Annotated in this window: 52 protein-coding genes and 1 riboswitch (2 of these 53 only partly in view); of the genes, 19 read left to right on the forward strand and 33 right to left on the reverse strand. The window is 72.3% G+C overall.

The window, feature by feature from the left end; translation table 11 throughout:
• The 5 genes from ACZ6AA_RS31615 to ACZ6AA_RS31635 all read right to left on the reverse strand — a co-directional run.
• Positions 1-198: the 5' portion of a Na+/H+ antiporter gene (locus tag ACZ6AA_RS31615; protein WP_468450114.1), read on the reverse strand. Its footprint begins 1389 nt before the window's first position; only the first 198 of its 1587 coding nucleotides appear in the window; its start codon is at positions 196-198; the stop codon falls past the left edge of the window.
• Between the two features lie 229 nt (positions 199-427).
• The gene (locus tag ACZ6AA_RS31620) at positions 428-901 is read right to left on the reverse strand and encodes a GNAT family N-acetyltransferase (protein ID WP_468449021.1); all 474 of its coding nucleotides are present in this window, start codon (positions 899-901) and stop codon (positions 428-430) included.
• Complete coding sequence (locus ACZ6AA_RS31625) at positions 898-1839, reverse strand: RluA family pseudouridine synthase (protein WP_468449023.1); 942 nt, start codon at positions 1837-1839, stop codon at positions 898-900. Before ACZ6AA_RS31625 ends, ACZ6AA_RS31620 begins: the two co-directional genes overlap by 4 nt.
• Before the next feature lie 61 nt (positions 1840-1900).
• Complete coding sequence (lspA, locus tag ACZ6AA_RS31630) at positions 1901-2581, reverse strand: signal peptidase II (RefSeq protein ID WP_468449025.1); 681 nt, start codon at positions 2579-2581, stop codon at positions 1901-1903.
• Positions 2582-2659: 78 nt separating this feature from the next.
• Positions 2660-3721, reverse strand: a complete 1062-nt coding sequence (locus tag ACZ6AA_RS31635; protein WP_471461709.1) for a TraR/DksA family transcriptional regulator — start codon at positions 3719-3721, stop codon at positions 2660-2662.
• A 316-nt stretch (positions 3722-4037) separates the two neighbouring features.
• Between ACZ6AA_RS31635 and ACZ6AA_RS31640 the strand changes: the two genes are divergently transcribed.
• Both ACZ6AA_RS31640 and ileS read left to right on the forward strand, forming a co-directional pair.
• The gene (locus tag ACZ6AA_RS31640; protein WP_468449029.1) at positions 4038-4229 is read left to right on the forward strand and encodes a DUF1059 domain-containing protein; all 192 of its coding nucleotides are present in this window, start codon (positions 4038-4040) and stop codon (positions 4227-4229) included.
• A gap of 391 nt (positions 4230-4620) precedes the next feature.
• A complete protein-coding gene (gene ileS, locus ACZ6AA_RS31645) occupies positions 4621-7764 on the forward strand; it encodes an isoleucine--tRNA ligase (protein ID WP_468481053.1) in 3144 nt (1047 codons plus the stop codon).
• 254 nt (positions 7765-8018) lie between these two features.
• On the opposite strand, the gene ACZ6AA_RS31650 is transcribed toward ileS, so the two are convergent.
• The 16 genes from ACZ6AA_RS31650 to rsmH form a co-directional block, all read right to left on the reverse strand.
• Positions 8019-9155 carry a DivIVA domain-containing protein gene (locus ACZ6AA_RS31650; RefSeq protein ID WP_468449033.1) on the reverse strand — a complete coding sequence of 379 codons (1137 nt, stop codon included), beginning with the start codon at positions 9153-9155 and terminating at the stop codon, positions 8019-8021.
• A 55-nt stretch (positions 9156-9210) separates the two neighbouring features.
• Positions 9211-9495, reverse strand: a complete 285-nt coding sequence (locus tag ACZ6AA_RS31655) for a YggT family protein (RefSeq protein ID WP_030361669.1) — start codon at positions 9493-9495, stop codon at positions 9211-9213.
• Positions 9496-9575: 80 nt separating this feature from the next.
• Complete coding sequence (locus tag ACZ6AA_RS31660) at positions 9576-10223, reverse strand: cell division protein SepF (protein ID WP_030361670.1); 648 nt, start codon at positions 10221-10223, stop codon at positions 9576-9578.
• Positions 10224-10351: 128 nt separating this feature from the next.
• Entirely contained in the window at positions 10352-11071 is a 720-nt protein-coding gene (locus tag ACZ6AA_RS31665; protein WP_471461716.1) for a YggS family pyridoxal phosphate-dependent enzyme, read from the reverse strand.
• Between the two features lie 6 nt (positions 11072-11077).
• Positions 11078-11788: a peptidoglycan editing factor PgeF gene (gene pgeF / locus ACZ6AA_RS31670; RefSeq protein WP_468449038.1), complete on the reverse strand. Its 711-nt coding sequence runs from the start codon at positions 11786-11788 to the stop codon at positions 11078-11080.
• A 26-nt stretch (positions 11789-11814) separates the two neighbouring features.
• Entirely contained in the window at positions 11815-13041 is a 1227-nt protein-coding gene (gene ftsZ / locus ACZ6AA_RS31675; RefSeq protein WP_471461719.1) for a cell division protein FtsZ, read from the reverse strand.
• A gap of 275 nt (positions 13042-13316) precedes the next feature.
• Entirely contained in the window at positions 13317-14144 is an 828-nt protein-coding gene (locus ACZ6AA_RS31680) for a cell division protein FtsQ/DivIB (RefSeq protein WP_471461722.1), read from the reverse strand.
• Between the two features lie 16 nt (positions 14145-14160).
• The gene (gene murG / locus ACZ6AA_RS31685; protein WP_030361675.1) at positions 14161-15255 is read right to left on the reverse strand and encodes an undecaprenyldiphospho-muramoylpentapeptide beta-N-acetylglucosaminyltransferase; all 1095 of its coding nucleotides are present in this window, start codon (positions 15253-15255) and stop codon (positions 14161-14163) included.
• Between the two features lie 6 nt (positions 15256-15261).
• Positions 15262-16575 carry a putative lipid II flippase FtsW gene (gene ftsW / locus ACZ6AA_RS31690; RefSeq protein WP_468449045.1) on the reverse strand — a complete coding sequence of 438 codons (1314 nt, stop codon included), beginning with the start codon at positions 16573-16575 and terminating at the stop codon, positions 15262-15264.
• A gap of 141 nt (positions 16576-16716) precedes the next feature.
• Positions 16717-18129, reverse strand: a complete 1413-nt coding sequence (gene murD, locus ACZ6AA_RS31695) for a UDP-N-acetylmuramoyl-L-alanine--D-glutamate ligase (RefSeq protein WP_468449047.1) — start codon at positions 18127-18129, stop codon at positions 16717-16719.
• Positions 18126-19196, reverse strand: coding sequence for a phospho-N-acetylmuramoyl-pentapeptide-transferase (gene mraY / locus ACZ6AA_RS31700; RefSeq protein ID WP_016643657.1), 1071 nt, complete (start codon positions 19194-19196; stop codon positions 18126-18128). The genes murD and mraY overlap by 4 nt, the downstream gene beginning before the upstream one ends.
• Complete coding sequence (locus ACZ6AA_RS31705) at positions 19193-20614, reverse strand: UDP-N-acetylmuramoyl-tripeptide--D-alanyl-D-alanine ligase (protein WP_468449050.1); 1422 nt, start codon at positions 20612-20614, stop codon at positions 19193-19195. The genes mraY and ACZ6AA_RS31705 overlap by 4 nt, the downstream gene beginning before the upstream one ends.
• 4 nt (positions 20615-20618) lie before the next feature.
• Positions 20619-22331, reverse strand: coding sequence for a UDP-N-acetylmuramoyl-L-alanyl-D-glutamate--2,6-diaminopimelate ligase (locus ACZ6AA_RS31710; RefSeq protein ID WP_471461731.1), 1713 nt, complete (start codon positions 22329-22331; stop codon positions 20619-20621).
• Positions 22332-22411: 80 nt separating this feature from the next.
• Positions 22412-24424, reverse strand: coding sequence for a peptidoglycan D,D-transpeptidase FtsI family protein (locus tag ACZ6AA_RS31715; RefSeq protein WP_468449054.1), 2013 nt, complete (start codon positions 24422-24424; stop codon positions 22412-22414).
• 5 nt (positions 24425-24429) lie between these two features.
• Positions 24430-25044: a cell division protein FtsL gene (gene ftsL / locus ACZ6AA_RS31720; RefSeq protein ID WP_471461737.1), complete on the reverse strand. Its 615-nt coding sequence runs from the start codon at positions 25042-25044 to the stop codon at positions 24430-24432.
• 122 nt (positions 25045-25166) lie between these two features.
• The gene (gene rsmH / locus ACZ6AA_RS31725) at positions 25167-26123 is read right to left on the reverse strand and encodes a 16S rRNA (cytosine(1402)-N(4))-methyltransferase RsmH (protein ID WP_468449058.1); all 957 of its coding nucleotides are present in this window, start codon (positions 26121-26123) and stop codon (positions 25167-25169) included.
• 463 nt (positions 26124-26586) lie between these two features.
• Between rsmH and ACZ6AA_RS31730 the strand changes: the two genes are divergently transcribed.
• From ACZ6AA_RS31730 to ACZ6AA_RS31745, 4 genes are all read left to right on the forward strand, one after another.
• The gene (locus ACZ6AA_RS31730) at positions 26587-27150 is read left to right on the forward strand and encodes a beta-class carbonic anhydrase (protein WP_468449060.1); all 564 of its coding nucleotides are present in this window, start codon (positions 26587-26589) and stop codon (positions 27148-27150) included.
• A 255-nt stretch (positions 27151-27405) separates the two neighbouring features.
• Positions 27406-28422: an AAA family ATPase gene (locus ACZ6AA_RS31735; RefSeq protein WP_468449062.1), complete on the forward strand. Its 1017-nt coding sequence runs from the start codon at positions 27406-27408 to the stop codon at positions 28420-28422.
• Complete coding sequence (locus ACZ6AA_RS31740) at positions 28422-29786, forward strand: DUF58 domain-containing protein (RefSeq protein WP_468449064.1); 1365 nt, start codon at positions 28422-28424, stop codon at positions 29784-29786. Before ACZ6AA_RS31735 ends, ACZ6AA_RS31740 begins: the two co-directional genes overlap by 1 nt.
• A gap of 106 nt (positions 29787-29892) precedes the next feature.
• Entirely contained in the window at positions 29893-32307 is a 2415-nt protein-coding gene (locus tag ACZ6AA_RS31745) for a transglutaminase TgpA family protein (protein WP_471461742.1), read from the forward strand.
• A gap of 273 nt (positions 32308-32580) precedes the next feature.
• On the opposite strand, the gene ACZ6AA_RS31750 is transcribed toward ACZ6AA_RS31745, so the two are convergent.
• The 3 genes from ACZ6AA_RS31750 to ACZ6AA_RS31760 form a co-directional block, all read right to left on the reverse strand.
• Positions 32581-33003, reverse strand: coding sequence for a DUF3040 domain-containing protein (locus tag ACZ6AA_RS31750; protein WP_468449068.1), 423 nt, complete (start codon positions 33001-33003; stop codon positions 32581-32583).
• Between the two features lie 301 nt (positions 33004-33304).
• Positions 33305-34165, reverse strand: a complete 861-nt coding sequence (locus tag ACZ6AA_RS31755; protein WP_471461746.1) for a class I SAM-dependent methyltransferase — start codon at positions 34163-34165, stop codon at positions 33305-33307.
• A 615-nt stretch (positions 34166-34780) separates the two neighbouring features.
• The gene (locus tag ACZ6AA_RS31760) at positions 34781-35308 is read right to left on the reverse strand and encodes an SAV_6107 family HEPN domain-containing protein (protein WP_468449072.1); all 528 of its coding nucleotides are present in this window, start codon (positions 35306-35308) and stop codon (positions 34781-34783) included.
• Positions 35309-35494: 186 nt separating this feature from the next.
• On the opposite strand from ACZ6AA_RS31760, the gene ACZ6AA_RS31765 reads away from it, so the two are divergent.
• From ACZ6AA_RS31765 to ACZ6AA_RS31785, 5 genes are all read left to right on the forward strand, one after another.
• Positions 35495-36337, forward strand: a complete 843-nt coding sequence (locus ACZ6AA_RS31765) for an ATP-binding cassette domain-containing protein (protein WP_471461749.1) — start codon at positions 35495-35497, stop codon at positions 36335-36337.
• Positions 36309-38393, forward strand: a complete 2085-nt coding sequence (locus ACZ6AA_RS31770; protein WP_471461751.1) for a YhgE/Pip family protein — start codon at positions 36309-36311, stop codon at positions 38391-38393. The genes ACZ6AA_RS31765 and ACZ6AA_RS31770 overlap by 29 nt, the downstream gene beginning before the upstream one ends.
• A gap of 29 nt (positions 38394-38422) precedes the next feature.
• Complete coding sequence (locus tag ACZ6AA_RS31775) at positions 38423-39040, forward strand: TetR/AcrR family transcriptional regulator (protein WP_468449077.1); 618 nt, start codon at positions 38423-38425, stop codon at positions 39038-39040.
• A gap of 390 nt (positions 39041-39430) precedes the next feature.
• Positions 39431-40060 (forward strand): DUF4126 domain-containing protein, encoded by a 630-nt coding sequence (locus tag ACZ6AA_RS31780; RefSeq protein WP_468449101.1) that lies wholly within the window; start codon positions 39431-39433, stop codon positions 40058-40060.
• 226 nt (positions 40061-40286) lie between these two features.
• Complete coding sequence (locus ACZ6AA_RS31785) at positions 40287-41897, forward strand: phytoene desaturase family protein (protein ID WP_468481044.1); 1611 nt, start codon at positions 40287-40289, stop codon at positions 41895-41897.
• A 24-nt stretch (positions 41898-41921) separates the two neighbouring features.
• Here the strand turns inward: ACZ6AA_RS31785 and ACZ6AA_RS31790 are convergent, their stop codons facing one another.
• The 5 genes from ACZ6AA_RS31790 to ACZ6AA_RS31810 form a co-directional block, all read right to left on the reverse strand.
• Positions 41922-42833, reverse strand: coding sequence for a hypothetical protein (locus ACZ6AA_RS31790; RefSeq protein ID WP_471461753.1), 912 nt, complete (start codon positions 42831-42833; stop codon positions 41922-41924).
• 45 nt (positions 42834-42878) lie between these two features.
• A complete protein-coding gene (gene metF / locus ACZ6AA_RS31795; RefSeq protein WP_468449107.1) occupies positions 42879-43799 on the reverse strand; it encodes a methylenetetrahydrofolate reductase [NAD(P)H] in 921 nt (306 codons plus the stop codon).
• A gap of 159 nt (positions 43800-43958) precedes the next feature.
• On the reverse strand, positions 43959-44630 hold the full coding sequence (thiE, locus tag ACZ6AA_RS31800; RefSeq protein ID WP_471461757.1) for a thiamine phosphate synthase: 672 nt from the start codon (positions 44628-44630) through the stop codon (positions 43959-43961).
• A gap of 70 nt (positions 44631-44700) precedes the next feature.
• Positions 44701-45066 carry an Rv2175c family DNA-binding protein gene (locus ACZ6AA_RS31805; RefSeq protein ID WP_468481041.1) on the reverse strand — a complete coding sequence of 122 codons (366 nt, stop codon included), beginning with the start codon at positions 45064-45066 and terminating at the stop codon, positions 44701-44703.
• Between the two features lie 144 nt (positions 45067-45210).
• A complete protein-coding gene (locus tag ACZ6AA_RS31810) occupies positions 45211-46374 on the reverse strand; it encodes an NAD(P)/FAD-dependent oxidoreductase (protein WP_471461898.1) in 1164 nt (387 codons plus the stop codon).
• A gap of 142 nt (positions 46375-46516) precedes the next feature.
• Positions 46517-46630: riboswitch (TPP riboswitch) on the forward strand.
• On the opposite strand from ACZ6AA_RS31810, the gene thiO reads away from it, so the two are divergent.
• From thiO to ACZ6AA_RS31840, 6 genes are all read left to right on the forward strand, one after another.
• Complete coding sequence (thiO, locus tag ACZ6AA_RS31815) at positions 46628-47938, forward strand: glycine oxidase ThiO (protein WP_471461761.1); 1311 nt, start codon at positions 46628-46630, stop codon at positions 47936-47938. It overlaps the preceding riboswitch by 3 nt.
• Positions 47935-48156 (forward strand): sulfur carrier protein ThiS, encoded by a 222-nt coding sequence (gene thiS / locus ACZ6AA_RS31820; protein WP_468449113.1) that lies wholly within the window; start codon positions 47935-47937, stop codon positions 48154-48156. Before thiO ends, thiS begins: the two co-directional genes overlap by 4 nt.
• 5 nt (positions 48157-48161) lie before the next feature.
• Entirely contained in the window at positions 48162-48956 is a 795-nt protein-coding gene (locus ACZ6AA_RS31825; RefSeq protein ID WP_468449115.1) for a thiazole synthase, read from the forward strand.
• A gap of 718 nt (positions 48957-49674) precedes the next feature.
• A complete protein-coding gene (gene pknB, locus ACZ6AA_RS31830; RefSeq protein WP_471461765.1) occupies positions 49675-51711 on the forward strand; it encodes a Stk1 family PASTA domain-containing Ser/Thr kinase in 2037 nt (678 codons plus the stop codon).
• 57 nt (positions 51712-51768) lie between these two features.
• Complete coding sequence (locus ACZ6AA_RS31835) at positions 51769-52677, forward strand: deoxyribonuclease IV (RefSeq protein ID WP_471461768.1); 909 nt, start codon at positions 51769-51771, stop codon at positions 52675-52677.
• Between the two features lie 83 nt (positions 52678-52760).
• Positions 52761-53315 (forward strand): DUF4396 domain-containing protein, encoded by a 555-nt coding sequence (locus tag ACZ6AA_RS31840; RefSeq protein ID WP_468449121.1) that lies wholly within the window; start codon positions 52761-52763, stop codon positions 53313-53315.
• A 27-nt stretch (positions 53316-53342) separates the two neighbouring features.
• Here ACZ6AA_RS31840 and ACZ6AA_RS31845 read toward each other — a convergent pair whose 3' ends face one another.
• Entirely contained in the window at positions 53343-53975 is a 633-nt protein-coding gene (locus ACZ6AA_RS31845) for a sulfite oxidase-like oxidoreductase (RefSeq protein WP_468449123.1), read from the reverse strand.
• 153 nt (positions 53976-54128) lie between these two features.
• Between ACZ6AA_RS31845 and bfr the strand changes: the two genes are divergently transcribed.
• On the forward strand, positions 54129-54608 hold the full coding sequence (gene bfr / locus ACZ6AA_RS31850; RefSeq protein WP_380851908.1) for a bacterioferritin: 480 nt from the start codon (positions 54129-54131) through the stop codon (positions 54606-54608).
• 15 nt (positions 54609-54623) lie between these two features.
• Here bfr and ACZ6AA_RS31855 read toward each other — a convergent pair whose 3' ends face one another.
• From ACZ6AA_RS31855 to ACZ6AA_RS31865, 3 genes are all read right to left on the reverse strand, one after another.
• Positions 54624-54926, reverse strand: coding sequence for a (2Fe-2S)-binding protein (locus ACZ6AA_RS31855; RefSeq protein WP_468449125.1), 303 nt, complete (start codon positions 54924-54926; stop codon positions 54624-54626).
• Between the two features lie 169 nt (positions 54927-55095).
• A complete protein-coding gene (locus ACZ6AA_RS31860; RefSeq protein ID WP_471461775.1) occupies positions 55096-56448 on the reverse strand; it encodes a class II 3-deoxy-7-phosphoheptulonate synthase in 1353 nt (450 codons plus the stop codon).
• Entirely contained in the window at positions 56432-57403 is a 972-nt protein-coding gene (locus tag ACZ6AA_RS31865; protein WP_471461776.1) for an SRPBCC family protein, read from the reverse strand. The genes ACZ6AA_RS31860 and ACZ6AA_RS31865 overlap by 17 nt, the downstream gene beginning before the upstream one ends.
• A gap of 45 nt (positions 57404-57448) precedes the next feature.
• Here ACZ6AA_RS31865 and ACZ6AA_RS31870 point away from each other — a divergent pair, with 45 nt between their 5' ends.
• Positions 57449-57671, forward strand: the start of a protein-coding gene (locus tag ACZ6AA_RS31870) for a TetR/AcrR family transcriptional regulator (protein WP_471461777.1). 383 nt of this gene lie beyond the right edge of the window; only the first 223 of its 606 coding nucleotides appear in the window; its start codon is at positions 57449-57451; the stop codon falls past the right edge of the window.

Raw genomic sequence — 57671 nt, forward strand, 5'->3', positions numbered from 1 at the left:
CGCGTAGAGCAGCGGCGGCAGGACCAGCGGGAGGATCAGCTCAGGCGCGATCTCGACGTTCGGCACGAACGAGAGGAACGCGAGGACGCCCCCGAACAGCGTCATGAGCACCGGCGCGGGCAGCCCGATCCGGTCCCCCAACGGCACGGTGACCAGGGCCCCCAGCAACAGCAGGAGCAGCAACGCCAGTTGATCCACGGGATGCCCTCCGAGGGGTGAGGCCGACATGATCAGGACCTCAACCTTGCCACGGAGCACAACAATCGCCGCAAATCACCCATGCGACGCGGTGCGGTCACGCCCCGAAGGGGCGCCGGTCGCGCCGACGTGCGGCGGTACCGGAGCACCCCCAAGGGGCGCGGGGAACTGCGCGACCAGCCACGAGGAGCCCTCAGCCGGACTCCCACACGGCGTACCCCGCGAAACGCTAGCGCAGCGCCTTACGCATGGCTCGATGCGGAATCCCAGCGTCCGGAAACTCCGGCCCATACGCCACATACCCGAGCCGCTCGTAGAACCCGAGCGCATGCGTCTGCGCGTGCAGGTCGACAGCGCCGAGCCCGCGCTCACGGGCGGCGTCCTCGATGGCCCGCACCAGCTCCGCGCCGACGCCGAGCCCGCGCGCGGAGCGCAGCACGGCCAGCCTGCCCAGGGCCCCCACGGTGGCGTCCCCGCCGTTCTTGACGGCGGCCGCCGCGCCCGTGAGCAGCCGCCCCGTGCCGAGCGGCGCCCCGTCCTCGGCCCGCACGGCGAGCACGTGCACGGCCCCGCCGTCGTACTCGTCGTACTCAAGGTCCTCCGGCACCCCCTGCTCGGCGACGAAGACCTCCTTGCGCACGCCGAAGCACGCGTCCAGGTCCTCCTGCCCCACCGCGACCCGGCAGGCCACCGGCCCGCTCACTCGCTCTCCGCCCGCACCCGGTCGAGCGCCAGCTGCAGGTCGTCGGGGTAGTCGCTCGCGAACTCGGCCCACTGTCCGTCCCCGGGGTGCTCGAAGCCGAGCCGCACGGCGTGCAGCCACTGGCGGGTGAGCCCGAGGCGCTTGGCGAGCGTGGGGTCGGCGCCGTAGGTCAGGTCGCCCACGCAGGGATGCCGGTGCGCCGACATGTGCACCCGGATCTGGTGGGTCCGGCCGGTCTCCAGCTTGATGTCGAGCAGGGAGGCCGCGCGGAAGGCCTCCATGAGGTCGTAGTGCGTGACGGAGGGCTTGCCCTCGGCCGTGACCGCCCACTTGTAGTCGTGGTTGGGGTGGCGGCCGATGGGGGCGTCGATGGTGCCGCTCATCGGGTCGGGGTGGCCCTGCACCAGGGCGTGGTAGCGCTTGTCGACCGTGCGCTCCTTGAACTGGCGCTTCAGCGAGGTGTACGCCCGCTCCGACTTGGCGACGACCATCAGGCCGGACGTGCCGACGTCCAGGCGGTGCACGATGCCCTGGCGCTCGGCGGCACCGGACGTCGAGATGCGGTACCCGGCGGCGGCGAGGCCGCCGATCACGGTGGTGCCGGTCCAGCCGGGGCTCGGGTGCGCGGCGACGCCGACGGGCTTGACGATCACGACGATGTCCTCGTCGTCGTGCACGATCTCCATGCCCTCGACGGGCTCGGCGACGATCTGCACCGGAGCGGGAGCCTGCGGCATCTCCACTTCCAGCCAGGCGCCGCCGTGCACCCGCTCGGACTTGCCGACCACCGAGCCGTCGACCGCGACCTTCCCCGCCGCGGCGAGCTCGGCGGCCTTCGTGCGGGAGAAGCCGAACATGCGCGAGATGGCGGCGTCGACGCGCTCGCCCTCCAGGCCGTCGGGTACGGGCAGGGTACGGATCTCGGGAATCGTGCTCACCCCACGAGTATGCAGGAGGGCTACGACACCGCCGTACCGAACGCCCTGCGCGGGGGCCCGCTCAGTCCTTGTGGACGGTGCCGTCCGGGTCGAGCCCGCGGAAGGAGAGCAGCACGATCAGGATGCCGCCGCAGACGATCGCGGAGTCGGCGAGGTTGAAGACCGCGAAGCCCTTCGGGGCGATGAAGTCGACCACCGCGCCCTTGAACACGCCGGGCGAGCGGAAGATCCGGTCGGTGAGGTTGCCGAGCGCGCCGCCGAGCAGCAGGCCGAGGGCGATGGCCCAGGGCAGGCTGTACAGCTTGCGCGCGAGGCGGGCGATCACCACGATCACGGCCGCGGCGATCACGGTGAAGATGATGGTGTACGCCTCGCCCATGCCGAAGGCGGCGCCCGCGTTCCGGATCGCGTTGAAACGCAGCAGGTCACCGACCACGTCGATGGGCTCGTGGTGCTCCAGCTTCGCGACCACGATCATCTTGCTGACGAGGTCCAGGGCGTACGCGAACATGGCTACCCCGAACAGCACGGCGATCTTGCGCCGCCCCTTGGGCTTCGGCTCGGCGTCGGCGTCCGCCTCGGGCTCGGCGTCCGCCGTCGTCTGCGACTCCGGCTTCGGCTCGCTCTCGGAGCGCTGCCCGTCCTTGGAGCCGTCCTTGGAGCCGGAATCGGACTGCTCCGGTCCGGCCCCCTCCGCCTCAGGGATGTCCGGCGTACCGATGATGCGCTCCGCCTCTGCCACGTGAGTCCCTCAACCTAGGTGCCTGACTGGGGACGAGGGTACGACACCGGGGTACGGGCCGAGGCGCCCAGGCCACGCTCAGTAGCGCCGTTCCTGCTTCTGCTTGCACTCCACGCACAGGGTGGCCCGCGGGAACGCCTGCATGCGGGCCTTGCCGATGGGGTTGCCGCAGTTCTCGCAGAGGCCGTACGTCCCCGCGTCCAGGCGTTCCAGGGCGCGCTCGGTCTGCTCCAGCATCTCCCGGGCGTTCGCGGCGAGCGCCATCTCGTGCTCCCGCGTGATGTTCTTCGTGCCGGTGTCGGCCTGGTCGTCGCCCGCGCCGTCCCCGGAGTCCCGCATCAGTCCGGCGAGCGCGGTCTCGGACGACTCGATCTCGGACCGCAGCCGCATGGTCTCGGACATCAGCTCGGTCCGCGCCTCGGCGACCTCCGCCGGGGTCCACGGGTCCTCGCCCGGGCGCACCGCCAGCTCGCCGGGCGTCACCGCCGCGGCCCGCGCCTTGGGCACCGCGCCCGACTTCGCCGCCGCCGTCGCCGTGCCCGGAGTCTTCTTCGCAACCACCGTCGTGGCTCCCGTCGTCTCCGCGGCCTGAGCCGCACCCTCGGCCGCGGACGCGGCCGACTTCTTGGCCGTACGTTTCCTGGCTCCCGAACCCTTCGTGGCGCCCGTCGCCTTCTTGGACGCACCCGACCCGCCGTCCGCCTCCGTCTGGGCGGCGGAGTTCTCGGCGGCGGCCTGCTCGGACGCGGCCTTCGCCGCCGACGCCTTCGTGGCCGACGCCTTCTTCGACGCCGTCTTCTTCGGAGTCGTCTTCTTGGCAACGGTCTTCTTGGCGGCCGCGTTCCTGGAGGTCCCCGCCGCCTCCTTGTCACCGGCCTTCTTGGCGGCTGTCTCCTTGGCGGCTGCCTTCTTGGCGGCGGCTTGCTTCGCCGGGGCAGCGGCGGACGCCTTCTTCGCCGCCCCCTTGGCGGGAGCCTTCGCGGCCGCCTTGGTCGTGGTCTTCTTCGGCGCCGCCGCACCCGCACGCACGGTCTTGACGGCGCGGGCCGCCTTGCCGCCCGCTTCCCCCGCCGCCCCGGCCCCCGCGGCTGTGGATCTGCTGGACGCCGACTGCTGTACGGCGGTCTTCTTCGCCACCATGGCCGCGGCCCCTTCACATATTGTGATCTTGCACGCGAATCGTGCTGGGACGATAAATCGACTCCAGGCCCGCGGCAACGGGGCACGCCGCCCGATTCGCCCGCCTCCGGGGGTCTCGCGGTGAGCCTGCCTGCGTTGTGCCCAGCTCTCCGGCGGGTAATCCGCCGGACGCCCGAGGTCAGGATCCGGACGCTCCGCGTATCGCCATTCGGGGCAGTCCCGTGGTCCCGCCCCCCCAGCGGCCGCGCACCCCGCGGGCACCTCCCCGGGGCTCCCGTACGGGCATAGACTTGATGACGACTGAAGAAGGTGCGCCATGCGCAAAATCACCGACTGCCGCGAATTCCCGAGCGAGACCCACTGCACCCTCGCCATCTCCGGCGAAGAGGAAGAGGTGGTCCGCGCCGCCAGTGAGCACGCCGTGTCGGTCCACGGCCACACGGACGGCCCCGAGCTGCGGAAGATGATCCGCGACTCCCTCAAGGACGACATCCCCCAGCACGCGTGATCCACCGGAGCCTCCGCGGGGGCCGCCCACCGCCCTCCCCGCGCGCCCCCGGAAATCCGGTCGGCCGCGCCCGCCCCGGCGCCGTACACTGGCCGGAGCGAGAAGCGTGGATGGGGACGAGTAGCGGCGTACGCAGCCAGGAGCGACCCGGGGACGGTGTGAGCCCGGGGGCGAGCGCGACGTGAAGATCACCCCGGAGCCGCCGGAGGAAAGCCGCAGGCCGGCCCCCTTGAGGGACGGGCCCGGCGAGTAGACCCGGCATCGCGACCCCAATGAGGGGGCCCTGTGGCGCCAGCGCCGGAGGGCCAAGGAGGGTGGTACCGCGGGAGCGCAGCGATGCGCCTCTCGTCCCTCCGACGGAAGGGAAGAACGTCCGCCGGAGGAAAAGCGAATGACGCCGCCGCAGTACCGCCAGGTGCCCGCCCAGGTCGACCTGCCCGCCCTTGAGCACGCCGTGCTCGACTTCTGGGAGCAGCAGAAGATCTTCGCCAAGAGCCTGGAGCAGTCCGAGGGCCGCCCCGAGTGGGTGTTCTACGAGGGCCCGCCCACGGCCAACGGCATGCCCGGCGCGCACCACATCGAGGCCCGCGTCTTCAAGGACGTCTTCCCGCGCTTCCGCACCATGCGCGGCTACCACGTCGCCCGCAAGGCCGGCTGGGACTGCCACGGCCTGCCCGTGGAGCTCGCGGTCGAGAAGGAACTCGGCTTCAACGGCAAGAAGGACATCGAGGCGTACGGCATCGCCGAGTTCAACGCCAAGTGCCGCGAGTCGGTGACCCGCCACACGGACGCCTTCGCCGACCTGACGACCCGCATGGGGTACTGGACGGACCTCGACGGCGCCTACCGGACGATGAACCCGGAGTACATCGAATCCGTCTGGTGGTCCCTCAAGGAGATCTTCGACAAGGGCCTCCTCGTCCAGGACCACCGCGTCGCCCCCTGGTGCCCCCGCTGCGGCACGGGCCTGTCCGACCACGAGCTGGCGCAGGGCTACGAGACGGTCGTCGACCCGTCCGTCTACGTCCGCTTCCCGCTGACCGGCGGCCCCCTCGCGGGCGATGCCGCCCTCCTGGTGTGGACGACCACCCCGTGGACGCTGGTGTCCAACACGGCGGTCGCCGCGCACCCGGACGTCACCTACGTAGTGGCGACCGACGGCGAGGAGAAGCTGGTCGTCGCCGAGCCCCTCCTTGAGAAGGCACTCGGCGAGGGCTGGGAGACCACGGGCCAGCGGTTCACCGGCGCCGAGATGGAGCGCTGGACGTACCAGCGCCCCTTCGAGCTGGTGGAGTTCCCGGCCCCGGCGCACTACGTGGTCAACGCCGACTACGTGACCACGGAGGACGGCACCGGCCTCGTCCACCAGTCCCCCGCCTTCGGTGAGGACGACCTCAAGGTCTGCCGGTCGTACGGCCTGCCGGTCGTGAACCCCGTCCGCCCGGACGGCACCTTCGAGGAGGACGTCCCGCTCGTGGGCGGTGTCTTCTTCAAGAAGGCCGACGAGACCCTCACCAAGGACCTGGACGACCGCGGCCTGCTGTTCCGCCACATCGCGTACGAGCACAGCTACCCGCACTGCTGGCGCTGCCACACCGCGCTCCTCTACTACGCGCAGCCGTCCTGGTACATCCGCACCACGGAGATCAAGGACCGCCTCCTCGAGGAGAACGAGCGGACCAACTGGTTCCCGGACTCGGTCAAGCACGGCCGCTTCGGCGACTGGCTGACCAACAACGTCGACTGGGCGCTGTCCCGCAACCGCTACTGGGGCACCCCGCTGCCCATCTGGCGCTGCGAGGAGAACCACCTCACCTGCGTCGGCTCCCGCGCCGAGCTGAGCGAGCTCACGGGCACCGACCAGTCGGACCTCGACCCGCACCGCCCGTTCATCGACGACGTCACGTTCACCTGCACCCACGAGGGCTGCTCCCTCGAAGCGGTGCGCGTGCCCGAGGTCATCGACGCCTGGTACGACTCGGGTTCGATGCCGTTCGCGCAGTGGGGCTACCCGCACAAGAACAAGGAACTCTTCGAGAGCCGCTACCCCGCGCAGTTCATCTCGGAGGCCATCGACCAGACCCGCGGCTGGTTCTACACGCTGATGGCCGTCGGCACCCTGGTCTTCGACAAGTCGAGTTACGAGAACGTCGTCTGCCTCGGCCACATCCTCGCCGAGGACGGCCGCAAGATGTCCAAGCACCTGGGCAACACCCTGGACCCGATCCCGCTCATGGACCGGCACGGCGCCGACGCGGTCCGCTGGTTCATGGCGGCCGGCGGCTCCCCGTGGGCGGCCCGCCGCGTGGGCCACGGCACCATCCAGGAGGTCGTCCGCAAGACCCTCCTGACGTACTGGAACACGGTCGCCTTCCAGGCGCTCTACGCCCGTACGTCGAAGTGGGCCCCCTCGGACACCGACCCGGCGCCCGCCGACCGCCCGCTGCTCGACCGCTGGCTGCTCAGCGAGCTGCACGCGCTCACCGACCAGGTGACGCAGGCCCTGGACGCCTACGACACCCAGCGCGCCGGAAAGCTCCTGTCCACCTTCGTCGACAACCTCTCCAACTGGTACGTACGCCGTTCGCGGCGCCGCTTCTGGCAGGGCGACGCGGCCGCGCTGCGCACCCTGCACGAGGTCGTCGAGACGATCACGCGGCTGCTCGCCCCGCTGACGCCGTTCATCGCGGAGCGCGTCTGGCAGGACCTGGTCGTGCCGGTCACGCCCGACGCCCCGGAGTCGGTGCACCTGGCGTCCTGGCCGGAGGCCGACCTGTCGGTGATCGACCCGGAGCTGTCGAAGCAGATGGTGCTCGTGCGCCGCCTCGTCGAGCTGGGCCGTGCCTCGCGCGCGGAGTCGGGTGTCAAGACCCGTCAGCCGCTGTCCCGCGCACTGGTCGCGGCCGCCGGTTTCGAGACCCTCGACGCCGAGCTGCGCGCCCAGATCACCGAAGAGCTGAACGTCACGTCCCTCGCCTCCCTGTCGGAGGTCGGCGGCTCCCTGGTCGACACCACCGCCAAGGCCAACTTCCGTGCCCTCGGCAAGCGGTTCGGCAAGGGCGTGCAGGCGGTGGCCAAGGCCGTCGCGGAGGCCGACGCGGCCGCGCTGTCCCTCGCCCTGCGCGAGGGCACGGCCTCCGTGGAGGTCGACGGCGAGACCGTGACGCTCGCCCCGGACGAGGTCATCATCACCGAGACCCCGCGCGAGGGCTGGTCGGTGGCGTCCGACTCCGGTGCCACGGTCGCCCTCGACCTGGAGCTCACGGACGAGCTGCGCCGCGCGGGCCTGGCCCGGGACGCGATCCGCCTGATCCAGGAGGCCCGCAAGAACAGCGGCCTGGACGTCGCGGACCGGATCGCCCTGCGCTGGACGTCCGCCGACCCGGCCGTCGTCACGGCCCTGACCGACCACGCCGCCCTCATCGCGGACGAGGTCCTGGCCACGGACTTCGCCGAGGGCGAGGCGGACGACACGTACGGAGAGACGTTCAAGGACGACGCGGTGTCCCTGTCGTTCCGCCTCCGCAAGGCGTAACCGCACACGCCGAAGGCCCGGTCCCACCAAAGATCTTGGTGGGACCGGGCCTTCGGCGTTGCGTGCCCGCGTACAAACGTCGGAACGTTTCTGCTGCCCCCGAACCGACGCCCTGCCTCTGAACCGACGCCTGGGGCGACCTGACGGGGCAGCGCACGCACAACAGGGGCAGCGCACGCAAAAGGGCGAGGCCCCCGGATCTCCGGGGGCCTCGCCCTGTACGACTGCCGACGCCTACGGCGTGGTGAAGCCCGTCAGTTGTCGTCCTCGTCGATGAGGAAACCGCGCATCGGGGACGGAGCCTGCTGCATCGGCTGCTGGCCCTGCGGCCGCACCGGCGCCATCGGCTGCGTCATCGCGGGCGACATCTGCTGCTGCCCGCCGTAGGACGGGGCGCCCGGGGCCGGGTTGCCGCCCATGGACTGGTTGCCGCCGTAGGACGGGGCACCCGCGCCGGCCGAGGCCATGGAAGGCGCCGGGGACGGCGGCAGGGAGGCGGTCGCCGGGGTCCGCGGCGGGGCCAGCGAGTCGTCGGCCTGGGTCTCCAGCTGACGCAGCTGCGACTCCAGGTAGGACTTCAGCCGCGTGCGGTACTCGCGCTCGAAGCCGCGCAGGTCCTCGACCTTGCGCTCCAGCGTGGCGCGGGCGGACTCCAGGGAGCCCATCGCGACGCGGTGCTTCTCCTGCGCGTCCCGCTCCAGGGCGTCGGCCTTGGCGCGGGCGTCCCGCTCCAGGCCCTCGGCGCGCGAACGGGCCTCGCCCACGATCTTGTTGGCCTCGGAACGGGCCTCCGCGATCGCCTGGTCGGCGGTCTGCTGCGCGAGCGAGAGCACACGGGCGGCGCTGTCGCCGCCGGGGCCCTGGCCGGGCTGCGGAAGCTGCGGGCCGTGACCGCCCATCGGGCCGCCCATGGGGCCACCCATCTGACCCTGCATCTGGCCCTGGCCCATCGGACCGGGACCCTGACCCATCGGGCCGGGACCCTGGGGACCGCCCTGCGGACCGTGGCCGCCGGGGCCCGGGGGAAGCTGCGGAGCGCCGCCCGGAAGCTGGGGCGGGCCGCCCATCGGGTGCTGCTGCTGCGGCGGCACCGGCTGCGGGCCAGATATTGCGGCGGGCACCGGGGCGCCCGGACCTCGCTGGTCCTGCGGCCCGTCGGGGCCACCGGGACCGCCGGGGCCCTTGCGCATGCCGCCCTGCTGCTGGTTCTGCGCGGCCGCGCGCGTGGCGGCGGCCAGCTTGGCTCGCAGATCCTCGTTCTCACGGAGCAAGCGGGTCAGTTCGGCTTCGACCTCATCGAGGAAGGCATCGACCTCGTCCTCGTCATAGCCTTCTCGGAGGCGGACGGTCGTGAACTGCTTGTTCCGCACGTCCTCGGGGGTCAGCGGCATCTCTTCACCTCAACGTAGTCGTCGGCATTCGGCAAGAACGTAGTTGACATCGCGCTCACAGCCGGCTCACGACGGAGATCAGGATGTAGACGATGATCATCAGCACGAAGAAGGACAGGTCGAGCGCCACGCCCCCGAGACGCAGCGGCGGAATGAACCGCCGCAGAAGCTTGAGCGGTGGATCGGTGACAGTGTAGGTGGCCTCCAGAACGACCACCATCGCCTTGCCGGGTTGCCATGAGCGGGCGAACTGGAAGACGTAGTCCATGACCAGCCGGAAGATCAGCACGATGAGGAAACACATCAGAGCGATGTAGATCACTTGCAAGACCACGCCCATGTTCGTGTTTCCCTCTCCCCTGTCCTCAGTCGAGTCCGTGCTGTGTCGATCCGATGACTGCCGTCTACTGCACTTGCGTCTCAGCTCTGGTTGAAGAACCCGCCCTCTGCGATGCGGGCCTTGTCCTCCGCCGTGACATCGACGTTAGCAGGCGACAACAGGAACACCTTCTGCGTCACTCGCTCGATACTGCCATGCAGGCCGAAGACCAGACCGGCGGCAAAGTCGACAAGTCGCTTCGCATCCGTGTCGTCCATCTCCGTCAAGTTCATGATCACCGGGGTGCCTTCGCGGAAGTGTTCCCCGATGGTACGGGCTTCGTTGTAGGTCCGGGGGTGAAGTGTGGTGATGCGGTAGGGCTCACGCTCGGACACGACCTTGGGCATGATCACCGGTGCGTTCTTCTCCAGGCTCTGGCGTTCAGGTGTGATGGATGCCACGGGGGCGATTCGCGCCGGACGTCCCGATTCAGCGGGAAGCGAAGCGGCGCGCGGCGCCGGTTCGCGGGGCGCGGGCGGCTGCACCACTCGTACCGATTCGTCCCGGTCCAAGTCCCGGTCCGCGAGGTGGGACTGGTGGGACTGGTGCGACGGCTCGTGCCGTCGGCGGTCGCGCTCGGGCTCCGGCTCGGGCTCGAAATCGTCGTCGGGGTCGAAGCCCCGACCGTCGTAACCGTCGTCCTCCACGAGGCCGAGGTAGACCGCCATCTTGCGCATCGCGCCGGCCATGCTCTGAGTCCTCCGCTCTGTGGTGGATCGAGAGGTCCGTCGTCATCAACTGCCCGCGATCCACGAGGTCTCCCGCCGAACTGCGGGAATGACCATATTTTCTGCTGTGGTCCGACTTCCTGGCGACGTTACCCGAGCCCGCGTCGGACTCCGAGTACCGCCGTACCGACGCGCACATGTGTCGCCCCGGCCGCCACGGCCTGTTCGAGGTCCGCACTCATCCCTGCCGACACCATGTTCGCAGCCGGATGGGCCACGCGCAGGGCAGTCGACAAATCCATCAGCCGCTCGAACGCCGCCTGTTGCCGTCCCGCGTATTCCCCGGTGAGCGGCGCGACGGTCATCAGACCGTCGAGTCGCAGTCCGGGGGCGTCGGCCACGGACGCGGCCAACTCCTCGATCCCGCCGGGGCCCACGCCACCGCGGTCCCCCCGCCCGTCGGCCGCCGCGTCGAGGGCGACCTGGAGCAGACAGCCGACCTCGCGCCCGGCGCGCACGGCGGCCGCGGACAGCGCCGTGACCAGCTTGGGCCGGTCCACCGACTGCACCACGTCCGCGTAACCGACCACGGAACGCACCTTGTTGGTCTGCAACTGGCCCACGAAGTGCCAGCTGAGCGGGAGGTCCGCGCAGGCCGCGGCCTTCGGCGCCGCGTCCTGGTCACGGTTCTCGGCGACATGACGCACGCCGAGTTCCGAGAGAAACCGCACATCGCTCGCGGGGTAGGTCTTGGTGACCACGATCAGGGTCAGTTCCTCGCGCTTGCGGCCCGCCGCCGCGCAGGCCGCCTCGATGCGCTCTTCCACTTTCGCCAGATTTCCGGCGAGTTCCGCCTTACGGTCCGTCATGCCCCATCAGTCCAACCACACATAGCCAGCCAGCCGACCGGTCGTGCGGTCGCGGCGGTACGAGAAGTGATCGCCCGACTCCCGCGTGCACACCGGCGACTGCTCCCGGTCGCGCACGCCGAGCCGGTCGAGCTGCGCGTGCACTCCGGCGGTCACGTCGACCGCGGGTGTGCCCCAGCTCGTCTCGGCGTACGCCGCGGGTTCCACGGCGGCGACGTCGGCGCGCATGTCCGCGGGTACTTCGTAACAACGGCCGCAGACGGCGGGCCCGGTGCGGGCCACGATCCGGTCCGGGCGGGCGCCGAGGGCGACCATGGCCTCGACGGCCGCGGGCACCACCCCGGCGATCATTCCGGGCCGGCCCGCGTGCGCGGCCGCGGCGACTCCCGCGACCGGGTCGGCGAGCAGCACCGGGGTGCAGTCGGCGGTGAGGACGGCGAGGGCGACACCGCGCCGGGCGGTGACGACGGCGTCGACCGCCGGGATCTCCTCGCGGTCCGCCCAGGGGCCGTCGACCACGGCGACGTCCCGGCCGTGCACCTGGTTCATCCAGACCACCTGCGCGGGGTCGATGCCGAGGTGCTCGGCGACGGCCCCGCGGTTGTGGCGTACGGCTTCGGGGTCGTCGCCGACCGCTCCGCCGAGGTTGAGCTCCTCGTACGGAACGGCGCTCACCCCGCCCCACCGGTCGGTGAAGGCGAAGTGGGCGCCGCTCACGGTGCTCGTTTCGGAGCGCTTGTCTATCACTTCAGGAAGTCCGGCACGTCCAGCTCTTCGGCCTGGCTGTCCTGGTGCAGACGGGTCGGCGGGACCTGCGGAGCGGTCGCCGGCGTGGCCGGGGGCTCGCTCGCCTGGACCGGCTCGGGCTGCTCGGGCGCGGGGGCGTCGTCGCGCGGGGTGACGCTGCCGAGACCGCCGAACGCCGGGGCCGGACGGGACGTTTCGTTCGGCCGGGACGGGGGCGTCGGCTCCTCGCGCTTGGCTGACGCCGAGCCGAGGACGTTGTCCCGCTTGGACGGGGGCTGGCCGCCGTCGAAGCCGGCCGCGATGACGGTGACCCGGACCTCGTCGCCGAGCGCGTCGTCGATGACCGCGCCGAAGATGATGTTGGCCTCGGGGTGCGCGGCCTCGCTGACCAGTTGGGCCGCTTCGTTGATCTCGAAGAGGCCGAGGTCGGAGCCGCCGGAGATGGAGAGCAGGACGCCCCGGGCGCCGTCGATGGACGCCTCAAGGAGCGGCGAGGAGATCGCCATCTCGGCGGCGGCCACCGCGCGGTCGTCGCCGCGGGCCGAGCCGATGCCCATGAGCGCCGAACCCGCCTCGGACATGACCGACTTGACGTCGGCGAAGTCGAGGTTGATCAGGCCGGGCGTGGTGATGAGGTCGGTGATGCCCTGCACACCGGAGAGGAGCACCTGGTCGGCCGACTTGAAGGCGTCGAGCACGCTGACCTGGCGGTCCGAGATGGACAGGAGCCGGTCGTTGGGGATGACGATGAGGGTGTCGACCTCTTCGCGGAGCTCGGCGATGCCGTCCTCCGCCTGGTTCGCGCGGCGGCGGCCCTCGAAGGTGAACGGCCGGGTGACCACACCGATCGTCAGGGCGCCCAGCGAGCGCGCGATGTTGGCGACCACGGGCGCGCCGCCCGTGCCGGTGCCGCCGCCCTCACCGGCCGTCACGAAGACCATGTCGGCCCCCTTGAGGACCTCCTCGATCTCCTCGCGGTGGTCCTCGGCGGCCTTGCGGCCGACGGCCGGGTTGGCTCCGGCGCCGAGTCCGCGGGTGAGTTCCCGGCCGACGTCGAGCTTGACGTCGGCGTCGCTCATCAACAGGGCTTGCGCGTCGGTGTTGATGGCGATGAACTCGACGCCCTTGAGACCGACCTCGATCATCCGGTTGATGGCATTGACACCACCGCCGCCGACACCGATGACTTTGATGACTGCGAGGTAGTTCTGCGGTGCTGCCACGTCGAAGGCCTCTCGCCTCGAGTTACGTGTCGCCGTCTCGCACTGCCGCGATACGACGACTGATGCCGAATGGGACGGTCCGAACGCCGACCCGAACCCTAACGCTGAAGTTTAGGGTTACCAGTGTGTCTGTTCCCTGGACTCTTCCGAACAGGACACTAAGTCGACAAGTGGCGCACGTTCAACGAACACGCCGAACCTCCCGTTTTTCTTTTCACCCTATGTGATCAGGCTTAAGCCTGCCCATCCAGGGTGCTGGCCTGCGCTGATGTACGTCAACTCGCCGATGACGCAGGGGCGGTGGGGACGCTCACATCGAAGTGCCGTGCCTTCGGAACTGCTTTCATGAGCCCGGCGAGCGCCTCGGCCTTTGCGCGGCCCTTCTCGCCGCTCCCCCACATGACCGTACGGTCGTCGCGCAGCCGCAGCGAGATGGAGTCGTACGAACGGACCTTGACGGTCCGGGTGTCCGCCGCGACCGCGCCGGGCAGGGCGGCGACCACACGGACGGCCTCGCGGCGCAGCCGTGCGGCGTCGAAGCGGCGCAGGCTCGCGGCGGCGCCGCCGGAGGGGTCCGTGGCCATTTCGAGGAGGGGGGTGCCCTTCGGCGCCTTCTCGACGGTGGCGAAACGAACACCCTTCGCGTCCACTTCGATGAACTTTCCGCCCTTTTCGATGAGCAGAACCGGCGTGCGCTCCGTCACTTTCAGTGCGATTCCGTGGGGCCAGGAGCGGATGACATCAACCGAGTCAATTCGGGGCAATTTTCTCCGAAGCCGCTCTTCGATGGCTCCGGAATCGACCGAAATCAGCGGTTCCCCGACCGGTACGTCCGCGACCTCGCGCACCTGGTGCGGCTTGAGGACCATCGTCCCGGACGTCGTCACCCGCTCCACCCGCAGCCACGGCGAGCCGTAGAACACCCAGGCGCCGCCCCCGGCGAGCACGGCGAGGGCGAGCGCGAGGACGATCAGAAGCCGCACCCGGGGCGCCCGCAGGGCCCGCGGCAGCCGCGGTCGGCGGGGGCGCGGGCGGGACGGGCGGGACGGCCCAGACCCAGCCCCCCGCCGTTCGGCGGTCGTCGGTCCGGCCCGTCCGGCCACAGTCCCCTGCCTTCTCTCACGCGTTGCGGCGTGACGCAATCGCCTCGTACACCATGTTGACGAGGAGGTCGTCGGCGTCCCTGCGGCCGAACTCCGAGGCGGCACGGGACATCTCGTACAGCCGGTGGGGGTCGGCGAGCACGGGTAGGACGTTGCCCTGGACCCACTCGGGGGTGAGCTCCGCGTCGTCGACCAGCAGGCCGCCGCCCGCCTTGACCACCGGCTGGGCGTTCAGCCGCTGCTCGCCGTTGCCGATGGGCAGCGGGACGTAGGCGGCCGGGAGCCCGACGGCGGACAGCTCGGCGACGGTCATCGCGCCCGCGCGGCAGAGCATCATGTCGGCCGCGGCGTACGCGAGGTCCATCCGGTCCACGTACGGTACCGGGATATAGGGGGGCATCCCGGGCATGTTCTCCACGTACGGCATTTCGTTCTTCGGGCCGACCGCGTGCAGGATCTGGATGCCCGCGCGCTGGAGCACCGGGGCGACCTGCTGGACGACCTCGTTCAGGCGCCGGGCGCCCTGGGAGCCGCCGGAGACGAGCAGCGTGGGCAGGTTCGGGTCGAGGTTGAAGGCCGCGCGGGCCTCCGGGCGGACCCGGGCCCGGTCGAGCAGCGCGATGGTGCGGCGCAGCGGGATGCCGATGTAGCGCGAGCCGCGCAGCTTGCTGTCGGGCGTGGAGACCGCGACCCCGGAGGCGTACCGCGAGCCGATCTTGTTGGCGAGCCCGGGGCGCGCGTTGGCCTCGTGCACCACGATCGGCACACCCGCGCGCTTGGCCGCCAGATAGCCGGGCAGCGCCACATAGCCGCCGAAGCCCACCACGCAGTCGGCCTTGGTGCGCTCCAGGATCTGCTCGGCCGCCTTGATGGTGCCGCGCAGCCGCCCGGGCACGGTGATCAGCTCGGGGGTGGGCTTGCGCGGCAGCGGCACGGCGGGGATGAGGGCGAGTTCATAGCCCCGCTCGGGTACGAGTCGGGTCTCGAGGCCGCGCTCCGTGCCCAGGGCCGTGATCCCCACGGTCGGGTCCTGCCTGCGCAGGGCGTCCGCGAGGGCGAGCGCAGGCTCGATGTGGCCGGCGGTCCCCCCACCGGCGAGTACGACATGCACCGAAATTCACCGCTCTCCGGACGAACGCGCCTTGACGCGCCGTCGCATCGTGTTCCATCTCACCCGAGGCTGCCGCATGGCCAGGGCCGCCTTCGCCGCCGGGTCCTCACGCGCGAAGGCGATGAGAAGCCCGATGGCGAACATGGTCGGCAGCAGGGCTGAGCCTCCGTAGGAGAACAGCGGGAGCGGAACACCGGCGATCGGCAGCAGACCGAGCACCGCACCGACGTTGATCACGGCCTGGGCCGTGATCCAGGTGGTCACGCCTCCCGCTGCGTACCTCACGAAGGGGTCCTCCGTGCGTCCGGCCACGCGGATACCCGCATAGCCTAGAGCCGCGAACAGGGCGAGCACCGACAGCGTCCCCGCCAGACCGAGTTCCTCCCCGGTGATGGCGAAGATGAAGTCGGTGTGCGGTTCGGGCAGTTGACCCCATTTTTCCACACTCGCGCCGAGGCCGGAACCGAAGAATCCGCCGGAGGCCAGGGCGTAGATGCCGTGCACGGCCTGCCAGCACTGGTCGCCGGGTCCGGGGTCGGTCGCGCCGATGCAGGCGAGCCTGGCCATCCGGTTCGGGCTGGTCTTGATGAGGATCACACCGAGGACGGCCGCGATGCTCAGGACGCCCGCGAACAGCCGCGTCGGGGCGCCCGCCAGCCACAGCAGGCCGAACAGGATCGCGGTGAGGATGATGGCCGTGCCCATGTCGCCGCCCAGCATGATCAGGCCGAGCAGCATGAAGGTGACCGGAACCAGCGGCACCAGCATGTGCTTCCACTGGGTGAGCAGCCGCTTGTCCTGTTTGCGCGCCAGCAGGTCCGCGCCCCACAGCACCAGCGCGAGCTTGCCGAACTCGCTGGGCTGGAGCTGGAAAGGGCCCCCCAAATAGATCCAGTTCTGATTGCCGTTGACGCTGCGCCCTATCCCGGGAATCTGGACGAGGACCATCAGGAAGACGGACGCGGCCAGCATCGGGTAGGACAGCGCCCGGTGCAGCTTGACCGGCATCCGCATGGCGATGAGCAGCAAGGCGGAGCCGAGGACCGCGGCGACGAACTGCTTGCGGAAGAAGTAGGAGGCGGGCAGGTTCAGCTGCAACGCCTGGATCATCGACGCCGAGTAGACCATCACGAGGCCGAGCGCCGTGAGCAGCAGGCTGCTGCCGAGGATCAGGTAGTACGCCGTCAGCGGCCGGTCCCAGGCCTTGCGGGCCCGGTCGTAGAGCCGCCGCGGCGAGCTCTCACGGACCACCGGGGTGGCCCGCGGCCGTGCCGGTCGCTTCGGGGTGCGCGGGGTGCGCACGGAGGCGCGCCCGGCCATCAGCGGCACCCCGCGCCCGCGCGCACGCATCCCCCGCCGGCGCGCGGCCGTCCACGAAACCCCTGCCACGACGGCGTTCCCACGGCTGCCACGTGCCCTCCTTCGGGTGCCGGGCGCCCCCGGACCACGCTGGGCCCGCCGTCAGGCGCTCGCGCCGAGTTCGCGGACGGCTGCCGCGAACGCGTCACCACGCTTGTTGTAGTTGGTGAACATGTCCATCGACGCACAGGCCGGCGCCATCAGAACGGTGTCCCCCGGCCGCGCGAGCCGCGCGGCCTGCCGTACGGCCTCGGACATCGCCCCAGTGTCCGTCCGGTCGAGGTCCACGACGGGTACTTCGGGCGCGTGTCGCGCGAGCGCTTCGCGGATCAGCGCGCGGTCGGCGCCGATCAGGACGACGGCCCTGAGGCGCTCTGCCGACTTGTCGACGAGCTCGTCGAAGGTGGCGCCCTTGGCGAGGCCGCCCGCGATCCACACCACCGACTCGTACGCCGCCAACGACGCCTCGGCGGCGTGGGTGTTGGTCGCCTTGGAGTCGTCGATGTACGCGACGCCGTCGACGTCGGCGACGTGCTCCATGCGGTGCGCGTCCGGCCGGAAGGCCCGCAGGCCGTCGCGTACCGCCGCGGCCTCCACGCCGAAGGCGCGCGCGAGGCCCGCCGCGGCCAGGGCGTTGGCGATGTTGTGCGGGGCGGGCGGCGAGACGTCCGCGACCTCGGCGAGCTCCTGGGCCTGCTTCTGGCGGTCCGGCACGAAGGCACGGTCGACCAGGATGCCGTCCACGACGCCCAGTTGCGAGGGGGCGGGCGCGGTCAGCGTGAAACCGATGGCGCGGCAGCCCTCTTCGACGTCGGCCTCGCGGACCAGGTCCTCGGTGGCCTTGTCGGCGACGTTGTACACGCAGGCGACCTGGTTGCCCTCGTAGATGCGGCCCTTGTCGGCGGCGTACGCCTCCATGGAGCCGTGCCAGTCGAGATGGTCGGGGGCCAGGTTCAGGACGGCCGCCGAGTGGGCGCGCAGGGAGGGCGCCCAGTGCAGCTGGTAGGAGGACAGCTCGACGGCGAGCACGTCGTAGGCGTCGTCTCCTTCGAGGACCACGTCCACGATGGGCGTGCCGATGTTGCCGACGGCCGCCGTGCGCAGCCCGGCCGCGGCCAGGATCGACGCGAGCATCTGCGTGGTCGTGGTCTTGCCGTTGGTGCCGGTGATCGCGAGCCAGGGCGCGGCGTCCGGGCCGCGCAGGCGCCAGGCGATCTCGACGTCGCCGACGACGTCGACGCCCGCCTCCGCGGCGGCCGCGAAGAGCGGCGATGACGGCTTCCAGCCGGGCGAGGTGACGACGAGGTCGGTGCCCTCGGGGAGCGTCTCGGCGTCCCCGAGGCGGACGGCGATCCCGGCGGCCGCGAGCTCGGCGGCCCGCGCCCGGTGGGTCTCGCCGTCGCCGCCGTCCACGACGGTCACCGCCGCGCCGAGGCCCGCGAGGGCGCGGGCGGCGCTGAGGCCGCTCACGCCGAGCCCGGCGACGGTGACGTTCCTGCCCTGCCAGCTGGTCACTTGGTGGCCGCCCACCCTGCGTAGAAGAGTCCGAGTCCGACGATCACGCACATGCCCTGGATGATCCAGAAGCGGACCACGACAAGGACTTCCGACCACCCCTTCAGTTCGAAGTGGTGCTGGAGTGGCGCCATCCGGAAGACGCGTTTGCCGGTGAGGCGGAAGGAGCCGACCTGGATGACCACGGACATGGTGATCAGGACGAAGAGGCCGCCGAGGAGCGCGAGCAGCAGCTCCGTGCGGGAGCAGATCGCGAGTCCCGCGAGCGCGCCGCCGAGGGCCAGCGAGCCGGTGTCACCCATGAAGATCTTCGCGGGCGAGGTGTTCCACCACAGGAAGCCGAAGCAGGCGCCCATCAGCGCGGAGGCCACGACCGCGAGGTCGAGTGGGTCTCTGACCTCGAAACACGCCTCCGGGTTGGTGAGGGTGTTCGCGTTGGCGCAGGACTCCTGGTACTGCCAGACACCGATGAAGGTGTAGGCGCCGAAGACCATCACGGAGGCGCCGGTGGCGAGGCCGTCGAGGCCGTCGGTGAGGTTCACGCCGTTCGACATCGCGAGGATCATGAACAGCGCCCAGACCACGAACAGGACCGGGCCGATCGACCAGCCGAAGTCCGTGACGAACGACAGCTTGGTGGAGGCCGGGGTCTGGTTGCGGTTGTCGGGCCAGTTCAGCGCGAGCACGGCGAAACCGATGCCGACGATCAGCTGGCCCGCCATCTTGGCCTTGGCGCGCAGACCGAGCGAGCGCTGCTTGACGATCTTGATGTAGTCGTCGAGGAAGCCGACCAGGCCCATGCCCGCCATCAGGAAGAGCACCAGCAGACCGGAGAGCGTGAACTCCCCACCGGTGATGAACTTCGTGAGGAAGTACGCGATGAGCGTGGCCAGGATGAAGGCGATGCCACCCATCGTCGGCGTACCGCGCTTGCTGTGGTGCTCGCGCGGGCCGTCGTCCCGGATGAACTGGCCATAGCCCTTGCGGGCCAGGAGCTTGATCAGCAGGGGCGTACCGACCAGGGTCAGGAAGAGCCCGATCACACCCGCGAAGAGGATCTGCCTCATCGGCCGGCGACCTCGCCCTCACTGGTGTTTTCGAGGAGGGCCAGCGCGACCCGCTCGAGACCGACCGATCTGGACGCCTTCACAAGGACGACGTCTCCCGGGCGCAGCTCGCTGCGCAGCAGGTCGATCGCCGCCTGTGCGTCGGACACGTGCACCGACTCCTCACCCCACGAACCCTCGTTGTATGCGCCCAGTTGGAGCCAGGACGCTTCCCTGCCCCCGACTGCCACGAGCTTGTTCACGTTCAGCCGGACGGCAAGGCGCCCGACCGCGTCGTGCTCGGCGAGCCCGTCGTCCCCGAGCTCGGCCATGTGACCGAGCACCGCCCACGTGCGCCCGCCCTCGGCCTGTGCGGCTCTGCCCATGGCCGCGAGCGCGCGCAGGGCGGCTCGCATGGACTCGGGGTTCGCGTTGTAGGCGTCGTTGACGACCGTCACGCCGTCCTGGCGCTCGGTGACCTCCATCCGCCAGCGGGACAGCGTGCCCGCCTCGGAGAGCGCGAGGGCGATCTCGTCCACGGACATGCCCAGCTCATGGGCGACGGCGGCCGCGGCGAGCGCGTTCGACACGTGGTGCTCACCGTACAGGCGCAGCCGCACGTCGCTGCACCCGGTGGGTGTGGTGAGCGTGAAGGCGGGCTGTCCGTTCTCGGTGAGCCGGACATTCTCGGCGCGTACGTCGGCGTCGGCGGCCTCTCCGAAGAGCAGCACCCGGGCCTTCGTACGGGAGGCCATCGCGCGTACGAGGGGGTCGTCGGCGTTGAGGATCGCGGCGCCGTCGGCCGGGAGCGCCTCGACCAGCTCGCCCTTTGCTTGCGCGATCTGCTCGCGGCCGCCGAACTCGCCGATGTGGGCGGTGCCGACGTTCAGAACGAGGCCGATCCGCGGCGGCGTCAGCCCGGTGAGGTACCGGATGTGGCCGATGCCGCGGGCGCCCATCTCCAGGACGAGGAACTTCGTCTCGTCGGTGGCGCTCAGCGCGGTCAGCGGCAGGCCGATCTCGTTGTTGAACGATCCCGGCGTCCACACAGTGGGCGCCTTGCGGCCGATGACCTGGGCGATGAGGTCCTTGGTGCTGGTCTTGCCCGCGGAGCCGGTGAGGGCGACGAGAGTGGCGCCGAGCCGGGCGACGACGTGCCGGGCGAGGGCGCCGAGCGCCGTCTGCACGTCGTCGACGACGACGGCGGGCACCCCGCACGGCCGCGAGGCGAGCACGGCGACCGCGCCCGCCCCCACGACCTGGGCGGCGTAGTCGTGCCCGTCGACGCGCTCGCCCACGAAGGCGGCGAACAGGCCGCCGGGCTCCACCTCACGGGAGTCCATGACGACCGGCGCGGTCACCTGGACCTGCGGATCCGGTATGTCGTACGTCTGCCCGCCGACGACGGTGGCGATCTCGGCGAGGGAGAGGGCGATCACAACTTCATCCCTGGGTTTGCTCGATAGCTTCGCGAAGCACCAGGCGGTCGTCGAAGGGACGGACCACCCCGGCGATGTCCTGGCCCTGTTCATGTCCCTTGCCCGCGACCAGGACGGTGTCCCCGGGCTCGGCGCGGGCGACGGCCGCGCGGATGGCGGCGGCGCGGTCCTCGAAGACGGCGACGTCACCGCGCTCGTGGGCGGGCACCTCGGCGGCGCCCGCGAGCATCGTCGCGAGGATGGCGAGGGGGTCCTCGCCGCGGGGGTTGTCGGACGTCAGTACGGCGGAGTCGGCGAGCCGGGCCGCGGCCGCGCCCATCGGCCTGCGCTTGGTCTGGTCGCGGTCGCCGCCGCAGCCGAGCACGATGTGCAGCTTGCCCTCGGTGACCTTGCGCAGCGCGCGCAGGACCGATTCGACGGCGTCCGTCTTGTGGGCGTAGTCCACGACGGCGAGGTAGGGCTGGCCGGCGTCGACGCGCTCCAGGCGGCCGGGGACGCCCGGCACGGCCCCGACGCCGTCGGCGGCCTGCTGCGGGTCGATCCCGGCGACGGCGAGCGACACGATCGCGGCGAGGGTGTTGGCGACGTTGAAGGGCCCGGCGAGCGGCGAGCGGGCGGCGATCCGATCGCCCTTGGGGCCGACGGCGGTGAACGTGGAGTCGAGCGGCCCGACTTCGACGTCCTCGGCCCGCCAGTCGGCGTCCGGGTGGCCCTCGGCGGAGAAGCTGGTGACGGGGACCTCGGACTCGGTGAGGAGGCGGCGGCCGTACTCGTCGTCGAGGTTGACCACGCCGAGCCGGGCGCGCCGCTTGGTGAACAGCTGCGCCTTGGCCCGGAAGTAGTCCTCCATGTCGGAGTGGAACTCCATGTGCTCCGGGCTGAGATTGTTGAAGACGGCGACGTCGAAGACGCAGCCGTCGACCCGGCCGAGCACGAGCGCGTGGCTGGAGACCTCCATCGCGACCGCCTCGACGCCGCGCTCGCGCATCACCGCGAACAGCGCCTGCAGATCGGTGGCTTCGGGCGTGGTCCGCTCGGACTTGATGCGCTCCTCGCCGATGCGCATCTCGACGGTGCCGATGAGCCCGGTGGCGCGGACGCCCTTCAGACCGCCCTCGATGAGGTACGCCGTGGTGGTCTTGCCTGACGTGCCGGTGATGCCGATCTGCAGCAGGTCGCGGCCCGGGTGGCCGTACACCGTCGCGGCCAGCTCGCCCATGCCGCCGCGCGGGTCGGCGACGACGAGCACCGGGAGCCCCGTGGCGGCGGCGCGGTCGGCGCCGGTCGGGTCGGTGAGGATCGCGGCGGCGCCGAGGTCGGCGGCCTGGGCGACGAAGTCGGCGCCGTGCATGCGGGCGCCGGGCAGGGCCGCGTAGATGTCGCCGGGGCGCACCGCGCGCGAGTCGTGGGTGATCCCGGTGATGGCGGCGTCCGTGCCCGGGGCCGCGGCCCCCAGCTGATCGGCGAGCTCCGCGAGGGGGGTGGCGGAGACCTGGGTCGGCCTCGGCGGTCCCGGGTAGGTCACGGGAGCGTCCTTCTGGGTGGTTTGGGACTGATCAGCGTGTGGCACGGCGGTGAGCGTACCGGGCGCACCCCCGTTGGGGCCAAAAGGCAGGGGGCCACGCGCGGTGCGGCCGGGCGGGGGCAACGGCGGCACGGAGGTGGCGGCACGGTGTGTCGCGGGCCGGTTCCCCGGGTCCGGGGTGATGGTCGTCACGGGCTGTTCCTGTCCGGCTGTGCGCTCCAGGGCGTGATCGGTGGGTCGGCTCGGCGTCGCGTCGGCCCACCGGGCACGTCCTAGCCGCCGTTCACGGGTCGGCCGGGGGTCTCCGGCCTGCCGGGGTCGTAGGTCACCGGGAGCGGGGCGGGGGGCTTGCCGGTGGGCGGGGCCTGGAGCGTCTTGAGGGCGAACTGCATGACCTTCTTGTAGATGGGGCCGCAGATCTGGCCGCCGAAGTAGCTGCCCTTCGTGGCGTTCTGGATGACGCAGTAGACGGTGACGCGCGGCTTGTCGGCGGGCGCGAAGCCCGCGAAGGACGAGGTGTAGCCGCGGTAGCGGCCGGTCTGCGGGTCGACCCGGTTGGCCGTGCCGGTCTTGCCCGCGACGCGGTAGCCGGGGATGCGGGCCTTGGTTCCGGTGCCTTCCTCGTCGTCGACGACGGACTCCAGCATCCGTGCGACGGTCCGCGCGGTCTTCTCGCTGACCACGCGGGTCTTCTTCGGCGCGGGCGCGGGCGTGAAGCGGCCGTCGGGCCCCTTGGTGCCGCGCACCAGCGTCGGCTCGACGCGGACGCCGCCGTTGGCGATGGTCGAGTACACGGACGCGGCCTGCATGGCGTTGATGGAGACGCCCTGGCCGAAGGGGATCGTGAACTGCTGCGAGGTCGACCACTTGTCGGGCGGCGCGAGGATGCCGGAGGTCTCGCCGGGGAAGCCGAGCCCGGTCTCCTTGCCGATGCCGAACTTCCGCAGGTACGTGTAGAGGGTCCGGTTGACCTCCCGCTGCGTCTTGCCGAGTTCGCCGGTGGCGAGGATGGTGCCGATGTTGCTGGACTTGGCGAGCACGCCGTTGAGCGTGAGGTACCAGGTCGGGTGGTCGATGTCGTCCTGGAAGAGCCGGTCGCCGCGGTGCAGGCGGTTGGGCACGGTCACGCGGGTGCCGGGGGTGGCGGCGTTCTCCTCGAGGACGGCGGCCATCGACATGACCTTGGCGGTGGAGCCGGGTTCGTAGGCGTCCTGGAGGGCGGCGTTGCCGAGGCTGGCGCCGCGGGCCTGGGCGAGGTTGTTGGGGTCGAAGCCGGGCGCGTTGGCCATGGCGAGGACCTCACCGGTGCGGGTGTCCTGCACCAGTACGTAGCCGCGGTCGGCCTTGGACTTGCGCACCTGCTCGGTGATGGCGTCCTGGGCGGCCCACTGGATGTCGCGGTCTATGGTCAGCTCGACGTCCGAGCCGGGCACGGCGGGCTTCTCGGTGCTGCCCGCGGTGGGCACCTGGCGGCCGCCGGACTGGGCGTAGCGGATCTCGCCCTGCTTGCCCGCGAGTTCCTTGTCGAGCTGCTGCTCGACGCCGCCGCCGCCCTTGCCGTCGGCGTTGACCCAGCCCAGTATCCCGGCGGCCAGGCCGTCGTTGGGGTACACGCGCTTGCTGGTGGGCACGGCGAAGACGCCCGCGAGGACGTTGACGGCCTTGGGGTCGGCGCTCGCCTTGTCGGCGAGCGCGGAACGCAGGTCCTTGATCTGCTTCCAGACCTGGGGTGCCTCACGGCGGGCCAGGAGCGTGAAGCGGGTCTTGGGCGTCCGGAGCTTCTTGGCGAGTTCACCGGCGTCCGCGTCGAGGATCGGCGCGAGCAGCCCGGCGGCCTGCTCGGGCGCGTCGCCGGTCTTCGTCTCCTTCGGCGTGAAGAGGGTGGGGTCGGCGGTGATGTCGTACGCGTCCACGCTGGTGGCGAGTTCGACGCCGCCGCGGTCGGTGATGGCCCCGCGCTCGGCGGCCAGCTTGTGGGTGGAGTACCGGTTCTTCTCGGCCTTCGCGGCGTAGGTGTCGGCGTCCACGGCCTGCACCTGGAACAGCCGCACCACGAACGCCAGCATCACCAGGGTCAGACCGAGGCTGACCATGCGCAGGCGTGGCCTGGGGCTGCCCAGGCGGATGGTCTTGGCCTGGGGTGCCTTGGGCGGCCTCGATCCGGACGGGCGGGGGCGGCGCGAGGCGGGCGGGCGCGCTCCGGGTCCGCTGCGGCCGCCGGGGCGGGCGGGCCGCGCCGGGCCGGGGACCCGGCGGCGTGGGGGTGGCGGTTGGCGGTCCGTCACTTACGTCACCTGCCGGGGGTCGTGGGGGCGGGCCTGGCGGGAGGGGCCGGGGGTGGGGGCGGTGCGGAGGACGGAGGTGCCGGAGGTGCCGGAGGTGCCGGGGGCGCGGCGGCGGGGGCGCTCGGGGAGGTGGCCGCGACGGGCCCCGGCGCGGGGGCGGTCGGGGACGGGACGGCCGGGGACGGGGCGGCCGGGAGGTGCGAGGGGCCGGGGACCGGGACGGGGCGGCGGGCCGCCGACTCGCGCAGCGCGGAGCCGGGGGCGACGCCGGGCTTGCCCCGGACGGTGCCGTCGGGGCTGAGGAAGGCCGGGTCGCCGCCGGGGACCATGCCGAGCTCGCGGGCGCGGCGCTGGAGGGCGTCCGGGGCGGCGTACTCGTCGACGTCCTTCTGGAGCTCCTGCTCCTCGTCGGTGAGCTCCTGCGTCTCCTTCTTCAGCTTGGTCAGCTGGAAGGAGCCCTCGTTCAGCGAGGAGTTGAGGATCAGGAGCGTGATGAGGCCGCCGCCGAGGAGCAGCACGACCAGGAGCACGAAGGGCGTGCGCGCGGCCTGGCTCGGGCCCGCGGGCAGCAGCCGGGCGAGCCGGGCGGCCCTCCCCCGCAGCTCGGGCTTCTTGCTCATACGGCCTCCTCGCGGACGCGGCTCACGGGGCCTCTTCGGTGGGGCCGCTCGGCGGGCCCGCGGTGCGGCCGCGCCCAGGGCCTTCGGTGCGGCCGTTCACGGGGCTTCCCCGCCGCGGCCGCTCACAGGGCTTCCTCGCGGATGCGCAGCGCACCCCGCAGCCGTGCCGGAGCGGCCCGGCGGTTCTCGGCGATCTCTTCCTCGGTGGGCAGCTCGGCGCCGCGGGTGAGCAGCTTGAGCCGCGGCTGGTACTGCTCGGGCACGATCGGCAGGCCGGGCGGCGCCGTGGTCGCGGCGCCCGCCGCGAACACCTGCTTGACCAGGCGGTCCTCCAGCGAGTGGTACGACAGGACGGCGATGCGGCCGCCGACGGCGAGCGCCTTCACGGCGTCGGGGATGGCCCGCTCCAGGACGCTCAGCTCGCCGTTGACCTCGATGCGCAGGGCCTGGAAGGTGCGCTTGGCCGGGTTGCCGCCGGTGCGCTTGGCGGCCTGCGGCAGGGAGTCGCGGATCAGCTCGACGAGCCGGGCGCTGTTGCTGAACGGCTCCTTGTCGCGCTCGCGCACGACGGCGGAGACGATCCGCTTGGCCTGCTTCTCCTCGCCGTACGCCCGCAGGATCCGCACGAGTTCACCGGCGGGGTAGGTGTTGAGGACCTCGGCGGCGCTGATGCCGGTCGTCTGGTCCATGCGCATGTCGAGGGGGGCGTCCTGGGCGTAGGCGAAGCCTCGGTCGGCCTCGTCGAGCTGCATGGAGGAGACCCCGAGGTCGAACAGGACGCCCTGCACGCGCGGGACGCCGAGCCGCTGCAGTACGTCGGGCAGCTCGTCGTAGACCGCGTGCACCAGGGTGGCCCGGTCGCCGTAGGGGGCGAGCCGCTCGCCGGAGAGGCGCAGCGCTTCCTTGTCGCGGTCCAGGGCGATGAGGCGGGCCGAGGGGAAGGCGGCGAGCAGCGCCTCGCTGTGGCCGCCCAGGCCGAGGGTGCAGTCGACGACCACCGCTCCCGGCTCCGCGAGCGCCGGGGCCAACAGGTCCAGGCACCGCTGGAGCATCACCGGGACATGTCGGGCAGAACTCAATGCACCCTCTCAGGGTCCGGCGCGGGTGGCGCCCGCACAGCCGGGTCCCCGCCCGCTCATGAAGGGGAATCCGGCCCGCCGGCGCCGGGGAAGGGGCGTCGGCCGACCGGGAGCGGGAGGAGGCCGAGCCGTACGTACGCGCCGCGCACGTGGGGACTCAAGAAATCTCCGGAACGGTCCGGTGGAAAAGCTCCGGGCCGGTCCAGCGGGAAGCGGACTCCACTCCCGCTTCGCGTCACTTTAGTCCACCCTGTCTCGCGGTCAATCAACCGGCCTGCGCGGCGCGGCCCGGCCGACCGGGAAGCCGCCGTCCGGGCACGTCACCGGTTCGGACGCGCCCCGCGGCACCGGTTCGGACGCGCCCTCCGGGCCCCTGTGGGTTACCTCACAACAACGCCCTATGGCGTTCTTTGTCCGCTCTCACCGCAGGCCCTCACCGCGCGTGACCACTACCGTCATAGTCATGACGACTTCCGCATCACTCCCCACGAATTCCGAAGACGCCATACCCACGACCGGCGCACGCGAGGACGGCACCGTCACCGACCGCCTCGTCGAGGCCAACGAGCGGTACGCCGCCGATTTCACCGACCCGGGCATGGACGCCCGCCCCGTGCTGCGCGTCGCCGTGGTCGCCTGCATGGACGCCCGCCTCGACCTGCACGACGCCCTCGGCCTGGAGCTGGGCGACTGCCACACGATCCGCAACGCGGGCGGCGTGGTCACCGATGACGTGATCCGCTCCCTGACCATCAGCCAGCGGGCGCTCGGCACCCGCAGCGTGGTCCTGATCCACCACACCGGCTGCGGCCTGGAGTCCCTCACCGAGGAGTTCCGGCAGGACCTGGAGAACGAGGTCGGGCAGCGGCCGACGTGGGCGGTGGAGTCGTTCCGCGACGTCGACCAGGACGTGCGCCAGTCCATGCAGCGCGTGCGGACCTCGCCCTTCCTGCTGCACTCCGACGACGTCCGTGGATTCGTGTTCGACGTGAAGACGGGGCTCCTCCGCGAGATCGACCCTGCGTGACCGTCGTCTGTTGGGTACCGGACAATCTCCGGTACCCAAAAGGCGACAAGCCCCGACATATCGCCGCCAGTTGTCCACAGGCGAGTGACACGAACCGGTAAGCCCAACAAGAATGCCTGTGTGGCGTCGCGCTGAACCTTTCACGCGTGGCGTCCGTGTTTCGGGGTGGGCCGGTCCGCACGCGAGCGTTCGGCCCGGGAAAAAGAAGAAACCTGTGCTCCTTGCCGAGCGTGGGGAAGGGCCGAGGAGGGCCGGGTGACGACCTATGACGATCGAGCGAGCCTCACAGATCTGACCACGACCGCGGAGCGTGTCCGCAGGTCGATCGAGGGTGTGATCGAGGGCAAGCCGGAGGTCGTACGGCTTTCGCTGACCGTGCTCCTGGCGGAGGGGCACCTGCTCATCGAGGATGTGCCGGGCGTGGGCAAGACCATGCTCGCCAAGGCACTCGCGCGGTCCATCGACTGCTCGGTGCGGCGTATCCAGTTCACGCCGGACCTGCTGCCTTCGGACATCACGGGCGTGTCCATCTGGGACCAGCAGCGCCGTGACTTCGAGTTCAAGCCGGGAGCGATCTTCGCGCAGATCGTGATCGGCGACGAGATCAACCGCGCGTCCCCGAAGACGCAGTCCGCGCTCCTGGAGTCCATGGAGGAGCGCCAGGTCACCATCGACGGGCAGACGTACGAACTGCCCAGCCCCTTCATGGTGGTGGCCACGCAGAACCCGGTCGAGATGGAGGGCACCTACCCGCTGCCCGAGGCGCAGCGCGACCGTTTCATGGCCCGCGTCTCGATCGGCTATCCGGCCCCGGAGGCCGAGCTGCAGATGCTGGACGTGCACGGCGGCGTCTCGCCGCTCGACGACCTCCAGCCGGTGGCGCACGCCCACGACATCGTGAAGCTCATCGACGCGGTCCGCACGGTCCACGTCGCCGACTCCGTGCGCAGATACGCCGTCGACCTGGTCTCGGCCACCCGCAGCCACCCGGACCTGCGCCTGGGCGCCTCCCCGCGCGCGACGCTGCACCTGCTGCGCGCGGCCAAGGCCTCCGCCGCCCTCAGCGGCCGCGAGTTCGCCCTGCCGGACGACGTGCAGGCACTCGCCGTCGCGGTCCTCGCCCACCGCCTGCTGCCCACGGCCCAGGCACAGCTCAACCGGCGCACGGCCGAGGCCGTGGTCCTTGAGATCCTCCAGCGCACCCCCGTCCCGGCGACCCAGCAGCCCGGCCAGGGCTTCTTCGGCCAGCCGCCCGGCTCGCGGAGGCTGTGATGGCCGCCGGGGGGCCTGCCGCGCGCGCCGAGGACGACCGGGGCGGCCTGCGCACGGCGCTCGCCGGACTGACCACCCGCGGCCGCTCCTTCTTCGCGGCGGGCATCGCCGCCGCCGTGTGCGCCTATGTCCTCGGGCAGAGCGACCTGCTGCGGGTCGGCCTGCTCCTCGCGGTGCTCCCGCTGGTGTGCGCGGCCGTGCTCTACCGCACGCGCTACCGCGTCGCGGGCAGCCGCCGCCTCTCCCCCGCGCGCGTGCCCGCCGGTTCGGAGGCGCGCGTGCACCTGCGGATGGACAACGTCTCGCGGCTGCCCACGGGCCTGCTGATGCTCCAGGACCGGGTGCCCTACGTCCTTGGGCCGCGCCCGCGCTTCGTGCTCGACCGGGTCGAGGCGGGCGGCCGCCGCGAGGTGTCCTACCGGGTGCGCTCGGACCTGCGCGGCCGCTATCCGCTCGGACCGCTCCAGCTGCGCCTGACCGACCCGTTCGGCATGTGCGAGCTGACCCGCTCCTTCTCGACGTACGACACCCTGACGGTCGTCCCGCGCGTGGAGGCACTGCCGCCGGTGCGGCTCACCGGCGAGGCCAAGGGGTACGGCGACGGACGGCACCGCTCCCTTGCGCTCGCCGGGGAGGACGACGTCATCCCGCGCGGGTACCGCTACGGCGACGACCTGCGCCGCGTCCACTGGCGCTCCACCGCGCGCTACGGCGAGTTGATGGTGCGCCGCGAGGAGCAGCCGCAGCGCTCGCGCTGCACGGTGCTCCTGGACACCCGGGACGTCGCCTACCAGGGCGCGGGCCCGGACTCGGCCTTCGAGTGGGCGGTGGCGGGCACCGCGTCCGCCCTGGTGCACATGCTCGAACGGGGCTTCTCGGTACGGCTCCTGACGGACACCGGCAACTCGCTCCCGGGCGAGGGCGCGGACGGCTTCGCGGGCGCGAGCCAGGAGTCGGCGGACGCGGCCGGGCTCATGATGGACACGCTCGCCGTCATCGACCACTCGGACGGCGCGGGCCTCTCGCGCGCGTACGACGTGCTGCGCGGCGGGAACGAGGGGCTGCTCGTGGCCTTCCTCGGCGACCTGGACGACGAGCAGGCCGCGGTGATCGCCAAGATGCGCCAGCGCAGCGGCGCAGCGGTCGCCTTCGTCCTGGACAGCGCGGCCTGGACCCAGGGTTCCGTGCCGGCACCGTCGGCGGCGGCACAGCACTCGGTGCGGCTGCTCAACGAGGCGGGCTGGACGGCGGTCGCGGTGCCTCCGGGGGTCGCCCTGGTCGACCTGTGGCGGCAGGCGGACCGCCTGCGCACCACCGCGGGTCCCGCGCCGACGGCGGGGACGACGGCCGGGGGCTGGTCATGAGGGGGCGCCCGGGAGCGGGTGACTCCGAGGACGGCTCCGCGGGCGCGCGGCCCCAGGGCCGCCGGTACGACTACGAGGGGTTCTCGGTGAGCCCGGGGGGTGCTTCATGAGTGGGCGTACGCGGCTTGCGCTGTGTGCCACCGCCGCCACGCTGATGGCGTCGGGCGCGCTGCTGCCGCTCGTCGACACATCGGGCTGGCTCGTCCAGGCGGCGATCCTGCTGGCGCTGCAGAGCGGGGTCGGCGCGCTCGCCCGGCGGGTCCCGCTGGCGCGGCCGGTCACGGTGGCCGTGCAGGCCCTGGTGACGCTGCTGCTCCTGACGCTGGTGTTCGCGCGGGAGCAGGCCGTCGCCGGGGTGATCCCGGGTCCTGAGGTCTTCCGACACTTCAGCACGCTGCTGGAAGCGGGCGGCGACGACGTGGGGCGGTACGCGATTCCGGCGCCGCTCACCGACGGCATCCGCCTGATGGTGGTCGGCGGTGTGCTCGTGGTGGGCCTGGTGGTGGACGCCCTCGCGGTGACGTTCCGCACGGCCGCACCGGCCGGGCTGCCGCTGCTCGCCCTGTACTCGGTCGCGGCCGGGCTCTCCGGGGACGGCGCCGGGTGGCTGTGGTTCCTGCTCGCCGCGGCCGGTTATCTGCTGCTGCTCCTCGCCGAGGGCCGGGACCGGCTCTCGCAGTGGGGGCGGGTCTTCGGCGGCTCGGGGCAGGCCCCCGGGCGGGTCTCGGCCGGGCTCGACTCCGAGGGCGGCGCCATCGCCCCGGTCCGCACGGGCCGCCGCATCGGCGCCGTCGCCCTCGGCATCGCCCTGGTCGTGCCGCTGGCGCTGCCCGCCCTCGACGGGGGCCTGCTCGACGGCTCGGACGGGCCCGGGGGCGGCGACGGGGGCGGGGGCGGCACGATCTCCGCGGTGAATCCGCTGGTCGCGCTCCAGGACAGCCTGAACCAGCCGGAGGACCGCGAGGTCATCTCGTACCGCACGAACGCCAAGAACACCCAGGACCTGTATCTGCGGATCGTCTCGCTCGACAAGTTCGACGGCACGACCTGGCGGACCACGGTCCGGGACATCTCGGATGTGCCGTCGCGCCTGCCGGACCCGCCGGGCCTGTCCCCCGAGGTCCGCAGGACCGAGATCCAGACGAACATCTCGGCCGACGACCGCTACGCGCAGAACTGGCTGCCGATGCCCTATCCGGCAAGCCAGGTCCGCATCGAGGGACGCTGGCGGTACGAGCCGGTGGGCCGCGCCCTCGTCGGGGACCGCGGCCAGACCACCCGGGGCGCGCAGTACAGCGTCAACAGCCTGGTGGTGGAGCCGACGGCCGAGCAACTGGCGTCGGCGCCCGCGCCGCGGTCGGACCTCGCCCGGGAGTTCACCAAGGTGCCCGGCTCGCTGCCGTCGGTGGTGGCGTCCACCGCGCGGGAGGTCACCGAGGGGTCGGCGAACGACTACGAACGCGCGGTGAAGCTGCAGGACTGGTTCGCCTCGGAGGGCGGCTTCACGTACAACACGCAGGTCCGCGCGGGCAGCGGCCCGTCCGCCATCGCCCGCTTCCTGGACCAGAAGGAGGGCTTCTGCGTCCACTTCTCCTTCGCCATGGCGTCGATGGCCCGCACGCTCGGCATCCCGGCGCGCGTCGCGGTGGGCTTCACCCCGGGTTCCGCGCAGTCGAACGGCACCATGTCGGTCGGTCTGCGGGACGCCCACGCGTGGCCCGAGCTGTACTTCGAGGGGGTGGGCTGGACCCGGTTCGAGCCGACGCCGAACCGCGGCTCGGTGCCCGAGTACACCCGTCCGGACACCCCCTCCGAGGACTCCGACGCGTCGGCCGTGCCCGAGCCGTCCGCGTCCACGGCGCCCTCGCCGACGCCCTCGCAGTCCCAGGACTGCGCGCGTGACCTGCAGCAGCAGGGCGGCTGTACGAGCGCGATGCCGCAGCTCACGGGCGGTTCCGACGACGGAGGGCCGCCGCTCGGCTGGATCGTCGGCGGGACACTCCTCGCGCTGATCGTCCTGGTGGTGCCCGCGCTGCCCATGCTGTGGCGGGCTCGGGTGCGCGCGGTGCGGCTCGGGAGCGGCGGGCGCACGGAGGCGGACGCGGCCGCGCGGACCCTGGCGGCCTGGCAGGAGGTCACCGACACCGCCTGGGACCACGGCATCACTCCGGACGAGTCGCAGACACCGCGGAAGGCGGCCGCCCGGATCGTCCGGGTCGGCGGGCTCGGCACGGGCCCCGCGGAGTCGGTGCACCGGGTGGCGGCGGCGGTGGAGCAGGTCCTGTACGCGCCCCGGCCGCAGCCCGCGCCGGGTCTCGGCGACGATGTGCGCCGCCTGCGGGACGGACTGCGCGCCTCCGCGAGCCGGACGACGCGGCTGCGGGCGACGCTCGCCCCGCGTTCGGCCGCCCGGGTGGTGTGGGCGGCGTCGGACCGCTGGGCAGCGCTGAGCAGCCGCTGGTCGCAGTGGGCGGTCAGGCGCTGGGAGGCGCTGAGGAGGCCTGCGCGACAGGGGGGCTAGGCCTCTCCGGCCGGGGGAGGACGGGATGTCCGGCCCCCGGCTTGTGTGAGCAGATGAAGCGGCGCCCGGTCCATGGCCGGGCGCCGCTTCATGGGGTGCTGAGGGCTCGGCGCTGGGGGCGCGGGCAGCCGGGCGGGCGCGGACATACGTGTGGGGGGTGACCGATGCGTTTCGGTCACCCCCCACAGGTACGTCGTGGAGGTCGGCGTGTGGACGCCTGCCGACGGGCCGCTGTGCGTCCCGGGGTACGCCCGCAGGGCGCGGCCGGACGGGCTACTGGCCGCCCTGCTGCTCGTCCCTGCGGCGCTGCCAGCGCTGTTCGATGCGGTCCATCATGGAGCGGCGCTGCCGGGACTGCTGTCGGCGGCCGGGTGGCGCACCGGGGGCCGCGGCCGCCGCTGCTCCGGGTGCCTGCTCTCCAGGCTTGGGCGCCTTGCGCCAACCAGTGACGGCGAGCACCGCACACCCCAGCATGACGAGGAAGCCCACTACGCTCACCCAGATCAGCTGGGCGACCATTCCGGCCATGAGAAGGGCAATGCCCACCAGGAAGCCCGCGACCGCTTGGTAGACCCGCTTCCGGGTGTACGTACGCAGCCCGCTTCCCTCAAGCGCTGTCGCGAACTTGGGATCTTCGGCGTACAGCGCTCGCTCCATCTGCTCGAGCATGCGCTGCTCGTGCTCCGAGAGCGGCACGGAGTCCTCCTCATCGTGCAGTCGCCGGGGCGACCGGGGGGTCCCCTTCAGGATAGGCAGGGAATCGCCCCCGTGAAACCCGCCCCTCTGCGCCAACTTCGCCAAACCGGACCGTCAGGTCGCTCCGGGTCGCTGAAGCCTGCATTCCCCAGCGGCCGGTCCGTCATGCCGGACGGTGTCCCTCGATCATACGGCGCCGGTAGCCCGTTCGGGGGGCCTGTGGCGTACTCCATGTGCGGCTGCGTCGCTGATCAGCGAGCCGATCCCAGCCGTCACAGGGGCCTCAGGCGCCGGTCGGCGCTCAGGCCCCGTCGGCCTCGGTGTCCGCTGCCGCCCCCGCCGTCTCGCCCAGCACATGCAGTTGGGTGGCCACGGAGTGGAAGGCGGACAGCTCGGCGGCGGCGGCCTCCAGCTTGAGCAGCGCCTCCAGGGCGCCGGGCTCGGTGTCCACGAGGACGCCGGGGACCAGGTCGGCGAAGACGCGCACGCCGTGCACGGCGCCGACGTGCAGGCCCGCGCCCTCGACCAGCTCGGTCAGCTGGTCGGCGGTGAAGCGGCGCGGCACCGGGTCGCCCTCGCCCCAGCGCCCGGCCGGGTCGTCGAGGGCCCGGCGGGCCTCGCTGAAGTGTCCGGCGAGCGCGCGGGCGAGCACGGCGCCGCCGACGCCCGCGGCGAGCAGGCTGAGCACACCGCCGGGGCGCAGGGCGCTGACGGCGTTGCGCACGCCCTCGGCCGGGTCGTCCACGTACTCCAGGACGCCGTGGCACAGCACCGCGTCGTAACCGCCGCGCTCGACCACGTCGAAGAGGCCGTGCACATCGCCCTGCACTCCGCGCACGCGGTCGGCGACTCCGGCCTCGGCGGCGCGGCGCTCCAGCGCGAACAGGGCGTTCGGGCTGGGGTCGACGACCGTGACGCGGTGGCCGAGGCGGGCGACGGGCACGGCGAAGTTGCCGCTGCCTCCGCCGGTGTCGAGCACGTCCAGGGCGGCCGCGGCGTCCTGCACCTGGCCCGTGGCCTTGATCCGGCGGTCGAGGGCGTCCTTGAGGACGTCCCAGACCACGGCGGTGCGCAGCGAGGCGCCCGGACGAGGGGGGTCGGAGCGCGGTGACGCCGTCTGCGTGGGGCGGGGGGAGACGGGCGGGCGCATCGGGTCCGACACGGCAGTTGACTCCTCGGCGCGGCTCCGCCTGGGTACGGCGGGCTGTTCGGGTGCGGGCGCCTCCACCCTATTGCCTTCGCGGCCGTGCCCCGTCATCCGTCCCACGGGTCGGTCGGTGCGCGTCCGCGCGGGTCAGCGAGGGTCGGGGCGCCTTCAGTCACGCCCCTGCCCCCCTTCAGCGGCACCCTTGCTCCCGGCTTCAGCCGCGGCCTTGTCCTGCCTTCAGCCACGCCCCTGCTCCCGCCTTCAGCGGCAGCTTCGGCTTCGGCTTCGGCTTCGGCTTCGGCTTCGGCTTCGGCTTCGGCTTCGGCTTCGGCCCAGCCTTGCCCCTCCGCTTCGGGCTCGCCCCGGCCCTCGGTCCCGGTTCGGGCTCGCCCCGGCCCTCGGTCCCGGCCAGACCATGCCCCTCGGTCCGGGCCGCATCACGCCCCTCGGTCCCGGCCGCGCCACGCCTCTCGGTCCGGGCCGCGCCATACCGCTCGGTCCCGGCCGCGCCATGCTCCTCGTCCTGTGCCCCGGACTCACCTCGGCCTCAGCCCCGGACTCCCCCGGCCCCGGACTCACCTCGGTCCCGGCCCCGGGCTCCCTCCGCTTCGGCCCCCGTACCCCCTCCGCTCAGCCGCCGTCCGGCGACTCCTTCCTCGGCTGGGGCAGCACGGGCTGGAGGACGAGCATGCGCTCGACCAGGCGCAGGAACATCGCCACGTCCCGCAGCAGGTCGTCGGCGTCGCGGACGGTCGCGGCGCCCTCGATGCCCGCCTCGGCGCGGGCCCTGCGGGCGGCGCCGGAGGCGAACAGGGCGCTCCACTCGGTCAGTTCGGGTGCTATCTCGGGGAGCACTTCCCAGGCGCTCCGGATGCGCTGCCTGCGGCGTGGGTTGAGCTCGGGGCGGCCGCGGGCGGCGAGGACCGCGGCCGCGGTGCGCAGGGCGGCCAGGTGGGCGGTGGCGTAGCGCTCGTTCGACGTGTCCAGGTGGGCCGCCTCGTCGAGTCCGGCGCGGGCCTGGGCGAGCAGTTCGAGGGCGGCGGGCGGGGCCGAGGCCCGGCGGAGCACCGGGTGGACGTCGCTCGCGGGACCGGTCAGTGAGGGGGCAGGGCCGAGGGCGCGGCGCCGGCGTGCGGCTGCGGCGTGAGAACTGGCCATGACGAACCTCCTGTCGTCTGAGTGACGGCGCAGTGGCCGTATGTGCCCATCGTGGAGTACGCCACTGACAATCCGCCCTGACCAGCACTTTTGCCTCGATCGAAGGTTCGGGATAGTTTTTGCACTGACCAGTCAGTTCAAAAACTCGGGCCCGCCGGGCCCCCGGGAATCGGACGAGGGGGGACCGTGGACGGTCCGCACGGCGCCGCCGTCAGCGCGGTGGACTTCGGGCTCAAGGGGCCGCGGGGCTGGGCGTTCCGCGGCGTCGGGATCACGGCCGGGCCCGGGTCGCTGATCGCGATCGAGGGGCCGTCCGGCTCCGGCCGGACCTGTCTGCTGCTCGCCCTCACGGGCCGGATGCGGTCCACCGAGGGCGCGGCGACCGTCGGCCGCCACCGGCTGCCCAAGCAGTTGGCCGCCGTGCGCCGGATCAGCGGGCTCGGCCCCGTTCCGGGCGTCACCGACCTCGACCCCGCCCTGACCGTGGCCGAGCACCTGCGGGAACGGGCCTTCCTGGAGCGGCGGTTCGAGGGCTCACTGCGTGGCCTGCTGCGGCCGCGCAAGGAGCGGGCGACCGAGTCCCGGCTGCGGATCGACACCGCGTTGCGGGCCGCCGGACTCGACGTCGAGGCGCTGCCCAAGGGTTCCCGGACCGCCGTACGCGACCTGGAGCGGCTCGAAGCGCTGCGGCTCTCCGTGGCGCTCGCCCTGATCGCGCGGCCCCGGCTGCTCGGCGTCGACGACACCGACCTCAAGCTCTCGGACGCCGAACGGGAGGCCGCCTGGGACCTGTTGAGGTCCATCGCCGCGAACGGCACGACCGTCGTGGCCGTGTGCAGCGAGGCCCCGGAGGACGCGGTCGTCGTATCGACAGCCCCGCGCGCGGAGGCCGACGTACGCGACACAGCTGGTACAGCCGATACGGGCGACGTACGCGACACGACCGACACGACCGACCACAGCGACGACACCGACACCGACGACGACAAGGAGACGGCCGATGCGGTCGCCGAAGCTCGCCGCGCTTGAGCTCAAGCGCTTCGGCAGGGGCAGGCTGCCCCGCGCGGCCCTCGTGGCGCTCCTGCTGCTGCCCCTGCTGTACGGCGCGCTGTACCTGTGGTCCTTCTGGGACCCGTACGGCCGCCTGGACAAGATCCCCGTGGCCCTCGTGAACGACGACAAGGGCGCGACCGTCGACGGCAAGAAGCTCACGGCGGGCGACGGCATCGCCGAGCGGCTGCTCGACAGCAAGACCTTCGACTGGCACGAGGTGAGCGCCGCGGAGGCCCGCGAGGGCGTCGAGGACGGCACGTACTACCTGTCGCTGACGATGCCGTCGGACTTCAGCAAGCGGGTGGGATCCAGTTCCGGTGACGCCCCGGAGACGGGCGCTCTGAAGGTCCGTACGAACGATGCCAACAACTACATCGTCGGGCAGATCTCGCGGACGGTCTTCTCCGAGGTGCGCACGGCCGCGTCCACGAAGGCGTCGCGGAACATGCTGGACAAGATCTTCATCTCGTTCTCCGACATCCACGGCAAGACACAGAAGGCCGCCAAGGGCGCCGACAGGCTCGAAGGCGGCATCGGCAAGGCCAAGAAGGGCTCCAAGGACCTCGTCGACGGCCTGAAGAACGCCAAGACCGGCAGCGGGGACCTCGCCTCGGGCGTGCGGAAGCTGCACACCGGCGCGGGCGACCTGGAGGACGGCTCGCGCCGGGTCGCGGACGGCACGCAGAAGCTGGCCGACCGCGTCAACGGCGACGCCGCCAAGGTGCGGCCGTACCTGAAGGACAACGGCAAGGTGCTCGGCGACAGCGCCCAGCTCGTCGCCGACTCCTCCCGCGCGGTACGGCACAACCTGAAGACCCTCGTCGAGAGGGCCCCCAAGGCGGCGACCGAGGCCAAGGAGGCGTCGGCCACCCTGAACGGCCTCTACGAAGAGCAGTGTCAGCAGCTCACCGACGCCCCCACCTGGTGTCCGAAGCTGAAGAAGGCCAAGGAGGTCGCGGCCGACGTCTCGACCGTCGCCGGGGACGTCGACACGCTCGTCAAGGACCAGAACGGCGACCTGAAGAGCCTCGACACGAACCTCGCCACCCTCCAGAAGAAGGCCCAGGGCCTCGCCGACCGCGCCCCGCACCTGGACGAGAACCTGGAGAAGACCGTCAGGGACGTCAACGCGCTCAACACGGGCGCCTCAGACGTCGCCAAGGGCGCCAAGAAGCTGCACACGGGCCTCGGCACGGCCAAGACCGGCGCCGCGGACCTGGACACGGGCGTCGACAAGCTGAAGACGGGCGCGACCGACCTCGACGGCGGCATGTTCAAGCTGGCCGACGGCTCCCAGGAGCTCGCGGGCGGACTGCACGACGGCGTCAAGAAGATCCCCGACTACGACAAGCAGGACCGCGACCGGCGCACGGACGTCATGGCCGACCCGGTGCAGCTCGCCTCCCAGTCGCTGCACAAGGCGCCCAACTACGGCACGGGTTTCGCCCCGTACTTCATCCCGCTGTCCCTGTGGGTCGGCGCGATGGTGGCGTACATGCTGATCCAGCCGCTCAACCGGCGCGCGCTCGCCGCGGGCGCCCCCGCCTGGCGCATCGCGCTCGCGGGCTGGCTCCCCGTCGCCGCCCTCGGCACGCTGCAAGTGGCGGCTCTGATGTCGGTCCTGCACTGGCGCCTCGGGCTTCAGATGGAGCGGGCGGCCGGGACGATCGGCTTCCTGATCCTGGTGACGGGCTGCTTCGCGGCGATCGTGCAGTGGCTGAACGCACGCTTCGGAGCGGCCGGACGGATCCTCGTCCTTGCCTTCCTGATGCTCCAGTTGACCTCCGCGGGCGGCACGTACCCGGTGCAGACGAGCCCGACGTTCTTCGGCGCGATCCACCCGTACCTGCCGATGACGCACGTCGTCGACGCCCTGCGGCGGCTCATCACGGGCGGCGGCCTGGGACCGGTGTGGACGGCGTGCGCGGTGCTCGCGGCCTTCACCGTGGGCGCGCTGGCGCTCACCGCCGTCTCCGCGCGCCGCAAGCAGGTGTGGACCCTGGACCGGCTGCATCCGGAGCTGAGCCTGTGAACGCCGCGGAACCTGTGAAAATCAAGCTCATGGAAAGCAGTGCGAGCAGCTCGCGGCGCGAGGCCACGCGGCAGAAGCTCTACGAAGCCGCCGTCACCCTCATCGCGGAACAGGGTTTCTCCGCCACGACAGTTGACGAGATCGCCGAGCGGGCGGGCGTCGCGAAAGGCACGGTCTACTACAACTTCGCCAGCAAATCCGTCCTCTTCGAAGAGCTGCTGCGGCACGGCGTGGGCCTGCTCACCGCATCCCTGAAGCAGGCCGCCGACGAGGCCGCACGGGAGGGCGGCCGCAAGGTCGACGCCCTGGACGCGATGATCCGCGCGGGCCTCGTCTTCATCGACCGCTACCCGGCCTTCACCCAGCTGTACGTCGCCGAGCTGTGGCGCACCAACCGCGCCTGGCAGTCCACGCTCATGGTGGTGCGCCAGCAGGCCGTGGCGGTGGTCGAGGACGTGCTGCGCGCGGGCGTGGAGAGCGGTGAGCTGAGCGAGGAGATCGACATCCCGCTGACGGCGGCCGCCCTGGTCGGGATGGTCCTGGTGGCGGCGCTCGACTGGCAGTCGTTCCAGCCGGAGCGCTCACTCGACGACGTGCACGCGGCGCTGTCGCGGCTGCTGCAGGGGCGGGTGAGCGGCGGCAGGTGAGCGGCGGCGGGCGGCGGGCCCCTCGGGGGGCCTCATTCACCCGTTCGCAGTCGTCGCGCGACGCCGGTCCGGTGGAGCCTGGATGTCCCAGGCCCCGCCGGACCGGCGCTTGTCGCATTCCCCCGCGCGACCCCCGTGGTCGTCCCCCGGTCGCCCCCGTGCCTCGCTCCCGCCACGGGCGAGGCGGGAGGAGCGGCCAAGGGCGCCGCCCGATTCCGCCGCCCCGTGTCGGCGGTTCCGGTGCAGCGCCCTTCTCCGTGCCCTCACTCTCCCGTCCCCGCAGGTCGGGTCCCATCCGCGCGCGTACTCATCTCCGTGTCTAGGTACGGATACTCAGACGTGGGTGTCCGTGCCCAGGCCGGATCGCGCCCCGCTGGTTACGATCACGCCGTGTCCGTACTCCCCCTGGTGTTCACCAGTGGCTGGGCCAGCGGGATCAACGCCTACGCGGTGATCCTGCTCCTCGGTGTCTTCGGGGCCACCGGCCTGTCCGACGAGGTCCCGGAGTCGCTGCAGAGCCCCGGAGTGCTCATCACCGCGGGCGTGCTCTTCGCCTGCGAGGCCGTCGCCGACAAGATCCCTTACGTGGACTCGGTGTGGGACGCCGTGCACACCGTCGTCCGGCCGGTGTCCGGGGCGGTGGTGGGCGCGCTGCTCGCCGGGCAGAGCGGTTCGCTGTCGGACGTGGCGGCGGGCGCGGTCGGCGGGTCGACGGCCCTCGCGAGCCACGCCGTCAAGGCCGGGACGCGGATGGCGGTCAACACCTCCCCCGAGCCGTTCAGCAACCTCGTCCTGAGCACCGCCGAGGACCTCGGGGTCGGCGGGATCGTCAGCTTCGCGATGTTCCACCCCGAGGCCGCGGCGATCATCGCGGCCGTGCTGCTCGTCGCCGGGCTCGTGCTGCTGCTGTTCCTCGCGCACCGGATCCGGCGTTTCCTGCGGCGCAGGGCGCAGCGGCGGGAGGAGCAGAGGATGGCGGCGGGGCGGCCACCGGACGGGGCTCGGCGCCCGCCGGGCTGATCCGGGCGCTTGCCGGGCTGACCCCCGGCGCCCGTCGGGCTGGCCCAGGCACTCGCCGGGCTGTTCTGAGCACCCGCGGGGCTCACCCTGGCGCCCACCGGAGCGATCTCGCGCCCACCGACCGCTCTGGCCCGCCGCGCCGCTCTGCCCCCCGCTCCGACCTGAGCCCCCGGGCCGACCCGGGCTCCCGACGGCGCTGTCAGTGGGTGCCGATAAAGTCCCTGGCATGGCACGGATTGTGGTGATCGGCGCCGGGATGGGCGCCATGACGGCCGCCGCCCGGCTGGCCGTGGCGGGCCACCAGGTGGTGGTGCACGAGCGCGCGGGGACGTACGGCGGCGCGCTCGGCCGCGTGGAGCGCGACGGCTTCGGGTTCGACACGGGCCCGGCCCTGCTGCACCTGCCCGCGGTCTACCGCGACCTGTTCGTGAAGACGGGCAAGCAGCCCCTGGAGGACTGCGTCGAGCTGTCCCAGGTCGAGCCCGCCGTCCGCCACGTCTTCGCCGACGGCACGGCCGCGGACCTGCCGAACGCCTCCCGCGCGGGCGTCGGCGAGGCCCTGGACAGCGCGCTCGGCGCGGGCTCGGGCGCGCGCTGGGCGGCGTTCATGAACCGCGCGCGGGAGGCCTGGGACCGCACCCGCCGCCCGCTCCTGGAAGAGCCCCTGTGGCCGAACTGGCAGGTCCTCGCGGAGCGCGAGCCCTACCCCTCGGTCGCCCGGAAGCGCCTGCTGCGCCGTGAGCGGCGCGCGGCCACGCTCGCCCAGGTCGCCGAGTTCGAGCTGGGCGGCGAGCCCCGGCTGACCGCGCTCCTGGAGCACTTCGCGCTGGTACGCGGCCTGGATCCGCGCACGGTCCCGGCGAGCGCGGCCGTCCTGCCCTATCTGGAGCAGACCTTCGGCACCTGGTCGGCGCGCGGCGGCATGCGGGCCCTCGCGACCGCCGTGTACGAGCGGTGCCGCGCGCGCAGGGTGGAGTTCGCGTTCGGGTCGGCCGTCGTGCGGATCGTGGAGAAGGACGGGCGCGCGACGGGCGTCGAGCTGGCGGACGGGACCGTCGTGGACGCGGACTTCGTGGTGGCCGGGGTGGCGCCCGGCGCGCTGGACTCGATGCTGTCCGGCACGGCGGCCCGCGCCCCCCAGGACGTGCCCCCGCAGTCCGGGCTCCCCAGCCGACTCACCGTCCTGCTCGCCCTGCGCGGCGCCCGCCCCGAGGGCACGGCGCACCGGACGGTGCTGCACACCACGGACCGCGCGGACGAACTGGACCGTGTCTTCGGGTCCCCGGACGCCCCTGTCTTCGGGACCCCCGGCACCCCCGGCACCCCCGTCTCCGGGACCCCGGACGCTCCGAGAAACACCGGCGACTCCCACCCCGCCCACGACGGCAGCGGCTCCCCCGCCCTCCCCGCCACCCCGACCCTCACGGTCCTGCGCCCGGACGACCCGACGTCCGCGCCGGACGCGGAGCACGAAGCCGTGACGCTGACCGCCGTGGTCCCCGCGGGCGCCGAGGTCACCGACGCGGACGTGCGGCGGCTGATCGCCCGCGCGGCCGCGGTGGTCCCCGGCCTGGACGACCGCCTCCTGTGGCACGAGGTCCGCACGCCCGCGCACGTGGCCGAGGCGACGGGCGCCGAAGGCGGCGCGGTCCCTGCCCCCGTCCTCGCCGCCGCGGCCGGACGGCGGCTGCACCCGGCCAACAGCACGGCCGTGGCGGGGCTCTACGCGGTCGGCGGCTGGTCGCACCCCGGCGGCGGCCTGCCGCACGCGGGCATGTCGGGCACGCTGGCCGCCGGACTCATCGTGGAGGGACCCGAGTTCCGCGGCTCGCAGTGAGCGCGGAACCACGGGAGGGGGGCCTCAGTAGCGGTACTGCTGCTCCCCGTTGACCCCGGGCTCGTAGCCGAACGGGCCCCCGGTCTCCGGCGGCAGCCCCTCGCCCTGGAAGGGCGGGTAGCCGGGCTGCTCGGGCGGGAGTTCCGCGCCGTAGGGCGGCGCGGGCTCGCTCGTGCGCTGGTGCGGGACCCAGACGCCGCCGGGCGGGGTGTCCTGGTAGCCGCCGTAGGTGTCGCCCCCGTAGGGCGCGTACGGCTGCGGGTCCGCGTAGGTGTCGTAGCCCGGCTGCGCGCCGTAGGTCTGCGGGCCGATGTACGGGTCGGAGTAGGCGGCGTAGCGCTGCTCGCCGGTGTCTCCGTAGGCGAAGTGCAGCGGGTCCTGCTGCTCGCCCTGCGCCGGGGCGCCCTGCGGGTCGTACGGCGGGTAGGCGTCGAAGCCGTAGCCGTCACCGGCGGTGGCCTGGGCGTAGGCCGCGTCGTTGTAGACGCCGTACTGCCCGGTGTCGTCGGGCATGGGCTCGGGCTCGTACACCCCGGATCCGGAGGCCTGCTGCTCAAGGACGTCGGAGGCGGACGGTCCGGTCTCGGCGGCGGCCGCGTCGTACTCCAGGTCGGAGACCTGGAGCGTCGGCTCGGCGGGGGCACCGCGGGAGACCGTCTTGCGGCGCTTGCTCGCGCCCGGCTGGCCGCCGAGCGCCCAGCCCGTGGAGAAGCCGCGGCGGAACGACAGCGTCACATACGTCTGCCCGGTGGCGAACGCGATCGCGCCGATGGCGATGACCACCACCGACGGCATCAGGACGCCGATGACCACACCGAGGAAGCCGACGAACGCCAGCAACCGCCAGCGCAGCCGCGCCTTGTACTGCAGCAGCACCTCGCCGAGCAGCCACAGCGCGACTCCGCCGAACGCGATGTAGAGGACCGTCCAGCCCATGTACGCCCCTCTCCCCTGCGGCCGCGGCCCCAGGGGTACGACCGGTCAGGCCTGCTGGTGGTGCAGGCCCAGGTTTTCGTAGATCTCCAGCGTCGCCGTGGAGTTGTTCAAGGTGATGAAGTGCAGCCCCGGCACTCCCTCGGCCAGCAGCCGCGCGCAGAACTCCGTCGCGAACTCGATGCCAATGGAGCGTACAGCGGCGGGATCGTCTTTGGACCTGAGGATCCGCTCTTTCAGTTCCGGCGGGAAGTCCGCATTGCTGAGCTGCGGCAATCGCTCCAGTTGGCGCACGTTCGTCACCGGCATGATCTCCGGGATGATCGGGGTTCCGCAGCCGGCCGCCTCGACGCGGTCGCGCAGGCGCAGGTATTCCTCCGGGTGGAAGAACATCTGGGTGATCGCGTAGTCGGCGCCCGCGCGGCACTTGTCGACGAAGTGCGCGACGTCGTCCTCCCAGGTGTCCGAGCGGGGGTGCATCGCGGGGAAGGCGGCGACGCCCACGCAGAAGTCGCCGGACTCCTTGATGAGGCGTACCAGTTCGGCGGCGTAGGTCAGCCCCTCGGGGTGCTTGACCCAGTCGCCCATCGGGTCGCCGGGCGGGTCACCGCGCAGCGCGAGCATGTTGCGGATCCCGGCGTCCGCGTACTGCCCGATGATGTTGCGCAGTTCGGCGACGGAGTGGTCGACGGCGGTGAGGTGGGCGACGGGCGTCAGCGTCGAGTCGGCGACGATCTGCTGGGTCTCGCGCACCGTGCCCGCGCGCGTGGAGCCGCCCGCACCGTACGTCACGGAGACGAAGCTGGGTGCGACGGCCTCGACCCGGCGCAGCGAGTTCCAGAGGATCCGCTCGCCCTTGGGGGTCTTCGGCGCCGAGAACTCGAACGAGTACGTGGTCTTGCCGGTCGCGAGCATGTCACGCACGGTGCGTGCGCGGTCAGTCCTGGTGGAAGCAGTGCCTAGGGCCATACCGGCAGGTTAGCCAGGCTGGGCCGGTCACCCAACCGCACGTTGGTCATTTGTCCCGTTAGTCGGTTTGTTGTCCACGCATCGGACACCATGGGGGTGTTGCTCAAACAGGCGTACGCATACGGCGTGGGGCGCACAGGAGTGCGGACCCGGTCGCCGTCAGACCGTGCGCAGGCGCTTCGCGAAGTCCGCGGCGGCGGCGCCGGGGTCGTCCGCCTCCGTGATGGCGCGGACGACCACCACCCGGCGCGCGCCCGCCTCGACGACCTCGTCCAGATTGCCCGCGTCGATGCCCCCGATGGCGAACCAGGGGCGGTCGGTGCCGAGCGCGGCCGTGTACCGGACCAGGTCGAGACCCGGGGCGTGGCGGCCCGGCTTCGTGGGCGTCGGCCAGCACGGGCCCGTGCAGAAGTAGTCCACGCCCTCCTGGACGGCGGCCGCGGCGGCCTCGTGCTCGGCGTGCGTGGAGCGGCCGATCAGGACGTCGTCGCCGGTGGCGTCGAGGATGGCGCGGGCCGCGGGCACGGGCAGGTCGCCCTGGCCCAGATGCAGCACGTCGGCGCCGACGGCGTGGGCGACGTCCGCGCGGTCGTTCACCGCGAGGAGCTTGCCGTGGCGGCGGCAGGCGTCCGCGAAGACCTGGAGGTGCTCCAGCTCCTCGGCGGCCTCCATGCCCTTGTCGCGCAGCTGCACGATGTCGACGCCGCCCGCGAGGACGGCGTCCAGGAACTCGGGGAGGTCCCCCTGGCGCTTGCGCGCGTCGACGCACAGATAGAGCAGGGCGTCGGCGAGCCGGGCGCGCGCGGAGGCGCCCGCCGTGTCGGTGGCCATGAAGGGGTCCCCCCGTGTCGGTGGCGTACGGGCCGCGGCCGCGGCCCGTACGCCGGACGGTCGTTTCAGGTCAGACGGCGAGCGCCTGCGCGCGGCGCTTCACCTCCGTCCCGCGATTCTCGCTCAGGGCCTGCGCGGGGGTGCCGGGCAGGGTCGGGTCGGGGGTGAAGAGCCACTCCAGTGCCTCTTCGTCGGTGAAGCCGTCGTCCCGCAGGAGCGTCAGGGTGCCTACGAGGCCCTTGACCACCTTGTCGCCGTCGATGAAGGCGGCGGGCACCTGCAGCGTGCGGTTCTCACCGCGGCGCACGGCGATCAGCTGGCCCTCCTTGACCAGCTGGCGCACGCGCGTCACCTCCATGTCGAGCATCTCTGCGATGTCGGGGAGGTGCAGCCAGGCGGGGACGAGAGCATCGGTCTTTGCGTCAATCTCGGTCACGGATCAAGCGTGCCATTTCTGGCCGGGGGCCGGTAGCGGGGGTGGGGTGCGGGTGCGCCCCACGGTGCCCCATGGGGGTATGGGTGGTCTGCGTGGTCACTGAGGTGGGCCGGAACCGGAGCCACTCACAAACAGATGCGCCGATCAGGCCGTGGCCTTCTTGAGAGGGACCGACGGGTCTGCCAGCAGCGTCGGGTCCAAGCGGGACCCGGACTCGATCAGTTTGCGGGCCTGGGCCAGGTCGCGGGGGCGGCCCACCGCCAGGAGGGCGGTCAGGGCGCCGTCGCGGAGCCAGCAGACCGACCAGGCCGGGGTGGTGGGGTCGCCGCGCCAGAGGAGGTCGTCGGTGGGGGTGTGATGCCCCGCGTACTGGACGAAGCGGCCGAACTGCTCGGACCAGAAGTACGGGACGGGGTCGTACGCCGTCGGGCTCTCGCCGACGATGGCGGCGGCGACCGTGCGCGGCCCCTGGACGGCGTTGTCCCAGTGGTGCACGAGCAGCCGCTCGCCGTACCGCCGCGAGGGGAAGGACGCGCAGTCGCCGACGGCGTACACATCGGCCGCGGACGTGCGCAGATGGTCGTCGGCGAGCACCTCGCGGTGGGCGCCGAGCGCGATGCCGGAGCCCGCGAGCCACGCCGTCGCGGGCCGCGCGCCGATGCCGACGACGACGGCGCCCGCGGGCAGCCGCGTGCCGTCGTCGAGGAACACCACGCCGGGCTCGACACGCTCCACGCGCGCGTGGGTGCGCAGTTCGGCGCCCGCGTCCGCGTACCAGGCCGTCATCGGCGCCGCGACCTCGGCGGGCAGCGCGCCCGCGAGCGGCCGGTCGGCGGCCTCCACCACGGTCACCGAGCAGCCCGCCTCCCGGGCCGCCGTGGCGAACTCCGCGCCGATCCAGCCCGCGCCGACGACCACGACGTCGTGCTGCTCGGCGAGGACGGGCCGCAGCCGCTCGGCGTCGTCGAGGGTGCGCAGCAGATGTACGCCGGGGACGCCCTCGGAGCCGGGCAGGCGGATCGGTTCGGCTCCGGTCGCGAGGACCAGGCTGTCGTACGCGACCGGGCCCGCCTCGGTGTCCAGTTCATGGTCGGCGGGGCGGACACCGGTGACGTCGACGCCGAGCCGCAGTTCGACGCCGAGGGCCTCGAAGTCGATGTCGAAGGCCGAGCCCTCCGCCTTGCCGAGGAGCACCGCCTTCGACAGCGGCGGCCTGTCGTACGGCTGATGGGGCTCCGCGCCGATCAGCGTGACCGCGCCCGTGAACCCCTGCTCGCGCAGCGCCACGGCGGACTGCACCCCGGCCATCCCGGCGCCGACGATCACGACGCGCCGCCCCGACTCCACCCGCTTCTGCTCCTCGCTCACCCGGCCAACTGTAGGACGGCGCCCCCGCCCGCGGACACGACGGGCTTAACCACCCGCGGGACGACGGGCTACGCTGGCCGTGCAGAGCACTCGCGGGAGCCCGGACGCACCGGGCTGAGAGGGAGGCTGGGACGGCCTCCGACCGTACGAACCTGATCCGGGTCATGCCGGCGAAGGGAGGGGCTGGACGCCCATGCGTTCCCGTACGAATTCAGATCCACGGACGAGGTCGAGCGCGAGCACGACGCCGAGCACGACTGCGCGTACGAGCACGACGCCGAACACCACCGCGCGTACGAGCACAGACGTCCTCGTCATCGGTGGTGGCGTCATCGGGCTCGTCACCGCCTGGCGGGCCGCGCAGCGCGGGCTCGCCGTCACCGTCGTCGACCCCGATCCCGGCGGCGGCGCGGCGCAGGTCGCGGCGGGCATGCTGGCCGCCGTCACCGAACTCCACCACGGCGAGCAGACCCTGCTCGGCCTCAACCTCGCCTCCGCGCGCCGCTATCCGGACTTCGTGGCCGAGCTGACGGAGGCGACCGGGCACGACGTCGGCTACCGCGCGTGCGGCACGCTCGCCGTCGCCCTCGACTCCGACGACCGCGCCCACCTGCGCGAACTGCACGCCCTCCAGCAGCGGTCGGGGCTCACACCGGAGTGGCTGAACGGCCGCGAGTGCCGCCGTCTGGAGCCGATGCTCGCTCCGGGTGTACGCGGCGGGCTGCGCGTCGACGACGACCACCAGGTCGACCCGCGCAGGCTCGCGGCCGCCCTCGTCGTGGCCTGCGAACAGGCCGGGGTGACGTTCACGCGCGCGTGGGCGCAGGAGCTCTCGGTCGTACGGGAGCGGGCCACCGGCGTCGTCCTCGCCGACGGCACCGCGCTGGCCGCCGGGCAGACGGTGCTCGCCGCGGGCAGCCTCAGCGGGCGGCTCGCGGGGGTGCCTGGCGACGTGCTGCCGCCGGTGCGGCCCGTGAAGGGGCAGGTGCTGCGGCTGACGGTGCCCGGGCGGTACGCGCCGTTCCTCCACCGCACCGTGCGCGCGGTCGTGCGCGGCAGCCACGTCTACCTGGTGCCGCGCGTCAGCGGTGAGCTGGTCGTCGGCGCGACCAGCGAGGAACTGGGCTGGGACACCACGGTCACGGCGGGCGGCGTGTACGAACTGCTGCGCGACGCCCACGAACTCGTACCCGGCATCACGGAGCTGCCGCTCACGGAGACCCGCGCCGGGCTGCGGCCCGCGTCCCCCGACAACGCGCCCCTCCTCGGCCCCACCGCGCTGCCCGGCCTGCACCTGGCCACCGGCCACTACCGCAACGGCGTCCTCCTGACGCCCGTCACCGGGGACGTCATGGCGCACGCCCTGTCCACGGGCGAACTGCCGGAGGTGGCACGGGCGTTCACACCGGCCCGCTTCACGGAACTCCCACACCCACCCTGCACACCCACGACTCCCACCCCCTCCCCCGCATCCCCCGAGGACCTCACGGAGCTGTCCGCATGACCACGCCGTTCGCCGTATTCGCCGTCTCCGTCAACGGAGAAGTACGAGACGTGGCCGCCGGGACCACGCTCGACACCGTCGTCGCCCAACTGTCCACCGCCCACTCCGGTGTCGCCGCCGCGCTCAACGAAACCGTCGTCCCGCGCGCGGAGTGGGCCGCCACCGCGCTCAGCGACGGCGACCGCGTCGAAGTCCTCACCGCCGTCCAGGGAGGCTGACGCACATGGCGGACGATCCCTTCGTCATCGGCGGCCTCACGCTGTCGTCGCGCCTGATCATGGGTACGGGGGGTGCGCCCAGCCTCGACGTCCTGGAGCGGTCCCTCGTCGCGTCCGGGACGGAGCTGACGACCGTCGCGATGCGGCGGCTCGACCCCGGCGTCCAGGGCTCCGTGCTGTCCGTCCTCGACCGGCTCGGCGTGCGGGTGCTGCCGAACACGGCGGGCTGCTTCACCGCGGGCGAGGCCGTCCTGACCGCGCGGCTCGCGCGGGAGGCTCTCGGCACCGACCTGGTGAAGCTGGAGGTCATCGCGGACGAGCGCACGCTGCTGCCCGACCCGGTGGAACTCCTCGACGCGGCCGAGGTCCTCGTCGACGACGGCTTCACCGTCCTTCCGTACACCAACGACGACCCCGTGCTCGCCCGGAAGCTGGAGGACGTGGGCTGCGCCGCCGTGATGCCGCTCGGCTCCCCCATCGGCTCCGGGCTCGGCATCCGCAACCCGCACAACTTCCAGCTCATCGTGGAGCAGGCGAGCGTGCCGGTGATCCTGGACGCCGGGGCCGGTACGGCGTCGGACGCGGCCCTCGCGATGGAGCTGGGCTGCGCCGGGGTGATGCTCGCGTCGGCCGTGACGCGGGCGCGCGAGCCCGTGCTCATGGCCGAGGCGATGCGTCACGGAGTCCTGGCGGGACGCCTGGCGCACCTGGGCGGCCGCATCCCCCGACGCCACTTCGCCGAGGCCTCATCCCCCACAACCGGCCAAGCCACCCTCGACCCCGAACGCCCAGCGTTCTGACCCCCGGCAACCCCAGCCACCGCTCCGCGGCGGCCTCTCCCACCCGCCCACCCGTGACTGTTGTCCCCGGGTGCACCCAGGGGGGCGCGTTGCGAGACCGGGGTGAGGGGTGGGGGGCGGCGACGGCCGCGGAAGGGCCGCGGGGGCCAGGCCGGGCCGGGGGAAGCGGCGCGTCGAGGGCATGGGGCAGTCGGGAGCTGCCCGGCAGGGGACGGGCTCACCCCGGGGGGGACGACAGTCACGGGCGGGCAGGAAGGCCGCGCGCAGCACGGCCGCACGGGGGCACGGGGCAGGCGGGAGCCACCCCGCAGGGGACGGGCTCACCCCGGGGGGACAACAGTCACGGGCGGGCGGGAAGGCCGCGCGCAGCACGGCCGCACGGGGGCACGGGGCAGGCGGGAGCCACCCCGCAGGGGACGGCCTCACCCCGGGGGGACAACAGTCACAGGCGGGCGGGAAGGCCGCGCGCAGCACGGCCGCACGGGGGCACGGGGCAGGCGGGAGCCACCCGGAGGGGACGGGCTCGCCTCGGGGACGACAGTCACGGGTGGGCGGGTGGGAGAGGCCGCGCGCAGCGCGGTGTGGGGGTTGCCGGGGCGGAGGAGGAGAGCGGCCCCGGGTACGGGGCGGTTCGGCGTCGGTTACAGGTGCGCTGCAGTCTCGTCGGCCCACCGCCCGCGAGCGCCGCGCCCCGAGCACCGCCTCGTAGACTCCCCCCGTGGACACGACCCTCAAGGACCCCCTCGTCGGGCAGGTGCTCGACGGCCGCTATCGCGTCGACGGACGGATCGCGGTCGGCGGGATGGCCACGGTCTACCGGGCCGTGGACACCCGTCTCGACCGCATGCTCGCCCTGAAGGTGATGCACCCGACCCTCGCGGCCGACGCCTCGTTCGTCGACCGCTTCATCCGCGAGGCCAAGTCGGTGGCCCGCCTCGCGCACCCGAACGTGGTCGGGGTCTTCGACCAGGGCACGGACGGCCCGTACGTGTATCTGGCGATGGAGTACATCGCCGGGTGCACGCTCCGCGACGTACTGCGCGAGCGCGGCGCCCTGCGCCCCCGCGCCGCCCTGGACATCCTGGAGCCCGTGCTCGCCGCCCTCGGCGCCGCGCACCGCGCCGGGTTCGTGCACCGCGACATGAAGCCGGAGAACGTCCTGATAGGGGACGACGGCCGGGTGAAGGTCGCCGACTTCGGTCTCGTACGGGCCGTGGACTCCGTCACGAACACGACCGGCACGGTCCTCGGCACGGTCTCCTACCTCGCCCCGGAGCAGATCGAGCACGGCACGGCCGACACCCGGGTCGACGTGTACGCCTCCGGTGTCGTCCTGTACGAGATGCTCACCGGCACCAAGCCGCACCAGGGCGACTCCCCCGCCCAGGTCCTCTTCCAGCACCTCAACGAGGACGTACCGCCGCCCTCCGCCGCCGTACCGGGCCTCGCCTTCGAGCTCGACGAACTGGTCGCGTCGGCGACCGCGCGCAACCCCGACCTGCGCCCCCACGACGCGGTGGCCCTCCTCGGGCAGCTGCGCGAGGCCCGGTTCGCACTCACCGAGGCGCAGTTGGACGCGATACCCCCGCAGGCCCGCGGCACCGAGAGCCAGAGCGGGCAGAACGGGCACGGCGGCTCCGAGGACCGTACGAGCGTCATTCCGCGCGCGGCACGCCCCGTACAGCTGCCCCTGCCCACCGCGGACGAGCCCGAGCGCCCCGCGACGGATCCCCGCACCTCCCCGCGCCAGGAACCCGACCCCCGGCAGGACGGGCTCAGCCACACCAGCGTGCTGCGCACCCCGCCGCCCGGACCACCCCCGTCGGCGGCCCCCGCCTCCCCCGTGGCGCGGTTCCGGCAGCGCCTCACCACGCGCCGCGGGATCACCGCCGTGATCGCCGCCGTCCTGCTGGCCCTCGGGCTCGGCGCGGGCGTCTGGTACATCAACTCGGGCCAGTTCACGAAGGTCCCGCCGCTCCTGGCGAAGACGGAGGCCGACGCGCGCAAGCGTCTCGACAGCGCCGGTCTCGACGTACGCAAGGTCAAGCGCGCGTACAGCGACACCGACAAGCGCGGCACGGTCATGGCGACCGACCCCGATGTCGGCGAGCGCATCCGGCACAACGGCAAGGTGACGCTGACCGTCTCCCTCGGCCCGGAGACCGTCAAGGTGCCGGACCTCGAGGGCACACCCCTGGACAAGGCGAAGGACGAGCTCGACGACGCGGGCCTCGGGGCCGGCATGGTCACCAAGGCCTTCAGCGACGACGTCGAGAAGGGCGCCGTGATCAGCACGGACCCGGGGGCCGGAAAGGTCCGCAAGGCGGGCTCGGCCGTCGCGCTCGTCGTCAGCAAGGGCCGCGCGGTCGAGCTGCCCGACGTCACCGGCGACGCGGAGAGCGACGCCCGCGCGGAGCTGGAGGAAGCCGGTCTGAAGGTGCGGATCGCCCCGGAGCGGGTCACCTCCGACGAGGACAAGGGCACGGTCGTCGAGCAGTCCCCGAGCGGGGACAGGACGGTCGCCGAGGGCGACACGGTCGAGCTGACGATCTCCAAGGGCCCGCCGCTGGTCGAGGTCCCGGACGTCGAGGGCATGAGCGTCGACGAGGCCAGGGACAAGCTGGAGGCGGCCGGCTTCGACGTCGACGAGGACCGCGGGCTGCTCGACATCTTCGCGGACAAGGTGAAGGACCAGTCGGTGGACGGCGGCGACAAGGCCCCCAAGGGGTCGACGATCACCATCAAGATCGGCTGAGCCGGGGACCGGCCCCCACGCCGGTCCCCGCCCCCGCCCCGTGCCACCCTTGACCGGGTGAGCACCGAGAAGTCCCCCGACTCCCCCCGCACCCCCCTGACCGCGCAGGCCCGCCGCAACCCCGTCGGCAGCCACGTCCCCGTCGCGGGCGGCCTCGCCTCCGTGGGCCTCGCCTACGCGCGCGACCTCGCCGCCGAGACCGTGCAGGTCTTCGTGGCCAACCCGCGCGGCTGGGCGACCCCGCCCGGGAACCCGAAGCAGGACGAGGAGTTCCGGGCCGTCTGCGCGGCCGAGGGCGTCCCCGCCTACGTACACGCCCCCTACCTGATCAACTTCGGCTCGCACACCGAGGCGACGGTGGAGAAGTCCGTGGAGTCGATGCGGCACTCCCTGCGTCGCGGTCGCGAGATCGGCGCGCTCGGGGTCGTCGTGCACACCGGTTCGGCGACGGGCGGCCGGGAGCGGAAGGTGGCGCTGCGCCAGGTACGGGAGCGGGTGCTGCCGCTGCTGGACGAGCTGACCCATGACGACGACCCGTTCCTGCTCCTGGAGTCGACCGCCGGGCAGGGCGCCTCGCTGTGCTCGCGCACCTGGGACTTCGGGCCGTACTTCGAGGCCCTGGACGCCCATCCGAAGCTCGGCGTCTGCCTGGACACCTGCCACATCTTCGCGGCGGGGCACGACCTGGCGGGGCCCGGCGGCATGAAGCAGACCCTCGACCTGCTCGTGGACACGGTCGGCCCGGGCCGGCTGAAGCTGGTGCACGCCAACGACTCCAAGGACGTCGTCGCCGCCCACAAGGACCGCCACGAGAACATCGGCTCCGGCCACATCGGCGCCGACCCGTTCCGCGAGCTGATGACCCACCCGGCGACCGAGGGCGTGCCCCTGATCATCGAGACGCCGGGCGGCAAGGAGGGGCACGCGGCCGATGTGGCCCGCCTGAAGGAGCTACGGGACGCATGATCCTTCCCTCTTGAGGAATACCCCCCAGGGGTATACGGTTCCTGTCAGTGCAGGAGCCGTTATTCGACGTTGGGGGATTTCTCATGCAGCACGACACGCACGCCGGACACCAGGACCACAGCGGCCACGAGGGCCACGGCGGGCATGAGGAGCACGGCGGGCACGCGGGCCACAGCCACAGCGGGCACCACGGCATGGGCAAGGTCAGCTGGTCCATGGCCGCGCAGGCCACCCTGCACTGCCTCACCGGGTGCGCCATCGGCGAGGTCCTCGGCATGGTGATCGGCACCGCGCTCGGCTGGGGCAACGTGCCGACGATGGTGCTCGCGATCGCCCTAGCGTTCTTCTTCGGCTACGCGCTGACGCTGCGCGGCATCCTGAAGTCCGGCGTCGACTTCCGGACAGCGATCAAGGTCGCGCTCGCCGCCGACACCCTCTCCATCGCCGTGATGGAGCTGATCGACAACGGCGTGATCGCCCTCTGGCCCGGCGCCATGGACGCCCATCTCACGGACGCGATGTTCTGGATCGTCCTCGCCATCGCGCTCGCCGCCGCCTTCGTGATCACCACCCCGGTCAACAAGTGGATGATCGGCCGCGGCAAGGGCCACGCGGTGGTCCACCAGTACCACCACTGACCCCGGCCGGACACCGGCCCGGAGCGACTACAGCTCCGGGCCGTCCCCCGGCTCCTCCTGGTAGGAGTACCGCTGCTCCCGCCAGGGGTCGCCGATGTTGTGGTAGCCCCGCTCCTCCCAGAAACCGCGGCGGTCGGCCGTCATGTACTCGACGCCCCGGACCCACTTCGGGCCCTTCCAGGCGTACAGCTGGGGCACCACGAGCCGCAGCGGGAAACCGTGCTCGGCGGTGAGGAGTTCGCCGCCCTTGTGGGTGGCGAAAATCGTGCGCTCGGAGGCGAAGTCGGCCATGCGCAGATTGGAGCTGAAGCCGTACTCGGCCCAGACCATGACATGAGTGGCGTTGGGCGCGGGCGGCGCGAGCGCGAGGAGGTCGCGGGCGAGCACCCCGCCCCATTCGGCGCCGAGCATGCTGAACTTCGTGACGCAGTGCAGATCCCCGACCACCGTGGCGTACGGCAGGGCCGAGAACTCCTCATGGGTCCAGCAGTGCTTCTCGCCGTCGGCGGTGGCGCCGAAGACCCTGAACTCCCAGCGCTCGGGGCGGAACTTGGGCACCGGTCCGTAGTGCGTGACCGGCCAGCCGCGCTGCAGTCGCTGCCCCGGCGGAAGCTCCGGTTCCGCCACGTCTCGAGATGTGCGACCCACCGGCTGACCCATGGCTCCATCCTGACAGACGGCGAGCAGTGGACGTGACCAGGTATACGTGGATTCGGGCAACTCCTACTAAGCATGCACTTACTGGACGGCCCCGGATACCGGTGCAAAGATGCGCGGACCTGCCCAGTCACCCGCTTGGAAGGAGCCTCTGCGATGCAGGGCGACCCCGAGGTCATCGAATTTCTCAACGAGCAGCTGACCGCCGAGCTGACCGCGATCAATCAGTACTTCCTGCACGCCAAGATGCAGGACAACTTCGGTTGGACGAAGCTCGCCAAGTACACCCGGTCCGAGTCGATCGACGAGATGAAGCACGCGGAGGTGCTGACCGACCGGATCCTCTTCCTCGACGGTCTGCCCAACTACCAGCGGCTGTTCCATGTGCGCGTGGGCCAGACCGTCACCGAGATGTTCAAGGCGGACCGCCAGATCGAGGTGGAGGCGATCGACCGCCTCAAGCGCGGCATCGAGGTGATGCGCGCCAAGGGCGACATCACATCCGCGAACATCTTCGAGTCGATCCTCGAGGACGAGGAACACCACATCGACTATCTCGACACCCAGCTCGAGCTGGTCGAGAAGCTCGGCGAGCCGCTGTACATCGCGCAGCTCATCGAGCAGCCGGAGGGCTAGCCCGGCGGGGAGCCGCTAGGCGGCCTCCGGGAGCTCCTCGCGCTCCGGAGCAGGCACGGCCGCCGGAATCCCGGGAATCTTCGGCAGCTCCGCCTCGGGGGCCAGCGCCACGGCCGGCTCGCCCTGGTCCACCAGCTCGCGCCGCGGGCATGCGCCACGGCCGAGCAGCGACTGAATGCGGCGTACACACGAACCGCAGTCCGTGCCCGCCTTGGAGGCGGAGGCGATCTGGCGGGGGGTGCAGGCACCGGCCTCCGCGTGCTTCTTCACCTGCTCTTCGGTGACCCCGAAGCAGTTGCAGACGTACACGCGGTTCACCTCCCGAGGACAGGCTGATCAGTGGCGGCCGTCCCGATTGATCGGTGAGGCTAACCTAACCTTACCCGCGCCTCCGGCTGCGCAAAAGCCCGGGATACGCACGTGGGGCGCGGATCACATGGATCCGCGCCCCACACCTGCGCAACCGGGGAATACCCAGGTCAGATGATCACTGGTCCCGGTACATCTCCGCCACCAGGAACGCCAGGTCCAGCGACTGGCTGCGGTTGAGCCGGGGGTCGCACGCCGTCTCGTAGCGCTGGTGCAGGTCGTCGACGAAGATCTCGTCGCCGCCGCCCACGCACTCCGTGACGTCGTCGCCGGTGAGCTCCACGTGGATGCCGCCCGGGTGCGTGCCGAGCGCCTTGTGGACCTCGAAGAAGCCCTTGACCTCGTCGAGCACGTCGTCGAAGCGGCGGGTCTTGTGGCCGGAGGCCGCCTCGTAGGTGTTGCCGTGCATCGGGTCGGTGATCCAGGCCACGGTGGCGCCGGACGCGGTGACCTTCTCGACCAGCTCGGGGAGCTTGTCGCGGACCTTGTCCGCGCCCATGCGGGCGATGAACGTCAGGCGGCCGGGCTCGCGGTCCGGGTCGAGGCGGTCGATGTACCGCAGCGCCTCCTCGGCCGTCGTCGTCGGGCCGAGCTTGATGCCGATCGGGTTGCGGATCTTCGAGGCGAACTCGATGTGCGCGCCGTCCAGTTGACGGGTGCGCTCGCCGATCCAGACCATGTGGCCCGAGACGTCGTACAGCTGGCCCGTACGCGAGTCCACGCGGGTCAGCGCCGACTCGTAGTCGAGAAGCAGCGCCTCGTGCGAGGCGTAGAACTCGACCGTCTTGAACTCCTCGGGGTCCGTGCCGCAGGCCCGCATGAAGTTGAGCGCGTTGTCGATCTCGCGGGCGAGCTGCTCGTAGCGCTGGCCGGACGGGGACGACTTCACGAAGTCCTGGTTCCAGGCGTGCACCTGGCGCAGGTCGGCGTAGCCGCCGGTGGTGAAGGCGCGCACCAGGTTGAGCGTGGACGCGGAGGCGTTGTACATCCGCTTCAGGCGCTCGGGGTCCGGGACGCGGGCCTTCTCGGTGAAGTCGAAGCCGTTGACGGAGTCGCCGCGGTACGTCGGCAGGGTGACGCCGTCGCGGGTCTCGGTCGGCTTGGAGCGCGGCTTGGAGTACTGCCCGGCGATCCGCCCGACCTTCACGACCGGCACGGAGGCGGCGTAGGTGAGGACGGCGCCCATCTGGAGGAGGGTCTTGAGCTTGTTCCGGATGTGATCGGCCGACACCGCGTCGAAGGCCTCGGCGCAGTCGCCGCCCTGGAGCAGGAACGCCTCTCCCTTGGCGACGGACGCAAGGCGGGCGCGCAGCTGGTCGCACTCGCCGGCGAAGACGAGCGGCGGATACGACTCGAGGTCCGCGATCACATCGCGCAGAGCCTCGGCATCGGGGTACTCGGGCTGCTGCGCCGCGGGCAGGTCTCGCCAGGTGTTGCCAGCGCTCGCGCTGGTCTTAGCGTTCACGGTCACGCGTCAACCCTACGGGGTCCGCACCCTCGTCCATCCCCACGCTCACAAAGTGAGACGGGGCCGACACCGCCCGCGCCGCCTCCCGCTCCCCCGCGCTCGGCGCCCCCAGGGCCAGGGCGCGATGGGTGCGGCGCAGCATCAGCCGGGCCATGAAGGGGTGGCCGAGGCGGACGGCGGCCCAGTAGAGGCGGCCGCGGCGGGTGTCGGGGCGGGCGTAGGTGCTGAGGGTGATGTGGGCGTCGTCGACGAGGATCGAGGCGCGGGCGGTCAGGCCCGCGATGTCGACCTGGAGCAGCAGCTCCCCGTCGGCGCACCCCAGCTCGGGGAAGTCCTCGCGCAGCATGGGGGACCAGGCGCGCGGGTCGCGGGGCAGGCCGGGGAGCATCCGCATGCGGTACGCGTCCTGGTAGGCGGGCCGGTCGAGGGCGGCGCGCAGCAGCCGGGCGCCTTCGGGGACGGCGACCGTCTCGGGCCGGTCCCAGTCGAGGGCGTTCAGCAGTCGCACCCATCGTGACCGGCGCACGGGGTGCGCGCAGTGGCCCGCGGCCGCCCGCTCGGCGTTGTCGAGGACCTCCTCGACCATCGTGTCGTGGACCGGCCGGACGACCGTCGGCCACAGGATGCGGTCCAGGCCCCGCGGCGCGGTCTCCAGGACGTGCCGCACGCGGCAGCGCCGCTCCCCCAGGGGCTCGACGGATATCTCGTGGAAGCCGTTGTCGGGCTCGGCGAAGTCGAAGCGGACCCGGCGGCCCGGTTCGTACTCCGTCACCGCGTACTTCACCGGGCCGTGGCCGCCGGTGGCGCCGACCGCGAGCGGCCCGTCGAAGGTCATCGCGGGCCAGGCCGGGGTCGGGAAGAGCGGGTCGTCCGTGGCGGAGAGCCGGTCGATCAGCGCCCCCACGGCCGCCGCCGGAGCCTCGATCACTCGCTCGTGTTCGTTGCGCACGACACCCACGACGCACCTCCATACGCTGGCGTATGGTCAACCGTACGGTACCGTATGGTCATGGCGCAACGGCAGCGGAGGACAGCGACCCCGGACACGCGAAAGCCCCGCCTCTCCGCTCAGGACTGGGCCGACGCGGCGCTCACCGCCATCGGTGAGGGCGGGCTCGCCGCCGTCGCCGTGGAGCCCCTCGCGGTCCGGCTCGGCACCACCAAGGGCAGCTTCTACTGGCACTTCGCGAACCGTGACGCCCTGATCGAGGCCGCCCTTGAGCGCT

This window comes from Streptomyces sp. NPDC040610 (assembly GCF_055594065.1).

Bases quoted from the DNA above. Each gene is read 5' to 3' on its own strand.
- ACZ6AA_RS31760 (WP_468449072.1), bottom strand. From the start codon at position 35,308: ATGGCCAGTTCTCACGCCGCAGCCGCACGCCGGCGCCGCGCCCTCGGC.
- ACZ6AA_RS31785 (WP_468481044.1), top strand. From the start codon at position 40,287: ATGGCACGGATTGTGGTGATCGGCGCCGGGATGGGCGCCATGACGGCC.
- ACZ6AA_RS31655 (WP_030361669.1), bottom strand. From the start codon at position 9,495: ATGGGCGTGGTCTTGCAAGTGATCTACATCGCTCTGATGTGTTTCCTC.
- bfr (WP_380851908.1), top strand. From the start codon at position 54,129: ATGCAGGGCGACCCCGAGGTCATCGAATTTCTCAACGAGCAGCTGACC.
- ftsL (WP_471461737.1), bottom strand. From the start codon at position 25,044: ATGAGCAAGAAGCCCGAGCTGCGGGGGAGGGCCGCCCGGCTCGCCCGG.
- ACZ6AA_RS31810 (WP_471461898.1), bottom strand. From the start codon at position 46,374: ATGGCCGGGGTGCAGTCCGCCGTGGCGCTGCGCGAGCAGGGGTTCACG.
- ACZ6AA_RS31790 (WP_471461753.1), bottom strand. From the start codon at position 42,833: ATGGGCTGGACGGTCCTCTACATCGCGTTCGGCGGAGTCGCGCTGTGG.
- ACZ6AA_RS31840 (WP_468449121.1), top strand. From the start codon at position 52,761: ATGCAGCACGACACGCACGCCGGACACCAGGACCACAGCGGCCACGAG.
- ACZ6AA_RS31635 (WP_471461709.1), bottom strand. From the start codon at position 3,721: ATGGTGGCGAAGAAGACCGCCGTACAGCAGTCGGCGTCCAGCAGATCC.
- ACZ6AA_RS31665 (WP_471461716.1), bottom strand. From the start codon at position 11,071: ATGACGGACCGTAAGGCGGAACTCGCCGGAAATCTGGCGAAAGTGGAA.
- ileS (WP_468481053.1), top strand. From the start codon at position 4,621: ATGACGCCGCCGCAGTACCGCCAGGTGCCCGCCCAGGTCGACCTGCCC.
- metF (WP_468449107.1), bottom strand. From the start codon at position 43,799: ATGGCCCTAGGCACTGCTTCCACCAGGACTGACCGCGCACGCACCGTG.
- ACZ6AA_RS31745 (WP_471461742.1), top strand. From the start codon at position 29,893: ATGAGTGGGCGTACGCGGCTTGCGCTGTGTGCCACCGCCGCCACGCTG.
- mraY (WP_016643657.1), bottom strand. From the start codon at position 19,196: ATGAGGCAGATCCTCTTCGCGGGTGTGATCGGGCTCTTCCTGACCCTG.
- ACZ6AA_RS31770 (WP_471461751.1), top strand. From the start codon at position 36,309: ATGCGGTCGCCGAAGCTCGCCGCGCTTGAGCTCAAGCGCTTCGGCAGG.
- ACZ6AA_RS31730 (WP_468449060.1), top strand. From the start codon at position 26,587: ATGACGACTTCCGCATCACTCCCCACGAATTCCGAAGACGCCATACCC.
- ACZ6AA_RS31740 (WP_468449064.1), top strand. From the start codon at position 28,422: ATGGCCGCCGGGGGGCCTGCCGCGCGCGCCGAGGACGACCGGGGCGGC.
- ACZ6AA_RS31660 (WP_030361670.1), bottom strand. From the start codon at position 10,223: ATGGCCGGCGCGATGCGCAAGATGGCGGTCTACCTCGGCCTCGTGGAG.
- ftsW (WP_468449045.1), bottom strand. From the start codon at position 16,575: ATGGCCGGGCGCGCCTCCGTGCGCACCCCGCGCACCCCGAAGCGACCG.
- thiO (WP_471461761.1), top strand. From the start codon at position 46,628: ATGCGTTCCCGTACGAATTCAGATCCACGGACGAGGTCGAGCGCGAGC.
- ACZ6AA_RS31825 (WP_468449115.1), top strand. From the start codon at position 48,162: ATGGCGGACGATCCCTTCGTCATCGGCGGCCTCACGCTGTCGTCGCGC.
- ACZ6AA_RS31640 (WP_468449029.1), top strand. From the start codon at position 4,038: ATGCGCAAAATCACCGACTGCCGCGAATTCCCGAGCGAGACCCACTGC.
- thiE (WP_471461757.1), bottom strand. From the start codon at position 44,630: ATGGCCACCGACACGGCGGGCGCCTCCGCGCGCGCCCGGCTCGCCGAC.
- ACZ6AA_RS31650 (WP_468449033.1), bottom strand. From the start codon at position 9,155: ATGCCGCTGACCCCCGAGGACGTGCGGAACAAGCAGTTCACGACCGTC.
- thiS (WP_468449113.1), top strand. From the start codon at position 47,935: ATGACCACGCCGTTCGCCGTATTCGCCGTCTCCGTCAACGGAGAAGTA.
- ACZ6AA_RS31775 (WP_468449077.1), top strand. From the start codon at position 38,423: ATGGAAAGCAGTGCGAGCAGCTCGCGGCGCGAGGCCACGCGGCAGAAG.
- ACZ6AA_RS31845 (WP_468449123.1), bottom strand. From the start codon at position 53,975: ATGGGTCAGCCGGTGGGTCGCACATCTCGAGACGTGGCGGAACCGGAG.